Raw genomic sequence first — 56,003 nt, 5'->3', positions numbered from 1 at the left:
GACCGGCACGCCGGCGGCGCGGAGGTTCTCGAAGAAGGGCACGAACATCTGGCTCAGCTCATCCTTTCGATCGCGATGGTCGCGAACATGCACAACAGGCCCAGCACGATGGCATAGACCGCCGCATATTGCGCGACGTCCAGGCCGCTGCCGCCACGTCTGCGGGCAGTGAAGGCGCCCAGCAGCGCGCCGACGATCACCCCGGCGATGACGATCATCCTTTCCTCCCCCTGATACCCGGAACCGTGCCGCCCCGGAAGGCATCCTCCCGACACTTCTCCCCCCGGCATCCGTACCCCCGGCACCCTTACGCCCGGCACCTGCACCCCCCGGCGCTTACCCTCCCGTGGCGGGCTCCCCCGCGAGGGCGGCGATCTGGGCCAGGCGGCTCTGGATCGTCTGCTCGGTTCCGAAACCGTAGCGCGACCACCCGATACTGTCGAGGCGGGCGGCGCGGGCTGCCTTGCGGTCGCCCTTCATCGCCAGCGCATCGGCGCGGATCATGTAGAGCGTGGCCAGCAGCGCCGCGTTCTGCGCCCGCTCCGCCGCAGGGCGGGCGCGGCGGATCAGCGTCAGCGCGTGGTCGGGGTCGTCGGCGACCAGTGCGTAGGCGGCCAGCTGCATGTCGATATGGGCGCGCTGGATCTCGGTGTCGGGCAGCGTGCGATAGATCCTGTCGGCCGCCTGAAGCGCATGCAACGCCGTCTCGGGGTTCTCGATCCGCGCCAGACGGCCCAGCACGAAGTATGAAAACGCCATGCGCGCGTCGGTCCAGCCCTCCTTCTGAGCGATCTCGACCGCCCGGATCGCGGCGTCGCCGCGGCGGGTGTCGCTTGTCCCGGGGCCGAGCGCGGTCTCGATCGCGTCGATCCAGGGGCGCGGGGTGGGGCCGGGTGCGGGACGGGGGGTTATGTGTTCCCCCGCCGGGTTCAGCCGCGCAAGGATCGCGGGAAGCCGCGCCGCCGCCTCGGCCCGGGTGGTGCCGGCGGGCAGCTCGGGCGCGTAGTAGACCCGCAGCATCAGCATGTCGAAGCCTGTGAGCACGCTCTGGAAATTGTCGTCGTCGAACACCGACTCGGTGAGGCGGTAGAGGTCGTCGAGCGGCCCGAGCGCCTGCGCCACCTCCTCGTTCAGGCAGTCGCGGATCTCCTGCGGGGCGGTGTCGGAGGGGATGAAGACCGCCAGCTTGTCGCGCACCTTCAGCGTGGTCCAGTCCAGTCGGGAAGTGCCGCGCGCCTGGCGGTAATCAGCCCAGGAATTCACCCGCGGCGCCACGAAACAGGCCGCCTGCGGCACCAGCGCCTGCATCTCGGCGCGCGGCAGGAACTGGATCGTGATGTTGGCGGGGCCGGGGATGCGGTGCACGTCGATCTTCGCCTCGCTGCGAAAGCGGGCAAGCACGTGGTCAAGCTCGGCCGGGGCCGTCGGCGGGATGGTCCCGGTCATCGTCACCGTCACCGGGCCCATGAAGCGGCTCATCCACGGCAGGTCGCGGCCGCTTTCCAGGCGGAACGAGAGGTCGAGGAAGTCGCGCGCGATATCGACGTTGGACAGGTGCGGCGGCGTGGCGCGATAGGGGCCGAAGGTCTTCATCGGCGGCAGGGCGACAGGCGCCAGCACCACGGCACGTTGCGGGGTGGGCACAGGTTCCGGCTGCGTCGTGCAGGCGGCGAGGGACGTGACCGCGAGCAGGAGGAATGCCGCGGCGCTGCGGGGCAGGGCGCTCATCCGGCGGTGCCCCCGGCCGTGGTGCCCCCGGCCATGGTGCACCCGACCGTTCCGTGCGGGCGGGGGATCTGCGGCGCGTCGATCAAGGCGGTCATGGGGGACTCCCAGCTTCGGGACGATCCCGTGGGAATGAGGATAGGGCGCGGGCCGGGCGCTGGAAAGCCCTGCGAAGGGGAAAGCCGCGGGCGTGGCCGAGCTGTGTCGAGGTTTCCGGTCCGGGCGGCGCGGGGCGGGGCAGGGACGGGCGATGCACCCCGGCTCCGCATGCAACACCCCCGGCGCCATCTCGCCGCGACAGCTTGCGCCGCCTGCGCGGCTCGGGCACCAAGGGCGGCATGGCAAAGTCAGCCCCCGCCTTCACCTGCACCAATTGTGGCGCCTCCCATCGCAAGTGGGTCGGCCGCTGCGACAGCTGCGGTGCCTGGAACTCCCTGGTGGAGGAGGCCCCGCTCACCGCTGGCCCCTCGGCCAAGTCGCTGGGCGCCCAGCGGGGCCGGGCTGTGGCCCTGACCGACCTCGCCACCGAGGAAGCCCCGCCGCCGCGCGCCACCTCGGGGATGGAGGAGCTTGACCGCGTCCTCGGCGGTGGCCTCGTTCCCGCCTCGGCGATTCTGGTCGGCGGCGATCCCGGCATCGGCAAATCGACGTTGCTCTTGCAGGCTGCCGCAGCCTTCGCCACTTCGGGCCTCAAATGCGTCTACATCTCGGGCGAGGAAGCCTCGGCCCAGGTGCGGATGCGGGCCGGGCGCCTCGGCCTCAGCCAGGCGCCGGTGAAGCTTGGGGCCGAGACCAACCTGCGCGACATCCTCACCACGCTGGACGAGGAACGCCCGGACCTTGCCATCATCGATTCGATCCAGACCATGTGGGCCGACAACGTCGACAGCGCGCCTGGATCCGTCAGCCAGGTCCGTGCCGCCGCGCATGAGCTGGTGAACTTCGCCAAGCGGCGGGGGACCTCCGTCATCCTCGTAGGTCATGTCACCAAGGAGGGGCAGATCGCCGGCCCCCGGGTGGTCGAGCACATGGTGGACACGGTTCTCTATTTCGAGGGCGAGCGCGGGCATCAGTTCCGCATCCTGCGCGCGGTCAAGAACCGCTTCGGCGCGGCCGACGAGATCGGCGTGTTCGAGATGACCGGCGGCGGCCTCGCCCAGGTCGGCAATCCCTCGGCGCTGTTCCTGTCGGAACGCGGGCAGGCAAGCCCCGGATCGGCGGTCTTCGCGGGGATCGAGGGCACGCGCCCCGTGCTGACCGAGATCCAGGCGCTGGTCGCCCCCTCGCCGCTGGGCACGCCCCGGCGCACGGTCGTGGGGCTGGATTCGGGCCGCATCTCGACCATCCTCGCGGTGCTCGAGGCGCGTTGCGGCATCCCCTTCGCGGGGCTCGACCTGTTCCTGAATGTGGCCGGTGGCATGCGGGTTTCGGAACCGGCGGCCGATCTGGCGGTTGCTGCTGCGATCCTGTCCGCGCGCGAGGACGTGGCCCTGCCGCCCGACCTCGTGCTTTTCGGCGAGATCAGCCTGTCGGGGGCGCTGCGCCCGGTGGGACAGACGGAAAACAGGTTGAAAGAGGCCCGAAAACTTGGTTTCTCACAGGCGATCGCGCCCGCGCGCACGAAAGCCGGTACGGACGAGGGGATGAGGGTGCGTCAGATGCAGGATCTGACCGCATTCGTGGGCGAGGTCTTCGGGGCGGGCTGAGACCGGCCCCCGACAGGTAGTGCGGGGCCGGCCAGGGCGACCCCCAACAAGGAACGAAAGAGGACGGGCATGGAAGGTATCAACATCGTGGACGTGGTGGTGATCGTGGTGATCATCCTCTCGGCGATCCTCGCCTATGCGCGCGGTTTCGTCCGGGAGGTGATGGCGATCGCCGGCTGGATCGCGGCGGCCGTGGTCGCCTATATCTTCGCCCCCCAGGCCGAACCGCTGATCAAGCAGATCCCCGTGCTCGACAAGTTTCTGGCCGGATCGTGCGAATTGTCGATCATCGCGGCCTTCGCGGTGGTCTTCGCCCTGGCCCTCGTGGTGCTGGCGTTCTTCACGCCGCTCCTGTCCTCGGCCGTGCAGAATTCCGTCCTCGGGGGCTTCGACCGCGGGCTCGGCTTCCTCTTCGGCGTGGCACGGGGCATCCTTCTGGTCGCCGTGGCCTTGATCGTCTACGACCGCGCCATGGCCGGCGAGGCGATCCCGCAGGTCGCGCAAAGCCAGTCGGCGCATATCTTCGCCAACTTCCAGGCCAAGCTGAATTCGGACATCCCCGACCAGATGCCGCGCTGGCTCGAAAACACCTACGAGGGGCTGGTCGGCGATTGCGGCGCACCGCCCAAGGGGGCAGACGGCGTCACCGGCAACAGCGGCGCCACCGGAACGGGCGCGACCACGCTGACCCCGCCGGCCCCAAAGAACTGAGCGCCAGGCTTCTCATCGACACCGCCGATCGGGGCCGCAACGGCCCCGATCCCGTGCGTTGGTACCCGGCGGGGCGGGGTGCGGCCAAGTCGGCACGTGACACTTGGGTGACGACGCACTACATGGGGGGGCAAACGCCCCCGCCATGGATTCGGAGTGACCGCCCGATGCCTGCGACAGACCCGCAGTTTCCCCCCGCCCATCCCTTTGATGACGACAAGCTGCACGAGGAGTGTGGCGTCTTCGGCGTCATCGGTGTGGCGGATGCCGCGAATTTCGTGGCGCTCGGCATGCATGCCCTGCAACACCGCGGGCAGGAGGCCGGCGGTATCGTAACCCACGATCCCGAGACCGGCTTCAATTCGGCCCGCCGTTTCGGCTACGTCCGCGACACCTTCACCAAGGCCGACGTGATGGCCACGCTGCCGGGATCCATCGGCATCGGCCACGTGCGCTATTCCACCGCCGGATCGAAGGGCAACACCGCGATCCGCGACGTGCAGCCCTTCTTTGGCGAGTTCGCGATGGGTGGCTGCGCGGTGGCCCACAACGGTAACATCACCAACGCCACCGCGCTCCGGCGCGAACTGATCGAGCGCGGCTCGATCTTCCAGTCGTCCTCGGACAGCGAATGCATCATCCACCTGATGGCGCGCTCGATCCAGAAGAACATCCCCGAGCGGATGAAGGACGCGCTGCGCCGGGTCGAGGGTGCCTTCTCTGTCGTCGCGATGACCCGGACGAAGCTCATTGGCGTGCGCGATGCGCTGGGGGTGCGTCCGCTGGTGCTGGGCAAGCTGGGCGACGGCGGCTGGTGTCTCTCGTCCGAGACCTGCGGCCTCGACATCATCGGGGCCGAGTTCATCCGCGAGATCGAGCCGGGCGAGATGGTGGTGATCGGCGCCAAGGGGGTCGAAAGCTTCCACCCGTTCGAGGGTCGGCCCTCGCGCTTCTGCATCTTCGAACACGTGTATTTCTCGCGCCCCGACTCCATCCTCGGCGGCCGCTCAGTCTACGAGACCCGCCGCGCCATCGGCGTGGAACTGGCGCGCGAGGCCCCGGTGGAGGCCGATCTGGTTTGCCCGGTGCCCGACAGCGGCACCCCCGCGGCGATCGGCTACGCCGCCGAAAGCGGCATTCCCTACGGCATGGGGATCATCCGCAACCAGTACATGGGCCGAACCTTCATCGAACCGACCGAGCAGATCCGCAACATGGGCGTGCGGCTGAAGCTGAACGTCAACCGCGCCCTGGTGCGCGGCAAGCGGGTGATCCTGGTCGACGACTCGGTCGTGCGCGGCACCACCTCGCGCAAGATCAAGGACATGATCCTCGACGCCGGCGCGGCCGAGGTACACTTCCGCATCGCCTCTCCACCCACCGCCTGGCCCTGCTTCTACGGTGTCGACACGCCCGAGCGCTCCAAGCTGCTCGCGGCCACGATGTCGGAGGAGGAGATGCGCCAGTGGATCGGCATCGACAGCCTCAAGTTCATCTCGCTCGACGGTCTCTACCGCGCGGTGGGCGAAAGCGGCGGGCGCGATGCCCGCGCGCCGCGCTACTGCGACGCCTGCTTCTCTGGTGAATACCCCGTGGCGCCGTCCGACATGATCGAGAAGGGCTTCCAGATGAAGGCCGCCGAATAGGCCCCATGTCAGGGGCGTCCCGTAACCCCCTGGTTCTTGTGAAGATACGCCCGTCGGAAGCCTGCCGCGAAGCGGCACACAGCAGGATCCGCCCATGACCGACCAGCCCACTTCCGATCGCGTGGCTCTCGTCACGGGCGCCTCCCGCGGTCTCGGCTTTGCCATCGCCGAGGAACTGGGCGCCGCGGGCTGGCACGTCGTCGCGGTCGCTCGCACCGTGGGCGGTCTCGAGGAGCTGGACGACGCGATCAGGGCGCGCGGCGGCTCCGCCACGCTCGCGCCCATGGATGTGACCGAGGACGACGCGATGCGCCACCTCTGCCGCTCCATCCACGATCGCTGGGGGCAGGCGGGGCTCTGGGTCCACACGGCGATCCACGCCGCCCCGCTGGCGCCCACCGGCCACCTGGACGCCAAGGATATCGACAGCTCCGTCCGCACCAACCTGCGCGCCACCGCCATGCTCATCGGCATGGTGGAACCCTTGCTGAACCAGAACGGGCAGGGCGCCGCGCTTTTCCTCGAAGACCCCCGCGCCGGGCAGAAATTCTTCGGCTCCTACGGCGCCACCAAGGCCGCGCAGATCGCCCTCGCCCGCTCCTGGCAGGCCGAGACCGCCTCGACCGGCCCGCGCGTCCTGATCGAAACGCCCGCGCCCATGCCCACCGCCGTGCGCGCCCGCTTCTTCCCCGGCGAGGACCGCGAGGGCAGCAACCTCACCCCCTGCGCGACCGAGGCGAAGCGGATCGTGTCGCAGCTCTGACGGCACGCCGGCACCCCGGGACAGGTTGGCCCGGATGAGAGAGGGCGGAAATCCCCTTTCAACTTGGCAAATAATCAAAAAATCGACGTCACCCCTCGTGGAACGCCCGTTTCGACGCGATCGAGAGGGCAAGCGAGGCCAGCACGCAGCCGGTGAAGAGGTAAAGCCCCCAATCGGTACGCACCGTGGCCAGTCCCACACCCTTCACTACGACGATGTAGAGCGCGATCAGGAAGACGTCGGCCATGGCGAGCTTGCCCAGCAGGGTCAGCGCCGGCAGCACCCGTGGAGACAGGAGGCCGAGGTGCAGGAGCGCAAGGCCGATGGTCTTCAGGTAGGGCGCGAAGATGGCGAGGAAGGTGACCAGCAGCGCCAGCATCACGTCGCTGCCCCAAAGCGCCTGCAGCCCGGAAACGACCGAGATCCGGGACAGGCCGAACAGTGGTAGCAGCCCCGCCCGCAGCAGCGGCGCGAACCAGCTGATCGGAAAGGCCACCAGCAGCACCAGGTTGGCCAGGGTCAGCACGGCCCTCACGCGCGGGACCTACTTGGAGGGGGTCTTCGGCTGCATCTGGACGACATTGGGGGTGCCCGGAGCGGTGTCTTTAGGGTCGGCGGGCGGCAGGCCCGGGTGCTGAACATCCTCGAAGTCATAGCCCAGCCCGGGCAGTACGTCACGCAGGTCGCTTTCCAGCCGGGCGATCTGGCGCGCGGCGTCGGTCTCGTCGGCCTCGATGTCCGCCATCCAGCGCTTGAGCTCGTCACAGGCGTATTGCGCGAGCTTCAGCTTCTCGCGCAGGCTGTCGACCTCCTGCTGGCGCTGGACCAGGAAGGTCTTGGCGCGCGCCACCTTTTCGTCGGAATAGACCCGGGCGAGATCGCGCGAGATGTGGCTCATCTCGGCGGCGAGCTGCAGCAGCTCGGGCTCGAGATGGCTGAGGTCGGGATGGTGGCGCAGGTGTTCCATCCGCGCCCGCATGGATTCGAATTCCGACGACAGCGCGAAGGCCCCGTCCCGGTCGGCGGCATGGGCGGCCGCGTAGGCGGTCGTCACGTCATCGATCGAGATCCGGAAATCGCGGTGGCTGCGTTCCAGGCGCATCATCCTCCCGTTCGCCGGCAGGAAGAAGCACAGCCCCACCAGGAAGGCGGTCAGGCCGATTTGTGCCCAGGTGCCGGCCGCGGCAAAGGTCGTGTCGCCGAAGCGCGCCTCGAACTGCAGCCATGGCCATTGCCCCAGCGCGGCCATCGCGCTGGCCGCGATCGCCGCGGCCGTCAGCGCCAGAAGGGCGCCCAGGGCAAGTGTCTGCAAAATGGATTGGACGCGCCGCAGCGCGACTTCGCTTGAAATCGTCATCATCGTTACCCCCGCCAGGTAGATGACGATTCCACACGTCTGCGCGTTCTGGCAATGATATTGCGGGGTTCCGGGGCGAATTTCCCGTGCACAGGGGGCGCCGGCCGGGGCATTGTCCGCGAATCGGGGGCAATGCAGTACCTGGCCGGGGATTTGCCGTCTCAGCGCACCGCGGCGATCGGCCCCTCGGCCCGACCGTGGATGAACTGGTCGAGGTAAGGATCGGAAGAATCATCCATTTCCGCGACCGGCCCGGTCCACTTGATCTGCCCGTCGTGCAGCATCGCGACATTGTCGGCGATGGCGCGCACCGAGGTCATGTCATGGGTGATGGTCATCGCGGTCGCGCCCATCTCGGTCACGATCTCGCGGATCAGCTCGTTGATCACGCCGGCCATGATCGGGTCGAGCCCAGTCGTGGGCTCGTCGAAGAAGATGATCTCGGGGTCGGCGGCGATGGCGCGGGCCAGGCCCACGCGTTTCTGCATGCCGCCCGAAAGCTCGGCGGGGAAGAGGTCGGCCACCTCGGGCGTCAGGCCCACGCGGCGCAGCTTCTCGATCGCGATCTCGCGCGCCTCGGCCTTCGGGCGCCGCGCGGCGCCGCGTTGCAGGCGGAATGCGACGTTCTGCCAGACCGAGAGGCTGTCGAACAGCGCAGCCCCCTGGAACAGCATGCCGAACCGGGCGAGAAAGGCATCTCGGTCGCCCTTGGTCACGTCCTGGCCGTCCAGCGTGATCTTGCCTCGGTCGGGCGTCACCAGGCCCAGGATGCATTTCAGCGTCACCGACTTGCCGGTGCCGGAGCCGCCGATGATCACCATCGAGGTGCCAGTGGGGATCGTCAGGTTCACCCCGCGCAGCACGCGCTTGGACCCGAAGGCCTTGTGGACGTCGGTAAGCTCGATCATGAGGTGAAGAACAATGCTGTGAGGAGGAAGTCGGTGGCGAGGATCGCGACCGCGGCGGCCTGCACGGCCGACTTGGTGGCGCGGCCCACGCCCTGCGCACCCCGGCCCGATTGCATGCCGTGATAGCAGCCCGCCAGCGCCACGATGAAACCGAAGACGGCGCCCTTGATCAGGCCCGAGACGACGTCCCACGATTCGAGGTAGTTCACCGTGTTCTTGAGGTAGTCGACGGCGTTGAAATCGAGGTGGTAGACGCCCACGAGGTAGCCGCCCCAGATCCCGATGCTGTCGCCCACGGCGACGAGCGCGGGCACCACGATGACCGCCGCCAGAAGGCGTGGCGCGACGAGGTATTTCATCGGGTTGGTGGACAGGGTGACGAGGGCGTCGATCTGTTCGGTCACCTTCATCGTGCCGATCTCTGCCGCGATGGAGGAGGCCACGCGCGCCGCGACCATCAGCCCGCCCAGCACCGGGCCCAGTTCGCGCACCATGCCGATGGCGACGATCGAGGGCACGACCGACGAGGCGTTGAAGCGCGAGCCGCCGGCGTAGATCTGAAGCGCCAGCGCGCCGCCGGTGAACAGCGCGGTCAGCGCCACAACGGGCAGCGAGTACCAGCCGATCTGCATCAGCGCCTGGCCGAATTCGCGCGGGTAGTAGGGCGGGCGGAAGACATGCGACACGCCGCGCACGGCGAAGATCGCCAGCCGCCCGATCGCCGCCACGGGGGCCAGCGCGAGCGTGGCGCCGCTCACGCGCCGCCCCCGGCATAGCGGCGCTGGTAGCGCGCGCCCAGGCTGGTGAGGATCTCGTAGCCGATGGTGCCCGCGGCGGTGCCCAGGTCGTCGATCGTCTGGTGCGGCCCGAGCAGGTCGAGCGTGTCGGGCACTTCGTTGAGGTGGGTGACGTCGGCGGTGATCAGGTCCATCGAGACGCGGCCGACCACGGGGCAGGGGACATCCCCGGCCCAAAGGGTGGCGTTGTTGCCCAGGACGCGGAAGACGCCGTCGGCATAGCCCGCGGAAACGGTGGCGATGGTCGAGTCGATCTCGGCCGTCCAGGTGTTGCCGTAGCCCACGGTCTCGCCCGCCAGCACTTCGCGGGTCTGGATGACCGGCAGCGACAGCCGCACCGCCGGGCGCGCGGCCTCGAACGGCAGGCCGCCGTAGAGGCCGACGCCGGGCCGGGTCAGTTCGAAGTGGTAGTCCGGCCCCAGAAGGATGCCGCCAGTCGCCGACAGAGACCGGGGGATGCCGGTGCCCCGGGTCAGGTCCTCGAAGGTGGCAAGCTGCTGGGCGTTCATCGCGTGGTCGGGTTCGTCGGCGCAGGCGAGGTGGCTCATCAGAAGTTCCGGCCCGGCCTGCATCACGATGCCCGCGACGGCGGCCCATTCGTCGGCCTCCATCCCCAGCCGGTTCATGCCGGTGTCGAGCTGGATTCCGAACGGGTGGCCGGAGAGGGTTTCCATGTGCCGGGTCAGCTGGTCGACCGAATTCAGCATCGGCGTCAGGTCGAGGTCGCGGATCATGTCGGTATCGCCCGCCATGTGCCCGGAAAAGACGCTGATCTGCGGCCCGGGACCCAGCGCCTTGCGCACCACCGCGCCCTCTTCTGCGACGGCGACGAAGAAGCGCCTTGCGCCTGCCCCGGCCAGGGCACGGGCGATGCGGTCGGCGCCGAGCCCGTAGGCGTCGGCCTTGACCACGGCACCGGTCTGGGTGGCGGGGTCTGTCATGCGGTCCAGCGCGCGCCAGTTTGCGGCGATCGCGTCGAGGTCGATGGAAAGGGTCGCGCTGCTCATGGCGTGGTTTTGACAGCCTTGGGCGCAAGGTCAAGGGGAAAGGCCACGCCACCCTCCGCCCGGGCGGAAGCCCACCACCCGGCGGGCGCGTTTCCGGCAGGCGCGCTGGCCGAAGCACTTTTCGGGAGCACTGGCGGGGGCATTGGCGGGGCACAGGTTGGAGCGCCGATCGTGACGCGGCGCCCTTCGCGCCCGCCGCAAGGATGCCGCAAGGATCACGAGGTCGGGAGCGGTGCGAGGGGTGCGCGGCTCGGGCGCGGGCCTGTCGCGGGGTGTCGGGATGCGGGCGGCGAATGAAACGGCTTTGGTGGCAATAGGTTGCAGGGGGGGCAGGTCGCCCTGTGCAGGGCGATCCCGCCCGATCACATTTTGCTGCGCTGCGGCAAAATTCGGGGCGAGGGGTATGGAAATTTAGAAAGCGCACTAAGTATATGCGCACTATGCAAGACGACACCACAGAAACACGCCGCGAATTCGTCGAGGCCCTCGTCAGGGTCGGGCGCAAGGTTCGCACGCTTTTCAACGGCCGGGTGACCGCCCATGGGCTGACCTATGCGCGTGCCCGGGCGCTGCGCTGGCTGGCCGATCACCCCGAGGGCCTGACCCAGAAGGCGCTGGCCTGCATCCTCGAGCTGGAGCAGCCGACCACCGGGCGGCTTCTCGACACGATGGAAGGGCTGGGGCTGGTGTCGCGGGTGCCCGATCCGAACGACCGGCGCGCCAACCTGATCCTGCTGACCGAGCTGGGCGCACAGCAGGCCGAGCTGGTCGCGCATGAGGGCGAGGCGCTGCGGCGCGACCTTCTGGAAACCTTCGACGGGGCCGAGCTGGAAGCGGCGATCGACCTTCTGTGCCGGATCTCGGAGCAGGCGGACGTTCTGGGCGCCCGGGCGGGCGCACATCCGGGGGGCGACGATGAAACTGCCTGAACGCTGGCAGATCGTCTTCACGCTCAAAGCCTTCGTGGCTGCGGTGCTGGCGCTCTACATCTCCTTCGCGCTGGGGCTCCAGCGGCCCTACTGGGCGATGACGACCGTCTACGTGGTGGCACAGCCCTTCGCGGGGGCGATCCGGTCCAAGGGGGCCTATCGCATCTGCGGCACGCTCTGCGGGGCGGCGGCCGGGATCACGCTGGCCTCGATCTTTGGTGCCGATCAGGTTCTGATGATGGCGGGCCTCGTGGCCTGGTTCCTGTTCTGCGGCTATTTCGCGCTGTCGACCCGGCAGCCGAACTTCTATTTCTTCCTGCTGGCCGGGATGACCGCGCTGCTGATCGGCTGGCCCGACAGCAGTCTGTCCTCGGGGCCGATCTTCGACAACGCGATCGCCCGCACCGAGGAGATCGCGCTGGGGATCGCCTGCGCGGTCGCCGTTGACAGTATCTTCTTCCCGCGCCGGATCTGGCCGGTGGTGCAGGGCGCGATCCGCAAGTGGGGCGAGGACGCCCGGGCATGGAGCCTCGACGTCCTGCGCGGCAAGACCGGGCGGTCGGCCGCCGACCGTGCCAGGCTTGCCGCCGATGCCGCGGCGATCTCGGCGATGACGGTCCACCTCGACTACGAGGCACAGGACAACCCTCAGCGCGCCCGCTGGGTGCGGGTGCTGCAGCAGCGGATGCTGATCCTGCTGCCGCTCCTGTCCTCGGTCGAGGACCGGCTAGAAGAACTGACCCGTGACGGCGCCGCCTTTCCGGCGGAGCTGCGCAGCCTGATGGACGACCTTGCCGATTGGGTCGAGGGGCAGTTTCCCAAGGGACAGGCGGCGGGGTTCCTTGCGCGGATCGAGGCGATGGACATGCGCACGGTCCCGGGGTCGGACTGGCACAGGATCCTGCTGATCAGCCTTGCCGCTCGGCTGACGGAATTCGTCACGCTGTGGGAGGATTGCCTTGCGCTGCGCGCGCAGGTCGACGCCCCGCGCGACCGCGTGCCGGCGCGCCTGTTGCAGATGGAGCGTGAAAGCGCGACCGCGCCGCACCTCGACCGGCTGATGGTGTTCTGGGCCATCGGTTCGACCATGCTGGCGTTCCTGATCTCGGCCACCTTCTGGTATTTCTCGGGCTGGTCCGGTGGGGCGACGATGGCGATGATCTCGCTGTTGCTGTCGCTGTTCTTCGGCGCCTTCGACAACCCGGTGCCGATCCTCAGGCGGCTGGTCTGGGTGATGCTGGCCGCCGTCAGCTTCGACACCTTCTACCTGTTCGTCGTGCTGCCGCAGGTGCACAGCTTTCCGACGCTGATCCTGGTGCTGGCCCCCGCGCTGCTGGTTCTGGGGCTGCTGGCAAGCCAGCCCGCGACCTTCATGATCGCGCTCTTTCCGATCGCCTTCCTGTCGTTGCAGGATACCGCCTATACCGCGTTCGCCCCGTTCCTCGAGGGGATGGTCGGCCTCTTCCTCGGGGTTTGCGTGATCCTTGCCGTGAACTCGGTGGTCAAGGCGGTTGGCGCGCAGATCTCGATCGGGCGGATCCGCCAGGCCGGCTGGCGCGACCTCGAAGCGATCGCCACCGCCGGGCCGCGCCGCGGCGCCGGGCCGGATTCCGCCATGGACGAGGCGAGCGCGCGTTTCACCGCGCGGATGCTCGACCGGCTGGGCCTGATCGCGCCGCGCCTTGCCGTGCTCGACCTGGCCGGGCGCGCGGCGGTCGAAGCACTGGCCGAAACCCGGCTGGGCCTCGGGCTGATCGCGTTGCAGCGGGCCCGGCGCGGGCTTGACCGTGGCACCGACGCGGGGATGGGGCGGCTGATGGACGGCATCGCCCGCCACTTCCGCGAGCAGCGCCGCCACTGGACCCGGGGCGTCGCCTCGGACGCGCCCGATGACCTGCTTGCGCAGATCGACGACCTGCTGGGGCGGGTGGCCTTCGATCGCGCGTTGCCCGACCGGCGCGCGATCGTGCTGTCGCTTGCCGGGATCCGCCGCGCGCTCTATCCCGGGGCGTCGACCTTCGCGGGGGTGCCACGGCGCCCCGCAGACCCCGGGGTGCCCGGGGCGATTGACGGAAAACCCTCGGTGGCCGCGCGATGAATCTTTCCGTGAACATCTACGGCGTCTTCGTGCCGGCGCTGCTGATCTACATCCTGGGCGGCCTCGTGCTGGCCTGGGGGATTCGGCGGCTGATGACCGTGGCGGGCCTCTACCGCCTGGTCTGGCACCCCGCGCTGTTCGACCTTGCCGTGATCGTGATCGCGACCGGCGTGGTCTTTGCCGCCTTCCGCTGAGCCGGGCACCGACCGACCCGATCCTGCCCGCAGCCCCCTGACAAGAACAAGACCAACCGGAATGACCATGAAACTTCTCGGCCGAATCCTCATCACTGCCGTCGCTGTCGCGCTGGCGCTCGTCGTGATCTGGAACATCTGGATCTACTACGAGGTCGCGCCGCGCACCCGCGACGGCCATATCGCCGCGACCGTCGTGACCGTCGCGCCCAAGGTGTCGGGCGAGGTGGTGAAGATCGCCGTCCGCGACAACCAGACGGTGAAGAAGGGCGACCTTCTCTACCAGATCGACCCGCAGCGCTACCGTATTGCGGTGGCGCAGGCGCAATCGGCGCTCGAAGGTGCCTCCGCCACGCTGGAGCAGGCCCGGCGCGACAGCGCGCGCTACCAGAAGCTCAACGACAGCGCGACCACGCCGCAGCAGCGCGAGCAGGCCTCGACCTCGGTGCAGAAGGCCGAGGCGGCGGTGAACGCGGACAAGTCGGCGCTCGATCTCGCCAAGCTGAACCTGTCCGACACCCAGGTACGGGCGCCGGTGAACGGGAATGTGACCAACCTGCAGCTGGGCGTGGGCGATTACGTCGGGGCCGGCACCCCGGTGATGGCCGTGGTCGACCGCGATTCCTATTACATCGTGGGCTATTTCGAAGAGACGAAGCTGAGCCGGATCGCGGTGGGCGACAAGGTGAAGGTCTGGCCGATGGGCGGGGCGAAGCCCTTCTACGGCCATGTCACCGGGGTTGCTGCGGCCATTCCCGACGGCTCTGCCAGCGGGACCTCGCAGCTGCTGCCGAACGTGAGCCCCACCTTCTCGTGGGTCCGGCTGGCGCAGCGCGTCCCGGTCCGGATCGCCTTCGACGACCCCACGGTGGCAAAGCGCATGGTGGCGGGGCGGACGGTCTCGATCGACGTGCTGGGCGGCGCGGACTGAGGCAACCACGCTTTTGCGATCCTTGGGACAGGTGTGCCGTGGCGCATGCCGGGGTCCTACCTTCGGCGGTCCGCGCCGGCCGGTCCGGCAGCGCGTCACGACGGTGCACCACGATGGTGCGCCACAGCAGCGCCTCCGGCGTATTTCTGCCGGGATGACCGGGCAAGGGGCGCCCGGCCGGGGTACCGTCGGTACGGGGATTGCGCCACCGGGGGGCGGGGCTTGGCAAGCGCGCGGGGATGCGTGTAAGAGGGGCCAAACGACGAAAGGCCGGGACTTGTGAGCGACTCCGACAGTTTCATCGACGAGGTGACCGAGGAGGTCCGCCGCGACAAGTTGTTCGCGGCGTTCCGGAAATACGGCTGGATCGCGATCCTCGTCATCGTCGTCCTGGTGGGCGGCGCCGCGTGGAAGGAATGGCAGATCGCCAAGCACCGCTCCGCCGCGCAGGCCTTCGGCGACGCGGTTCTGGGCGCCCAGTCCGACGCCAAGCCGGGGGCGGCGGCCAAGGGGCTGGACGGGATCGCGGCCGAGGGCGGACAGAAGGCGGTGGTCGAAATGCTCGCCGCGTCCGAGTACCAGAAGGCGGGCGATACCAAGGCCGCCATGGCCGCGCTCGACAAGGTGGCGCAGGACCAGTCGGTTCCGCAGGCCTACCGCGACCTTGCGCAGCTCAAGAAGGTGTCGATCGCAGGCGACCTGATGTCGAAGGACCAGCGCACACAGGTTCTTGGCGCGCTGGCGCAACCTGGGCGGCCGTTCCGCTTGCTGGCGATGGAACAGCAGGCGCTGATGCAGGTCGCCGAGGGCAAGACCAAGACCGCGATCGCCACCTACACCCAGATTCGGGATGACGCGGGCGCCACGGCGGGCTTGCGTCAGCGTGCGCATCAGATGATTGTAGCCTTGGGCGGGACAACGCCCAAGGCAGGCTGAAGCCTGGGATCCGGGGGGCCTCGACGGGGCCCGTGCCGGAGACCAACCCGGGCGCGAGACCGAGGAGAGCAGGGCCTTGATGCTGAAGAACGCGGTTTTCCTTCTGGCCTGCGCGGCCCTAGTCGCCGCCTGCGCCGAGAAGAAGATCCCCCTCAAGGGCGAACGCCTCGACCCTCGCGCCGTCGTCGGTGCGGGCGAGGACAACGTGCCGGCGCCGGCGCCGGGCCCGCACCGGGTGGCCGTGTCGCTGCCGGCGCCGCGGGTCAATGCCGAGTGGACGCAGCGCAACGGCGGCGCCACCCATGCCATGACCCAGCCCGCGCTGGGGACGAACCTAAGCCCGCTCTGGGCCGTCCAGATCGGCCGCGGCGACGACAAGCGCCACCAGATCACCGCCGATCCGGTGGTCGCGGCGGGCCGTGTCTACACCCTCGACAGCGAGGCCACGGTCAGCGCGGTCTCGGTCGCCGGGCAGAAGCTGTGGTCCACCGACATCACCCCGCCGGGCGACCGCCGCGGCAAGGTTTCGGGTGGCGGGCTGGCCTTCGGTGACGGCAAGCTCTTCGTCACCACCGCCTATGGCGAGCTTATCGCGCTGAACCCGGCTTCGGGCCAGGTGCTCTGGCGCCAGAAGCTGGACGCCCCGGCCACCGGGGCCCCGGCCGTGGTGGGCAACACCGTCTATGTCGCTTCGCGCAATGCGGTCGGCTGGGCCGTCAACGCCGCCGACGGCAAGCTGCGCTGGAGCCTGCAGGGCACCAGCTCCATCGGGTCGCTGACCGGCGGGCCGGCGCCGGCGGTTTCGGGCTCCACCGTGATCTTCCCGTTCTCCAGCGGGGACATGGTCGCCGCCAAGGCGCAGAGCGGCCTCGTGACCTGGTCGACCCCGGTCGCGGGCAGCCGTCTGGGCCATGTCTACGCCCAGATCCCCGATATCGCGGGCGATCCGGTGATCGTGGGCGGCACCGTTTATGCCGGCAACGCAACCGGCCGCGTCGGCGCCTACAGCCTGGAAAGCGGCGAGGCCGACTGGACCTCGGACGAGGGGACGCTGGGGCCCGTCTGGCCGGCGGGCGGACAGCTCTACCTGATCTCCGACGAGAACAAGCTGGTGCGGCTGAACGCCTCGACCGGGGTCCCCATATGGAAGGCGCCGCTGCCCTATTACAAACCCTACCGCAAGGAAAAGAAGCGGCGCGACATCTACCAGAACTTCGGCCCGGTGCTGGCCGGGAACCACCTGGTCGTGCCCTCGTCGGATGGTTCGCTGAAGATGTTCGACCCGGCCTCGGGCGCGCTGGTGTCGCAGATCGAGCTTGGCGCGCCAGCCACGACCGACGCGGCGGTGGCAAACCGGACGCTGTACGTCGTCACGGCGGATGGCAAACTTCGGGCTTTCCGTTAAGCGCGCAAACGTGTAGGCGGACGGCTTCGACCTGATCGGAGCGGGACATGTCCTTCACCCTCGCCATCGTGGGCCGGCCCAACGTGGGCAAGTCCACCCTGTTCAACCGCCTCGTGGGCAAGCGCCTCGCGCTGGTCGACGACCAGCCCGGCGTGACCCGCGACCTGCGCGAGGGCGATGCGCGCCTCGGCGACCTGCGCTTTACCGTGATCGACACGGCGGGCCTCGAGGAGGCCACCGACGATTCGCTTCAGGGCCGGATGCGGCGCCTGACAGAGCGCGCAGTGGCGATGGCCGACATCTCGCTCTTCCTGATCGACGGGCGGGCGGGGGTGACGGCCTCGGACCAGGGCTTTGCCGACATCCTGCGCCGCAGCGGCAAGACCGTGATCCTCGGCGTGAACAAGGCCGAGGGCCGGGCGGGCGAGGATGGTGTTCTCGAGGCCTACGCGCTGGGTCTGGGCGAGCCGCTGCGCCTCTCTGCCGAGCATGGCGAGGGGATGGATGACCTCTACCGCCTGCTCCAGCCGCTGGCCGACAAATATGCCGAGCGGGCCGAAGCCGACGCGCCCGAGGTCGACGTCGACTTGCCCGAGGAGATGACCGAGGAAGAGGCCGCCGCGGCCCCGGTGCCCGCGCCGACCAAGGCCAAACCCCTGCAGATCGCGGTGATCGGCCGGCCGAACGCCGGGAAATCCACGCTGATCAACCATATCCTCGGCGAGGACCGCCTGCTGACCGGCCCCGAGGCGGGGATCACCCGCGACGCGATCTCGCTGGCGACCGAATGGGAAGGCACGCCGATCCGCATCTTCGACACCGCGGGGATGCGCAAGCGTGCCAAGATCACCGACAAGGTGGAGAAACTCTCCGTCTCCGACGGCCTCCGGGCGGTCCGCTTCGCCGAGGTTGTCGTGGTGCTCCTCGACGTCGAGATCCCGTTCGAAAGCCAGGACCTTCGGATCGCCGATTACGCCGAGAGCGAGGGCCGCGCAGTCGTCGTCGCCGTCAACAAGTGGGACCTCGAGGAAGACCGCCAGGGCAAGCTGCGCGAGCTGAAGGAGCAGTTCGAGCGGCTGCTGCCGCAGCTCAAGGGCGCGCCGCTGGTCACCGTCTCGGCCAAGACCGGCCGTGGTCTCGACCGGCTGCACGACGCGATCCTCAAGGCGCATGAGATCTGGAACCGGCGCGTGCCGACGGCGCGGCTGAACCAGTGGCTGGGCGCGATGACCGAGGCCCACCCGCCGCCCGCGCCGGGTGGCCGCCGGATCAAGCTGCGCTATGCGACGCAGGTGAAGACGCGGCCGCCGGCCTTCGTCGTGATGTGTTCTCATCCGCAGGAAATGCCCGACAGTTACAAGCGCTACCTCGTGAACGGGCTGCGCGAAAGCTTCGACATGCCGGGCACGCCGATCCGCCTGACGCTGCGCGGCCAGGGCGACAAGAACCCCTATCGGACCAAGAAATACACCACCCCCTCGCGGCTGCGGAAGCACCTGGGCAAGGGCCCGGCGAACGGCTAGGGGGAAAGCCGCGCCCGCCCCGGCGGGGCGCGGATCCTGTCTTCTTTCTTGATTAAATACTCACGTCGCGGCGGCTGGACCGGTGCGACGTGAGTATTTGGGCCAAGAGCAAGGGATCAGGCCTGTTCCAGCGCCGTGATGATGGCGCCGAAATCCGCGGCCTTGAGCGAGGCGCCACCCACCAGCGCGCCGTCGACATTCGACACCGCGAAGATCTCGGCCGCGTTGCCGGGCTTCACCGAGCCGCCGTAGAGCAGCCGCACGCCGTCGCCCTGGGGGCCGATCCGGCCGACGAGTTCGGCGCGGAGGAAGTCGTGCACCTCGGCGATTTCCCCAAGCGTCGGCGTCCGGCCGGTGCCGATGGCCCAGACCGGCTCGTAGGCCACGACAAGCGTGTCGGCTGTCATGTCGTCGGGGATCGAGCCGGCAAGCTGCGCGCCGATGACCTTGAGCGTGGTCTCAGCGTCGCGCTGCGCCTCGGTCTCGCCCACGCAGACCACGGCGACGAGGCCCGCGGCCAGGGCCGCCTCGACCTTGGCGCGCACCACCTCGTCGGTCTCGCCATGGTCGGTGCGGCGCTCGGAATGGCCGAGGATGACGTAATCGGCGCCCGCATCCATCAGCATGGTGGCCGAGATGTCGCCGGTATGCGCCCCGGAGGCGGCATAGTGGCAATCCTGCCCGCCGACGAAGATCGGGTGTTCGGCCAGGTTGTCGGCCATCCGCGCAAGCAGCGTGGCGGGCGGGCAGATCAGCACTTCGCAGCGCGGATCGGGGTGGGTCTTGGCGAGGGCGTCGATCTCGGCCAGGCTTTCGCCGACCCCGTTCATCTTCCAGTTCCCGGCGGCAAGCTTCGGTCGCGGCATGTGGTTCTCCCGGTTGATTTCCCCCGGGATAGCCGCTGCGGACGGGGGCCGGAAGCCCCCAATTCACCGTCTCAGCCCGCGGGCGATGCCTTGCGCGGCCCCGTGCCGGCGCGGCGGGCGGCCTTGCGTGCCTTCTCGGCGCGTTTCTCGGCGGCGGCGGCGCGGGCGGGCGGAAGGGCGAGGCGGGCCCAGTGCAGCGCCTCCTCGGCATCGTCCATCGCGGCCTCGGGCAGGGTCATGAAGGAGGGGAGGGCGCGACGGCGGCCGTTCATCTCGTAGGCGAAGGGCTCCGATCCGGCGGCCTCGAAGAGCGGGCGGGTGTCGGCATCGGTCTTGAGGTAGACAGTATCGCGGGCGACGAGGCAGAACATTGCGTCGTCCTCGGCATAGAGACCGGCGCCCGAGAACATCCGGCGCATCGAAATAGGGCCGAGGCCCGAGAACAGGTCCCTGAGGTAGGCGATCAGTTCGGGGTCGGCCGCCATGACGTGCCCGCCCCCCTGGTCACATGTCGGCGAACTTGATCGACTCGCCGCAGCCGCAGGCTTCGACCACGTTCGGATTGTTGAAGCGGAAGCCGGATTCCAGAAGCGAGGTCTGGTAATCGATCTCAGTCCCGAAGAGGAACATCTGCGCCATCGGCGCGATCATCACCCGCGCGCCGTCCTGTTCGACGACCTCGTCCATCGGGTCGACCTCGGCCACGTAATCCATGGTGTATTCCATGCCGGCGCAGCCGCCCTTCTTTACGCCGATCCGGAGGCCGGCGGTGTTGTCGCGCTGCATCAGCTTGCGAACCTGGGTGGCCGCGGTGGGGGTGAGGGTGACGGCCTGCTTGCCGGGGATGCCGAACATTGGGGGACCTGCGGGATATTCCTGTGTACGGGAGTCAACTTAGTCCCGCGGGGGCGATTTCTCAAGGGTGGCCCGCCGACCTTTCCGGCCCCCGTCTTTCATTGTTCCGCAAATACGCAAGCGACGCACCCCGCCCTGCACAGCCTTTCGGCGAGGGCGCCGTCAGTCCGCGCGCCGGGTCAGCACCCGCGCGGGATTTCCGCCCACGGTCGCGTTGGGCGCCACGTCGCGCGTCACCACGCTGCCGGCGCCGATCACCGCGCCGTCGCCCACGGTGACGCCGGGCAGCACGATCGCGCCGCCGCCGATCCAGACATCCGCGCCGATGGTCACCGGACGTCCGAACTCCACCCCCTTGGCGCGGCTTTCGGCATCGCGCGGGTGGTCGGCGGCCAGGATCTGCACCGCCGGGCCGATCTGGGTGCGCGCGCCGATCCGGACTTCGCAGACGTCGAGGATGATGCCGCCGAAGTTCATGAAGCAGCCGGGGCCGAAATGGACATGGGTACCATAGTCGGCGTGGAAGGGCGGAAGGATCACTGCCTCGTTCCAGGTCCCCAGCAGCTGGCTCATCACGGCCGCCCGCGCGTCCGTCTCGCCGCTGATCGTGGCGTTGTAGTCGCGCACCAGTGCCTGCGAGCGGCGGCGCATCTGCCGCAACTCCGGGTCGCCCGGGTCATAGGGCAGCCCGGCAAGCATCTTCTCGCGTTCGGTCATGGGGGGCGGTCTTACATGAAGCCGAGTTCCAGCCGTGCCTCTTCCGACATCATGTCCATGCCCCAGGGCGGGTCGAAGGTCATCTGGACGTCGACGCTCTTGACGCCGGGCAGCGGCTCGATCGCCTCGGCGACCCAGCCGGGCATCTCGCCGGCGACGGGGCAGCCCGGGGCGGTCAGGGTCATCACCACGCCGACCTCGCCCGCATCGTTGATCTCGACCGTGTAGACGAGGCCGAGGTCGAAGATGTTCACCGGGATCTCGGGGTCGTAGACCGTGCGGCAGGCCTCGACCACCTGGTCGTAGAGCGGGTGCTCGGTCGTCGAGGGGCGGATCAGGGGATCGCCCTCGGCGGGTTGTGCAGCTTCTGCGGTCATGTCGTCTCTCGCGCGATTGTTGAGAGAAGATATAGGAAATGCATGCGCCGAGGTCCAGTGCGCCGAGGTCCGGTACGCCGAGGTCCAGGGCGGCGGCGGGAGAGCGGGGGCGGGGTTGCAGGGCACGCGGGCGAGGTTTCGGCCCCCGGTGAAGGGGGGCGGTGTGGCTGCGCGCGCGCCGGCGGGGGCGCCGCCCCCTGCACCCCCCGGGATATTTTCGAGCAGAAAGTGGGACGGGATGGGGTGGGCTGGGTCTTCCGGGTGGAAATTTCCCGGCGACGCGAGAGGGGAGGGGCATCGGGTTGAGGCTTTGGCGATCTGGATGGCCCGGTTGGGGGCACCAGATGGGGCCTTGGAGAGCGGCGCCGGTCTGGTGGGCGCCGCGGTCTACGAGACATCGGTCTGGTTGGTGTCGGCGCCGGGCTTGGCTTTTGATGCGGGTTGGCGCAGAAGCGGGCGCGGGATTGGAAAGGGTATCGCATGGACGGCAGCACGGGAAAATTCGGCTTTCGCATCGACGCGACCGATGGACGGGCGCGGACCGGCGTGATCTCGACCTCGAGGGGCGAGATCCGCACCCCCGCCTTCATGCCCGTGGGCACCGCCGCAACCGTCAAGGCGATGATGCCCGAAAGCGTGCGGGCCACCGGGGCCGACATCCTTCTGGGCAATACCTATCACCTCATGCTGCGCCCCGGCGCCGAGCGGGTGGCGCGGCTGGGCGGGTTGCACAGGTTCATGAACTGGGAGCGACCGATCCTCACGGATTCCGGCGGCTTTCAGGTGATGAGCCTTTCCGACCTGCGCAAGATGACCGAGGAGGGGGTGAAGTTCCGCTCTCACATCGACGGGTCGGAACACCATCTGACGCCGGAGCGCAGCATGGAGATCCAGCGCCTGCTGGGCTCCGACATCGTGATGTGTTTCGACGAATGCCCGGCGCTGCCCGCCACCGACGAGAGGGTGGCCGAGGCGATGCGCCTGTCGATGAGGTGGGCGCAGCGTTCGCGCGATGCCTTCGGCGACCGGCCGGGGCATGCGCTGTTCGGGATCCAGCAGGGCGGGGTGACCGAGGAGCTGCGCGCCGAAAGCGCCGAGGCGCTGGTGAAGATCGGGTTCGACGGTTACGCGATCGGTGGGCTGGCGGTTGGCGAGGGGCAGGAGGCGATGTTCGGCGTGCTGGATTATGCGCCCGGCCAGCTGCCCGCCGACAGGCCGCGCTATCTGATGGGGGTGGGCAAGCCCGATGACATCGTGGGCGCGGTGCAGCGCGGCGTCGACATGATGGATTGCGTGCTGCCCTCGCGCTCGGGGCGCACGGGCCAGGCCTGGACCCGGCGGGGGCAGGTCAACCTGCGCAACGCCCGCCACGCCGAGGATCCGCGCCCGCTGGACGAAGACTGCACCTGCCCGGCCTGTCGGGGCTACAGCCGCGCCTATCTTCACCATGTCGTGCGCTCGGGCGAGATCATCGCCTCGATGCTGCTGACCTGGCACAACCTGCATTACTTCCAGGAACTGATGGCGGGGCTGCGCGGGGCCATTGCAGGCAACACTCTCGACAGTTTCGTGGTGCAGTTCCACGCCTTGCGTGCCGAGGGGGATATCGAGCGGCTCTGACCGCTTTGCACGACGTCACCCGGGCAGGCCCGGTGTGGCGCGCCGACGCGGGACCTTGCCGCATCGCGGGGGGCGCCTAGCTCTGGTGTCGACCGGGCGCGATCCACGTGCCCGAGACGGCAACCACGAGACCCGCAAGGAGATCCCATGACAGAGAAGCTGTTCCAGCCCTTCACCGCGGGCGCGATCGAGATGCAGAACCGCATCGTGATGGCACCGCTGACCCGCAACCGTGCCGACGACGAGACCGACGAGGTCGGCGAGATGCATGTCGAATACTACCGTCAGCGGGCGTCTGCCGGGCTGATCATCACCGAGGCGACCCAGATCTCGCCGCGCGGCAAGGGCTATATCCAGACCCCGGGCATCTACACCGAGGCACAGGCCGCGGCGTGGAAGCAGGTGACTGACGCGGTGCATGCCGAGGGCGGCAGGATCGTCGTGCAGCTCTGGCATGTCGGCCGGATCAGCCATGTCTCGATCCAGCCCGAGGGGCTGCCACCGGTCGCGCCTTCGGCCCTTGCGGCCGGGGTCAAGACCTTCACCCACAAGGGGTTCGAGGAGACGTCGATGCCGCTGGCGCTGACCCTCGACCAGATCGCCGAGACGATCGAGGATTACCGCCGCGCGGCCAAGCTGGCGATGGAGGCCGGGTTCGACGGGGTCGAGGTGCATGGCGCGAACGGCTACCTTCTCGACCAGTTCCTGAAGACCGGAGCCAATACCCGCACCGACGATTACGGCGGGCCGGTCGAGAACCGCGCGCGGCTCCTGATGGAGGTGCTCGAGGCGGTGACCGACGAGATCGGCGGCGACCGGACCGGTCTGCGCCTGTCGCCCTTCAGCCCCGCCAACGGAATCGACGACGCCGATCCGATGGGGACCTTCCGCTATGTGGTGCCCGGGCTGAACCGCTTCGGCCTGGCATATCTTCACATGGTCGAGGGGGCCACCGGCGGCTCGCGCGAGCTGGCCGAAGGACAGAGCATCGCGGAACTGCGCGGCCTGTTCCAAGGCGCTTACATGGCCAACAACGGCTACGACCGGGAGATGGCGGTAGAGGCCGTCGAGAGCGGGCGTGCCGACCTTGTGGCCTTCGGTCGGCCGTTCATCGCGAACCCCGACCTCGTGGCGCGTCTGAAGGCTGGCGCGGCCTTGAACGAGATCGACCGTGACACGATGTATGGCGGCGGGGCCAAGGGCTATACCGACTATCCGGCCCTCGACGCGGCCTGAGGCCGCGCGCTTTCCCCGGCCCGGCGTTTCGCGGCGGGCCGGATGACTTCCCGGTACAGGTATTCCCCGGGCCGTCAGGGCCCGGAGGATACGCCATATTGTCCGCTTGCTCCCTGTCTCTCCACAGTCCATTGTGGTTCAAAGCCGCGGGGCCGAGGTTGAACCCCACCCCCGCGACACCCAAATTAGATGGCAGGACCAGGGGAGGGCGGTGGTCGCCGAAATGTCGGGGCCGGACCCTTCCGCCAGAAAGGAACGCACATGACCGAGACCCTATTGCCCAGCTACCCGGTGCTGCCGCTGCGCGACATCGTGGTCTTCCCGCACATGATCGTGCCGCTCTTCGTGGGGCGCGAGAAATCGGTGCGGGCGCTGGAAGAGGTGATGGCGGACGACAAGCAGATCCTGCTGTCCAGCCAGATCGACCCCGCCGAGGACGACCCCGGCACCGACGGCATCTACAAGGCCGGCGTGCTGGCCAATGTCCTGCAGCTTCTGAAACTGCCCGACGGCACCGTGAAGGTGCTGGTCGAGGGCCGCGCGCGCGTGCGCATCACCGACTTTCTTCCGAACGAGGATTTCTTCGAGGCGGAGGCCGCGCTTCTGACCGAGCTTCCGGGCGATGGCGACACCGTGACCGCGCTGACCCGTTCGGTTGGCGACGAGTTCGAGCGCTACGCCAAGATCAAGAAGAACATCCCCGAAGAGGCCCTGGCCGCCGTGGCCGAGACCTCGGAACCCGCACGTCTGGCCGATCTCGTGGCCGGGCATCTGGGTATCGAGGTGGCGCAGAAGCAGGAGCTTCTGGAAACCCTCGACGTGGCCGAGCGGCTTGAGAAGGTCTATGGCCTGATGCAGGGCGAGATGTCGGTCCTGCAGGTCGAGAAGAAGATCAAGACCCGCGTCAAAAGCCAGATGGAGCGCACCCAGCGCGAGTATTACCTGAATGAGCAGATGAAGGCCATTCAGAAGGAGCTCGGCGACGGTGAGGACGGCCAGAACGAGGTCGCCGAACTGGAGGAGCGGATCGAGGCCACGCAGCTTTCGAAGGAAGCGCGCGAGAAGGCCGATGCCGAGCTGAAGAAGCTGAAGTCGATGAGCCCGATGAGCGCGGAGGCGACCGTCGTGCGCAACTACCTCGACTGGCTTCTGGGCGTGCCGTGGGGCAAGAAGAGCCGCGTGAAGAAGGATCTCGGCAAGGCCGAGGAGGTTCTCGACAAGGACCACTTCGGGCTTGAGAAGGTCAAGGAGCGGATCGTCGAATACCTCGCCGTGCAGGCGCGGTCGGCCAAGCTCAAGGGCCCGATCCTGTGCCTCGTGGGTCCTCCCGGCGTGGGCAAGACCTCGCTCGGGCGCAGCGTGGCCAAGGCCACGGGGCGCGAGTTCATCCGCATCTCGCTTGGCGGCGTGCGTGACGAGAGCGAGATCCGCGGCCACCGCCGGACCTATATCGGTTCCATGCCCGGCAAGATCATCCAGGCGATGAAGAAGGCCAAGACGACCAACCCGCTCATCCTGCTCGACGAGATCGACAAGATGGGGCAGGACTTCCGCGGCGACCCGGCCAGCGCGATGCTCGAGGTGCTTGACCCCGAACAGAACGCGACCTTCGTCGATCACTACCTCGAGGTGGAATACGACCTGTCGAATGTGATGTTCCTGACCACGGCGAACTCCTACAACATGCCGGGGCCGCTTCTGGACCGGATGGAGATCATCCCGCTGGCGGGCTACACCGAGGACGAGAAGCGCGAGATCGCCAAGCAGCACCTGCTGCCGAAGCAGATCAAGGGCCATGGCCTGAAGAAGGGCGAATTCTCGATCACCGACGAGGCGCTGACCGAGATGGTGCGCACCTACACCCGCGAGGCAGGGGTGCGGAGCCTTGAACGCGAGATCGCGAAGATCGCGCGGAAGGCCGTGACCGAGATCGTCAAGGGCAAGGTCAAGAAGGTTGAGGTCACGCCCGAGAACCTCGAGGAGTTCCTCGGCGTGAAGAAGTTCCGCTACGGCCTGGCCGAGAAAGAGGATCAGGTCGGTGTCGTCACCGGTCTGGCCTGGACGAGCGTCGGAGGGGAGCTTCTTTCGATCGAGGCGCTGAAGCTGCCGGGCAAGGGCCGGATGAAGACCACCGGCAAGCTTGGCGACGTGATGAAGGAATCGATCGACGCGGCGTCGTCCTTCGTGCGCTCCGTTGCGCCCGAACTGGGGGTGAAACCGCCGAAGTTCGAGAAGACCGACATCCACGTCCACGTCCCCGAGGGCGCGACGCCCAAGGATGGCCCTTCGGCGGGTCTGGCGATGGTGACGGCGATCGTCTCGGTGCTGACCGGCATCCCGGTGCGCAAGGACATCGCCATGACCGGCGAGGTCACGCTGCGCGGCAACGCGCTGGCGATCGGCGGGCTGAAGGAGAAGCTGATGGCGGCGCTGCGCGGCGGTATCAAGACCGTGCTGATCCCGGAAGAGAACGCCAAGGACTTGCCCGAGATCCCCGACAACGTGAAGGAGGGGCTGACGATCATCCCCGTCTCGAACGTGCGCGAGGTTCTCAAGCATGCGCTGGTGCGGATGCCCGAGCCGGTGGAATGGGACGAGGAGGCCGAGGAGGCCGCGGCTCTTGCCGCCGCCAAGGCCTCGGGCAGCGCGGGGCCGTCGGCCTCCGTGCCGCACTGACAGGATCGTCCTTTAGGAACGCGAGGGGGCGTGCCGGCAACGGCGCGCCCCTTTTCCCATGCCTGCCAATTTCCATGCCCTGCCGACTTGCGGCGCGGGCGGACGGGCAGCCATCGGACGCCCCCGAAAACCGCCACCTGACACGCGCCGAACTGCGGCGCGATCCTGTGGAAAACGTCCCGTAGATCGGCTATTCTGTGTGGCAATGATCCGCGAAAGGATGCAGGCATGGCGACGACGCCGAGGAAGAGCAAATCCAAATCCCCCGCAGGCCGCGCCACGCCCGGATCGGGCAGGCGCAAGGCGGCTGAACGGCCGAGCAACGCCAAGCCACGGCTTGCCGCGGTCGAGGGCGCCGGCATCCTTCCCGCCGATCCGGCGGGCACCGCCGCAGAGCCAGTGTCCGCCGAAGCGACGCTGGGCAAGAAAGAGCTTTTCCAGCGCGTGACTGCGGCGACCGGCGCCAAGAAGAAGGACGCGCGCCTGATCGCCGAGGCGACGCTGGCGATCCTCGGGCAGGCGCTGTCGGAGGGGGAGGAGCTCAACCTTCCGCCGCTTGGCAAGATGCGCATCGTCAGGTCGCGCGACGGGGGCGGGGCCGAGGTGTTCACCCTCAAGCTGCGTCGCAAGACCGGGGTGGGAAGCGCCCAGCCGGTAACGGCCGCGGCGTCGGGTCCGGGTGACGACGACGCCTCCGATGGCACCGGATACGGCGCCCCGCAGATTGATGACGAAGAAAGCTGAAACCCCCTCTTGCGTCGCCGGGCGGACAAGGCTAATACCCCGCGCGACGGGTGATTAGCTCAGTGGTAGAGCGCTTCGTTCACATCGAAGATGTCAGGAGTTCGAATCTCTTATCACCCACCATTCTTTCGCAGGCGCGCCCCCCGGGGCGCGTTTTGCATTCCGGGGGGCGCGTTCGTCGCCACGCGCTATTCGTCGCCCGCCTGTCGCGTCCGTTCCAGACGTTTCTGAGCCAGCCGTTCCAGGTCGCGCGCCAGCGACATCGACGCGATCTCCTGCCGTAAGGCCTCGGGCAGGGCCGGCTGCGGCGCTTGCGGGGCGATGTGGATTGGCTTGTCCCTCATGGCCGCCTCCTGTCGCGCCGCTCGCGCGGCGGCAGCCCGATGTCCCGGGCCATGTGCGGATCTTCCAGGATCGCCAGCAGGCGCTGCCTCGCCCGGCGGCGGCGCAGCGCGGCCAGCGGGTCAGGCCAGCGCCGGGCAGGGCGCCGGACAGGGCGCAGGGCCGGGGGCCGGGCAGGGCGGCGGTCGGGATCGGAAATGCGGTTCATCGTCTGTCTCCTTGTCGAATCGCTCCATGGACGGCACTCTCCGATCTCAAGCTCACTTGAGGTCAAGCGCAGGGGAGGGCCGGCGGATGGCAGGGCGCGGCGTGCCGAACGATCTGAGCGTGGGAGAGATGGCTGCACGCGCGGGCGTCGCGGTCTCGACCCTGCATTACTACGAGACGGAGGGCCTGATCCGGTCGTGGCGGACACCGGCCAACCACCGCCGCTATGACCGGCGCGAGCTGCGCCGCGTGGCGATCGTGCGGATCGCGCAATCGGTGGGCGTGCCGCTGGCCGAGGTGCGCGCGGTGCTTGACCGCCTGCCGCGCGATCGGCCCGTCAGCGCCGCCGATTGGGCGGCCGCGGCCGAACCGTGGGAGAAGATGCTGGAAGAGAAGATCGCGTTGATGCAGCGGTTGAAGGACCAGATGGGTCAGTGCATCGGCTGCGGCTGCCTGTCGCTGACCGCCTGCCCGCTCTATAACGCGCAGGACCGGCTGGGCGCCAACGGCCCCGGTGCCCGGCGCTGGCAGGGAGCGCCCGACGAACGGGCGTGACGCGCTGGTCCGCGGCTGCCTCCGACGTCATGTGCGGGGGCGGGACAGAGACAGAGAGCTGGGGGCGGGCTGCACGCAGACTTGGGGGGCGGGGCTGCGCCTTGCGTCGCCGGGGCGCACGTGGTTCATCAGGGGCGCAGCGGCAGGGAGAACGGCATGACACTTACCCCAGCGGACGACGGCTTTGCCGAGCGCCTGGACCGTGCCTTTCCCGGCATCGTCCGACCGACCGCGACAGCCTATCTCGAGGAACCCCGCGGCCGGCATTTCGGCACCGGCGGCGTCGTCACGGCGCCCCGCTCGACCGAGGAGGTGTCGGGGGTGGTGAAGCTTTGCGCCGAGGCGGGGGTGGGCATCGTGCCGCGCGGCGGCGGTACCGGGCTTGTCGGCGGGCAGGTGATGCCCGGCGGGCCCGCGCCGGTGATCCTGTCGCTGGAGCGCATGACGAAGGTGCGCGCGCTGCATCCCGAGGAGAACGTGATGATCGCCGAGGCCGGGGCGGTCCTGGAAAGCCTGCACGAGGCGGCGCCGGCGGCGGGGCGGCTGTTTCCGCTGACCCTGGCCGCGCAGGGCTCCTGCCGGATCGGCGGCAATCTGGCCACCAATGCGGGCGGGGTGAACGTCCTGCGTTACGGCAACGCGCGCGAATTGTGCCTGGGCATCGAGGCGGTGCTGGCGGACGGCTCGGTCCTTCACGGGCTGAAGCGGCTGCGCAAGGACAACACCGGATATGACCTCAAGGATCTGATCATCGGGTCCGAGGGCACGCTGGGGATCATCACCGCGGCCAGCCTGAAGCTGTCGCCGATGCCGGCGGAGGAGGGAGCGGCGATGATCGCCGTGGAAAGCCCGGCCGCCGCGCTGAAGCTGCTGTCGATGGCGCGCGACCGGCTGGCCGAGGGGGTTTCGGCCTTCGAACTGATCGCCCGGCAGGGCCCCGAGTTCCTGCGCGAGACCATGCCCGAGGTGCGCCAGCCCTTCGCCGAGCCGCCCGCGTGGATGGTGCTGATCGACATCGGCCTGCCCCGGGGCGGCGCCCCCGACGCCGCGCTCGAGGATCTCTTCGCCGCGGCCTTCGAGGCGGGGCTGGCCCATGACGGGGTGATCGCGCGCTCCGGCGCGCAGCGGGCGGAGTTCTGGGCCCTGCGCGAGGCGCTGCCCGAGGGCAACCGGCGGATCGGCGCGATCTCCTCGCACGACATCTCGCTGCCGCTCTCGGCGATCCCGGATTTCATCGCCGAGGCGCCGAAGGTCCTGGCGGGGATCGGCGAGATGCGGATCAACTGCTTTGGCCATCTGGGCGACGGCAACCTGCATTACAACGCCTTCCCCGCCCCGGGGCGGGACCGGTCCGACTATGACGCCCAGCGTCCCGGGATCGCCCATGCGATCTATGACCTGGTGACCCGCTACGAGGGATCCATCAGCGCCGAACACGGCATCGGGCGGCTGAAGGTGTGCGATCTGGAGCGTTACGGCGACCCAGTCAAGCTGTCGCTGATGCGTCAGATCAAGGCGGTGATGGATCCGAAGGGGATCCTCAACCCGGGGGCGATGCTGCGCGGCTGAGCCGGCGGAGCGCGGCCTGGCCGCGCAAGACATTTCCTGCGATGGGGGGCGCTGCCCCCCAAACCCCCCGGGATATTTCCGCTCAGAAGAAAGCAGGTGGGACGGCTGTTCTTCTTGCAGGGGGAGGGTATCGGGGGGGCGGACTTGTGGTCGCGGGGCGTCGAAGCCAGGGGGACGATCCCTAGAGGCCGTCGAAGCTGCAGAGGGCGTGGACGTCCATCCCCATCGTCTCGAGCCGGTCGCGGCCGCCGAGTTCGGGGAGGTCGACGATGAAGGCGCAGCCCGTCACCTCGGCGCCCAGCCGCTCGATCAGCTTGATCCCGGCCTCGGCCGTGCCGCCGGTGGCGAGGAGGTCGTCGACCAGCAGCACCCGTTCGCCGGGTCTGAGCGCGTCGTCGTGGATCTCGACGATCGCCTCGCCGTATTCGAGGCTGTATTCCTGCGCGATCGTGGCGCCCGGCAGCTTGCCTTTCTTGCGGATCGGGACGAAGCCGGTGGACAGCTGGTGCGCGATCGCGCCGCCGAGGATGAAGCCGCGCGCCTCGAGCCCCACGACCTTGTCGATCTCCTCGCCCGCGTAGGGGTGGAGCATCTGGTCGATCGCCATGCGGAAACCGCGCGGATCGGCGAAGAGGGTGGTCACGTCGCGAAACAGGATCCCCTCGTGCGGGAAGTCGACGATGGTGCGGATATAGTCGCGGACGGTCTTTTTCGGGGTCATGCCGCGGCCTCCAGCACCCGGCCCGCGACGGCGTCGAGCTTTGCCGTGAGCGCGGGGTCGCGTTTTCCTGGCGCCGTCATCAGGGCGAAGTCGAGGGCGCGGTCGCAGCCCGCCGGGCAGGCCTGGCGCGTGGCGCCGAGGAGGCCCGGCAGGGCGCCGACGAGGGCCTGCGCCTTGCCGGCATTGCCCTTGAGCGTGGCGATCACGGCGGCCACGTCCACGGCCTCGTGGTCGGCGTGCCAGGCGTCGTAATCGGTGACCATGGCGACCGAGGCGTAGCAGAGCTCCGCCTCGCGGGCGAGTTTGGCTTCCGGCATGCCGGTCATCCCGATCAGGTGGGCGCCCCAGCCGCGGTGCATCTCGCTCTCCGCCCGGGTCGAGAATTGCGGCCCTTCCATCGCCAGGTAGGTGCCGCCGTCGTGCACGGTGATGCCGGAATCGAGCGCCGCCGTCAGGCAGGCCGCCGAGAGATGCGGGCAGGTCGGGTGGGCAAAGGCCACATGCGCCACGCAGCCCGGGCCGAAGAAGCTTTTCTCGCGCGCCATGGTGCGATCGATGAACTGGTCGACGATGACGAAATCGCCCGGCGCCATCTCCTCGCGGAACGAGCCGCAGGCCGAGATCGCGACCAGGTCGGTGACGCCCAGCCGCTTCAGCGCGTCGATGTTGGCGCGGTAGGGAACCGAGGTGGGGGTGTGGACATGGCCCCGGCCATGGCGCGGCAGGAAGGCCATCTTCACGCCGTCGATCCGGCCTGTCAGGATTTCGTCCGAGGGGTCGCCCCAAGGGGTGTCGACCGCCTGCCAGCGCGCGTCCTCGATCCCGTCGATCTCATAGACGCCCGAGCCGCCGATCACCCCGATCACCCGTTCCATGCCTGCCTCCACGTTGCCCAGCCGGGCCAACCTAGGGGCAATGCCGCGCCGGTGAAAGTGTTCATTGCGGGGCCGGTTGCGCCGGAGACGCGGGGAAGGTGCGGGGGCTTCCGGCGCGGTCCGCGCTGTGCAAAGCTTGCCCCGGGGAGGATACGGACATGACCATCACCACCTGCGTCTTCGATGCCTATGGGACGCTTTTCGACGTGGCTGCCGCGGCCCGCGACGCCGCTGCCGAGCCGGAGAACGCCGTGCTGGCCGAGTTTTGGCCGAAACTGGCCGAGGACTGGCGGCGCAAGCAGCTGGAATATTCCTGGCTGCGCGCGATCACCGGGGCGCATGCCGATTTCCGGCAGGTCACCGGCGAAGGGCTCGACTGGGCGATGGAGGCGGCGGGGCTGTCCGATCCGCGGCTGCGCGAGCGGCTGATGACGCTCTACGACACGCTCGGTGCCTACGAGGAGGTGCCCGGCATGCTGGCCGAGCTGAAGCGCCGGGGCCTGGCGACGGCGATCCTGTCGAACGGTGCGCCGGGGATGCTGGCATCCGCCGTCGCCTCCGCCGGGCTGGGCGACAGCCTCGACGCGGTGCTGTCGGTCGAAAGCTGCGGCGTCTTCAAGCCGGCGGCCGCGGTCTACGACCTGGTGGGCGCGCGGTTCGGCTGCGCGCCGGAGGCGGTGCTGTTCGTCTCGTCGAACGGGTGGGATGCGGCGGCGGCGGCGGGATACGGCTTTGTCACCGCCTGGGTGAACCGCGCCGGCCTGCCGATGGATCGACTTCCCTGGCGGCCGGCCCATGTTCTAGGCGACCTGACTGGCATACCGGAGCTTGCGACCCGCTGATGACCGATTACTTCCACGCCGACGACGGCGCCCGCCTCGCCTATGACGACCGCACACTGGGGCAGGGCGGGCCAGTCCTGCTGTGCCTCTCCGGGCTGACCCGGACGATGGAGGATTTCCGCTACATGCTGCCGCATCTGAGCGGCGTGCGCGTGGTCAGGATGGATTACCGCGGGCGCGGGGCCTCCGATTTCACCGGGGCCGAGAGCTATACCGTTCCGCGCGAGGCGCAGGATGCGATCCAGCTCATGGATCATCTCGGTATCGACCGGGCGGCGGTGCTGGGCACGTCGCGCGGGGGGCTGATTGGCATGTACCTTGCGGCGACGTCGAAGGACCGGCTCGCGGGGCTCTGCCTCAACGACGTCGGGCCGAAGCTGGAGATGGGCGCGCTTCACCGCATTCTCGATTACGTCGGGCGCAATCCGGCGGCGCGCACCCTCGATCAGCTGGCGCGGGCCCTGCCGTCGAGCCTGCCAGAGTTCGAGGGCGTGCCGGAAAGCCGCTGGCAGGAGGAGGCCGCGCTGCATTACCGGGTGACGCCCGAGGGGCTGCGGATCACCTACGACCCGGCGCTGCGCGAGGCGTTCAAGGTGGCGCTGCCCGCGGCGGCGGGGGATGCCTGGCCGCTGTTCGATGCTGCCGAGGGGCTGCCGCTGGCGCTGATCCGGGGCGGCAATTCGGATCTTCTCTCGCCCGAGACGGCGGGGGAGATGCGCCGCCGCCGCCCCGACATGATTTTTGCCGAGGTGCCGGGTCGCGGCCATATCCCGTTCCTCGACGAGCCCGAGGCGCTGGCGGCGCTGCGGGCATTCATCGCCGCGCTGTAGGTCGGTCGCCGCCGCGCCCCCCGGGGGTGCGGGGTCGGCCCGGTATCCGCCGGGAGAGGAAAGACTTTTCTCGCGAATCGGTCCGTGTTACCGTGTTGGAAACAATAAGACGACGGCAGCAGGCATACGGGCATGAAGACGGGCACTCGGGGCACGTTCGTCATCTCATGGGCACAGACGGAAGTGGACGGTCTCATGGCCGCTCCGCCGGAGTTTCTGGCCGTGGGGACGACCTGGCGATGGGCAGGAGAGGCGGTCCGGGTGGACGGCCCGCAATCTCTGTTGCTGCTTTCCGGAGATCCTGACGCCGCCGAATTGCGCCGCCGCGCCGCGCGCATGGTGCGCCGTCTCATGGGGGCCGCGCTGGCCACCACGCCTGATGGTGGCGGGCCCGCCGGGGAGGGGCGCGCCGGGGGTGCACATGGGAGCGGCTTCGGGGGCGACTCTGGGGGCGGCTTTCCCGGCCCCCGGACCACGGAAGAGGCCGCCGACGAGCTTCCCGAGCGGGGTTTCGTTCTGACCGACGGGCGGCGAACCTTCGAAGCGGTGGTGATCGACCCGCCGGGTACCCGGCCCGCGACGGATCCGATCTCCGCCGGCGGACCCGGGCCGCTTCTCACCTTCGTGGGAGAGATGCCGCCCGCCGGGCGCGACCTCTGGGTCGTGCGCTCGACCCTGTCGATGGTACCGCCGGCGGAGGAGGTCGCCAATCGCGCCGGGGTCATCTGCTTCACGCCGGGCACCCGGATCGCGACCCCGGGCGGGCCGCGGGCGATCGAGACGCTGACACCGGGCGCGCGGATCCTCACCAAGGACGATGGCCCGCAGGAGGTGCTGTGGTGCGGCCAGCGGCGGCTTTCGGGGGCGCGGCTGCATGCCCTGCCGCACCTGCGCCCGATCCGCTTTCGCGCCGGCGCGATGGGCCTTGGTCGGCCGGAGCCCGATCTCCTCGTCTCGCCCCAGCACCGCATGCTGGTCACCGGTATCGCCGCGCGGCGTCTTTTCAACCAGCCCGAGGTGCGGGTCGCGGCAGAGGATCTTGTGAACGAGTCCACGGTGACGGTCGACACGCGCCTGCGCGAGGTGACCTATGTGCACATCCTGCTCGAGCGGCACCAGATCGTCTGGGCCAACGGCCTCGAGACCGAGAGTTTCCATCCCTCGGCCACCTCGCTCGAGACGGTCGGGGACGAGGACCGCGCCCGGCTTTATGCCGTGCTGCCCGAGCTGGCGCGCGACCCGCAGCTGTACGGCGCCTTCGCGCGGCGCAACCTGACCATGTCCGAGGCCGCGATCCTGCGCTACGACGCGGCCTGAGCCGCACGGCCCGAGCGACACGGGAGATGCCGAAGCCCCGCCGAGGACGGTGGCGAGGCTGCAGTCGTGGGATGGCGGGGTACTGCGCGATACGGCCTGATCCACGTGGCCCAGGCTACAAGGCTGGTGCCAGAGCTTGTCGGACAGCGGCGAGGCCATGACATGGTGGGGCGCTTCGGTTTTCAGGGCGGGAAGGGTTTCGCCGCAGCGGGGCATGGGGTATGGGAAGCCTTCGCACGAACGACCCATAGGACAAGAGATGACCACATCGGCCCTGGCGGCTTTTGCCCGCGCCGTCTCGCCCGACCATGCGCCGGCAGTGCCGAGTTCGGTCGCCGGTATTCGAACCGAGCTTCTCGCTGGACTCACCGTGGCGCTGGCGCTGGTGCCCGAGGCGGTGGCCTTCGCTTTCGTCGCCGGGGTGAACCCGCTCGTGGGTCTTTATGCCGCGTTCATCATGTGCCTCGTGCTGGGGCTGTTCGGCGGCCGGCCGGGGATGATCTCGGGCGCGACCGGGTCGACCGCGATCGTGATGGTGCCGCTGGTGGCGCAGCACGGCGTGGAATACCTCTTTCCCTGCGTGGTGCTGGCCGGGATCCTGCAGATCCTTGCCGGGATCTTCCGGTTGGGCAAGTTCATGCGGCTGGTGCCGCACCCGGTGATGCTGGGCTTCGTCAACGGGCTGGCGATCGTGATCTTCCTCGCGCAGCTCAACCAGTTCAAGGTGCCGGGCGCGGATGGCGTAAAGCACTGGATGCAGGGCGGTCAGCTGGCACTGATGCTGGGCGTGGTGGTGCTCAGCATGCTGGTGATCTGGCTGCTGCCGCGCTGGACCAAGGCGTTCCCGGCGCCGCTGGCGGGCATCGTGATCGCCGCGGTCGTGGTGATCGGGCTGAACCTGAATATCCCGCGCGTGGGCGACCTTGCCCACATGAAGGGCGGGCTGCCGCAGATCCACCTGCCGCAGGTGCCGATGACGCTTGAGACGCTGAGGATCATCTTCCCGACTGCGCTGATCATCGCGGCCGTTGGCCTGCTGGAAAGCCTGCTGACGCTGAACCTGGTGGGCGAGATCACCGGCAAGCGCGGCGGCGCCAGCCAGGAATGCGTGGCGCAGGGCGTGGGCAACATGGCGTCGGGCTTCTTCGGGTCGATGGGTGGCTGCGCGATGATCGGGCAGAGCATGATCAACGTGACCTCGGGCGGGCGCACCCGTCTTGCGGCGGTGGCCGCCGCGATCTTCCTGATCCTGTTCATCGTCGTGGCCTCGCCGCTGATCGAGCAGATCCCGGTCGCGGGGCTCGTCGGGGTGATGTTCATGGTGGTGATCGGCACCTTCGCCTGGAATACCTTCCGCATCCTTGGCCGCGTGCCCCGGATCGACGCGGCGGTGATCATTCTGGTGACGGTGGTGACGGTGTTCACCGACCTCGCCATGGCGGTGGTGATCGGCGTGATCATCTCGGCGCTGGCCTTCGCGTGGAAAAGCGCGCGCCATATCCATGGCCGCAGCCGCATGACGCCCGAGGGCGCCAAGGTCTACCAGATCGAGGGGCCGCTGTTCTTCGGTTCGGTCGAGGATTTCAACCTGCTGTTCGACCCGGAGGGCGACCCGTCGCACGTGATCGTCGATTTCGCCGAGAGCCGGGTGCTGGACCAGTCGGCGCTGGCCGCGATCGAGGCGCTGGCGGTAAAGTACGAAGGCAATGGCAAGTCGCTGGTGCTGCGGCACCTGAGCCGCGACTGCCATGCTCTGCTGAACCGCGCGGGGCAGCTGATGGTCGACAGCTCGGACGATCCGGAATACGGCGTCGCGGTCGATTACACCGTTCGTCCCGGCGCGCTCGGCGCCGGGCACTGAGGGCGGGGGGCTCCTCCGCCCCTCCGGGCCATCCTCGTCCCGGGCGCGGCGGAGGGGAAGGCGGACGAGTCGCCCCGTCAGGTCCCCGGTCACGTCCCCTTCAGGTTTCGGAAGACGGCGCGCCGCCTTCGAAACGGTTGCCCTTCGCGTAGTCGCAGGGCGCCTCCTGCATCTCGAGATGCAGCTTGTCGCCGGTATAGGGGTGGGCGCGGATCAAGTCCTCGTCGACCTCGATCCCGAGGCCCGGGGCTTCTGGCGCCAGGATGTAGCCCTCCTCCCACCGGATCGACTTGCGGATCAGAGCAAGGTGGAAATCGCCGCCCTGTTCGATCGTCTCGGCCATCAGCAGGTTCGGGATCGAGGCGGCGAGATGCACGTTTGCCGCCCATTCGATCGGCCCGGCATAGAGATGCGGCGCCATCTGGACGTTGAAGCATTCGGCCATCGCCGAGATTTTCTTGGCCTCCCAGATGCCCCCCACGCGCCCCAGCGCCGGTTGCAGTATGCGTGCGCCCCCGGTCCGCAGGAGGGCCGAGAATTCCGCCTTGGTGGTGAGCCGCTCGCCGGTGGCCAGGGGGATGCGGACCGCCCGCGCGACCTCGGCGAATTCCAGCAGGTTGTCGGGCGGGATCGGTTCCTCGTACCAGAGCGGGTTGTAGGGTTCCAATGCCTGTCCGAGGCGGATCGCGCCGCCGGTGGTGAACTGGCCATGGGTGCCGAAAAGCAGGTCGGCGCGGTCGCCCACGGCCTCGCGGATCGCCTTGCAGAAGGCGGCGGAGCGGGCGATGTCGGACATCGCGGGCTCGTGCCCGCCGCGCAGGGTGTAGGGGCCCGCGGGGTCGAACTTCACCGCGGTGAAGCCCTCGGCCACCCGTTTCGCCGCGGCCTCGGCCGCCAGCGCCGGGTCGACCCAGAAGTCGGGGCTGGGCCTGGCCGGATCGGGATAGAGGTAGGTGTAGGAGCGGATGCGCGGGTTCATCATGCCGCCGAGCAGCGCCCAGACCGGGCGGTCGCGGGCCTTGCCGAGGATGTCCCAGCAGGCGATCTCCAGCCCCGAGAAGGCGCCCATCACGGTGGGATCCGGTCGCTGGGTGAAGCCCGCGGAATAGGCGCGGCGGAACATCATCTCGACGTTCTCGGGGTTTTCGCCCTCCATGTGGCGGGCGAAGACGTCCTCTATCACGGCTTTCATGGCGGTCGGGCCCACGGTCGCGGCATAGCATTCGCCCCAGCCGGTGATGCCGTCGTCGGTGGTCAGTTTCACGAAGGTCCAGTAGCGGCCGCCCCAGCCGGGGGGCGGGGGCGCGACGGTGTGGATCTCGAGCGATTGAAGGCGCATGGGTCGGGTCCTCTTGCCGGGGGTCGGGTCCGCTTGCCCGGAGGCGGGGCCGCTTGGCCGGGGGCGGGACCGGGGGCCAGCCCCCGGACCCCCGGGATATTTGTACTCAGAAGAAAGGGGCAAAGACGGGGGGAGGCCGGAGACTGGAGAGGCCAAAGACGGGAGGCCGGCGCGGGCGGTCAGAAGGTGATGACGTTGCGCCGCGCGCGGCCGGACTTGGTGTCGGCGATGGCCTCGTTGATCTGGTCGAGGGGATAGGTCTTCGTCACCAGCTCGTCGAGTTTCAGGCGGCCCTGCTGGTAGAGGTCGACCATCCAGCGGATGTCGCGCTTGAGGATCGTGTCGCCCATCAGCGAGCCCATCATGTTCTGGCCGGTGGCGGCGAGGATCACCGGTTCGTAGCTGGATTTCGCGCCGGAATGGGGCATGCCGACCGCCACCAGCTTGCCGCCCGGGGCGAGGTAGCGCGCGGCGGTATCGTAGGCGGGGATCGCACCCACGGTGACGAAGACCGCGTCGGCGCCGCGGCCGGCGAGTTTCTTCGCTGCCGACCAGGGTTTCGCCTCGGTCGCGAGGATGCCGTCGGTGGCGCCGAAGTCGCGCGCGGCGGCAAGCTTCTCCTCGCTCATGTCGACGGCGATGATGCGGGCGGCGCCGGCGATGCGGGCGCCCTGGATTGCGTTGAGGCCGACGCCGCCGGCGCCGATCACCACCACCACGTCGCCGGGTCGGGTGCGCGCGGTGTTGACGACGGCGCCGATCCCGGTGATCGCACCGCAGCTGAGCAGGCAGGCGGAGGCGGCCGGGATCTCGGCCGGGTAGGGTGCGATCTGGCTGTGGTGCACAACGGCCTTCTCGGCGAAGGCGCCGCAGGCGAGGCCGTGGGAGAGCGTGCTGCCCTCGGCCGTCTTCAGCGGCCCGTTGTCGCGGTCGTAGGGGGTGGCGCAATGCGTGGGGTCGCCGCAGGCGCAGGGTTCGCAGGTGCCGCAGGCGCGGATCAGCGTCACCAGCACGTGGTCGCCGGGGGCGTAGCCGGTCACGCCGTCGCCGATCGCGGTGATCCGGCCCGCGCCCTCGTGGCCGTAGACCGCGGGCAGGGTGCCGCCCCATGCGCCTTCGGCGAAGGAGATGTCGGAATGGCAGATCGCCACGGCGTCGATCGTGACCTCGACCTCGCCGGGACCGGGCGGGGCGAGCTGGACCGTCTCGATCTTCAGCTTTTCGTTGAAGGCGTGGCACACGGCGGCGCGGATCTGTTGCATGGGGTCCTCCGGTTTCTGGGTCAGGCTAGGGGGCCGGCTCGGCGGCCACGCGCGCGGGCGCGACATGAAGAAGAACGGCGGCGACAAGCAGCAGCGCCGAGACGAGGAACGGCGCGCCGGGCAGCTGGACGGGGGCCGCGGGGCCGGTGAAGGCGTAGAAGACGGTGGTGGCCGTGATCGGCGAAACGATCATGGCGACGGCGGTGAGGCTCGACATCAGGCCCTGCAGCTCTCCTTGCGCGTCCTCGGGGGCGAGGCGGGCGCCGATCGCCTGCAGGGCGGGGGTGGCGATGCCGCCCAGCGACGAGACGATGACGAAGGCCAGGGCTGCCGCGCCGTTCGAGACGATGCCGAAGAAGAGCGCCGAGATCACGTCGCAGACGAGGCCGAGCGTGGCGGTGCGGCCTTCGCCGAAGTGCCTGATCGCGGGGCCGACGCAGAGCGCCTGCACCGCCATGAAGCCGCCGCCATAGAAGGCCAGCGACAAGCCGATCATCGTCGTGTCCCAGCCGAAGCGCGCCGCGCCCCAGTAGGCCCAGACCGCTGGGTAGGCGAAGTTCGCGACCTGGGCGAGGAGAAACACGGTCAGCACCCGGCCCAGCCCGGGCAGCCGCGAGGCGCCGAGGAAGGCGCCCAGCGGGTTGGCGCGGCGCCAGTCGAAGGCGCGCGGACGGCGAAGCGTCTCGGGCAGCACGAGCGCGCCGAAGCCGAGGTTCAGCGCGGCGAGGGCGGCAGCCCCCAGGAACGGCGCGCGGGTGCCAAATTGCGCCAGCAGGCCCCCCAGCGCCGGCCCGAGGATGAAGCCCATCCCCAGCGCCGCCCCGATCAGGCCAAAGTTGCGCCCGCGCCGTTCGGGCGTGGAGATGTCGGCCATGTAGGCCGCGGCTGTGGTGTGGGTGGCTGCCGACAGCCCCGCCACCACCCGCGCCGCGATCAGAAGCCAGATCGACCCCGCCAGCGCCATCACCAGGTAATCCGCGGTCATCACCACCAGCGCCACCAGCATCACCGGCCGCCTGCCGTAGCGGTCGGACAGGTTGCCGACGGTCGGCCCGAAGGTGAATTGCATCAGCGCGAAGGCTGCGGTCAGCACCCCGCCCCAGAGTGCGGCATGCGAGAGGTCGCCGCCCGTGACCTCTTCGATCAGGTCGGGCAGCACCGGGAAGATCAGGCCGATCCCGACCGAATCGAGCAGCACCGTCAGCACGACGAAGATGAGGGCGGCACGGCTTGCCATGATGTCCTGCGGATCCTCCCCTCGCTGGCGCCCGCGGGCAGGACCGGGCGACCGGGCGGAGCCTAGCCGCGCTTCGCCGGGCAGGAAAGGGGGGAACGGGCGCCGGCCTCCGGGTGGGGTCACAGCCCGCCGAGGATCGCGGCAAGCTCCTCCGGGCGGGTCAGCTGCGGGAAGTGGCCGCAGTCGAGTGTGAAGACCTCGGCGCAGGGGGTGCGGGCGCGCATCTGCTGTTGCAAGGCGAAGGTCACGACCTGGTCATGGCGCGCGTGGACATAGGCGCGCGGCACGCTGTCGAAGGCGGGGCCGAGGCGGATCGCCTCGGTCTGGCCGCGGTTGGGCTGGGCTACGTAGGTGACGCTGGCCGCCTCTTCGGGGGTGGCCTCGGGGAAGAAGATCGGGGCGGCCAGTTCCGGGTCGATCTCGGAGGTGCCGGGGCGGGCACCCTTGCGCACGGCGCGGGCGACGCCGGGGCTGTCCTGGCTGCGGATCAGGTCGATCAGCGACTGGCCGTCGGCGGGCAGGAGCGCGGCGACATAGACGAGCTTGCGCACAGCCTGCGGCACGGCTTGCGCGACACCCGATATCACCATCCCGCCCATGGAATGGCCGACCAGCAGCGCGGGCGGCCCCGCCACGGCGAGCGCGGCGACATGTGCAACGTAATCGTCGAGGCCGATCGCGCCGGGGTCGTGCACGCCGCCGTTCTCACCGCCGTTTTCACCACCATGACCGGGCAGGGTGACCGCCGTCACCTCGTGCCCTGCCTCGCTGAGGCGCGGCGCGACCCGGTCCCAGATGGCGCCGGTGCCCCAGGCGCCGTGTACAAGCAGGATCCTGCCCATCACAGGACACCGTGCGAAGGGTGGCGGCATCGGGACAAGGGGGCAGACACGAGGCCAGACGTGGGGTCACACATGGCCGATGTCGCGCAGGAAGGCGGAGAGGGCGGCGGCATAGGCCTCGGGCGCCTCGATGCAGGGCAGGTGGCCGGCGCCGCGGATCAGGTGAAAGCGGCTGCCGCGGACCAGGTCGGCCGTCTCGCGCACCAGGTCGGGCGGGGTCGATCCGTCCTCGGATCCGGCGATCGCCAGCGTCGGCAGCCCCAGCCCCGAGGTCGGCGTGTAGAAATCCGTCCCCGAGATCGCGGCGGCGGTGGCCATGTAGCCCTCGGCCGGCTGCCGCACCAGCATGTTGCGCACCAGTGCGACCTCGGCCGCGGTCGAGGCCCCTTGGCGGAACCGGCGCGAGAACCAGCGTTCCAGCGCGGCGTCGGCCAGCGCTTCGATCCCGCCCTGGCGGACCGCCTCGATCCGTTGTTGCCAGATCCCCTGGGTCGCGATCTTGGCCGCCGTGTTGGACAGCACCATCGCACGCACGAGATCCAGCCGCTTCACCGCAAGCCCCTGCGCCACCATCCCGCCCAGCGACAGCCCGACGAACGCGGTGTCCCTGACACCCAGCGCCTCGATCAGGCGCTCGGCGTCGCGTACCAGCGTGCCCATGCCGTAGGGGCCGGGCGGGCAATCCGACAGGCCGTGACCGCGCGCGTCGTAGCGGATCAGTCGCAGCCCCGGGGGCAGCAGCGGCACCACCTTGTCCCAGAGCCGCAGGTCGCAACCCAGCCCGTTCGAGAACACGACCGGCGCGCCGTCGCGCGGGCCCTCGTCGCGGATGTGAAGGCGGATGTCGCCAAGGTCGAGGATGTGCATCGGGTCTCCGTCCGGCGGCCGCTGCGCCGGGGCAGGCCACCCGCCCCGCATAGCGCGTTGCGCCGGGGGGCGCAAACGGGGCGGCGGCTGGGAGAGGGGGGCAGGCGTCAGGCGTCGAGGGTGGCGAGTGCGCGGGCGAAGAGCACGGGGTCGACATTGCCGCCCGAGGCCACGGCGATCGCCGTGTCGGCCGCCAGTTCCGCGCCGTGGAAGAGTGCGGCCGCCAGCGCCACCGCGCCGCCCGGTTCGATCACGACCTTCAGCCTCAGGAAGGCCAGCCCCATGGCGCGCAGTGCTTCTTCCTCGGTCACCACGAGGCCCGGCCCGCTCAGCCGCTGCTGCACCGGAAAGGTCAGCTCTCCCGGGCGGGGGGTGATGATCGCGTCGCAGATCGACCCGGCAAGCCGGTCGTTGGCGACGACACTGCCCGAGGCGAGCGAGCGTGTCGTGTCGTCGAAACCCTCGGGCTCGACCGGGCGGACGCGCATCGCGGGGGCCTTCGCCTCGAGCGCCAGCGCGATCCCCGAGGTTAGCCCGCCTCCGCCGCAGGGCACCAGCACCTCGGCCACGGTGACCCCTTCTTCGGCGGCCTGTTCGGCGATCTCGAGGCCGGTCGTGGCCTGACCCGCGATCACCTGCGGGTCGTCGTAGGGCTTCACCAGGGTCAGCCCGCGCTCGGCGGCCAGCGCGGCGCCGATCTCCTCGCGGTTCTCAGTGGCGCGGTCGTAGAGCACCACCTCGGCGCCAAGCGCTTTCGTGTTCGCGATCTTCAGCGCCGGCGCGTCCGAGGGCATGACGATGACGCAGGCCGCGCCCTGCAGCGCCGCGGCGCGGGCCACGCCCTGCGCGTGGTTGCCGCTGGAATAGGCCAGCACGCCCTGCGCCCGCACCTCCGGCGTCAGCGCCGAGACGGCGGACCAGGCGCCGCGCGCCTTGAAGCTGCCGGTGTGTTGCAGGCACTCGGCCTTGACCAGAAGGCGGCGTCCGGCGATCTCGTCGAGGAAGGGCGATGACAGGAGCGGGGTGCGCAGCACATGGCCCTTCAGCCGCGCCGCGGCGGCCTCGATCATCGCGATGTCGGTCATGGTCGTATCCTCTCTGGCTGGCCTCTCCCCGGTCGGACCAAGGCGTAGCCCGCGGCGGCGGCGGGCACCAGACCCCGTTTTTGCCGGCCGGGCCCTTCGGAGCCGGCGACGAAGGGCGCGCACGGGGCCGTGGCGCTTAACCGTTCGTTAACCACGTTGCTCCCAGACTGGCGCGGAAGAGGAGCGTCATGGCGTATCGGTTGAAAAGGGCGGTGCTGGCCGGGGTTTGGGGGATCTGCGCGCTTGGCCTGCCGGCGAGCCGCTGTCTTGCGGATGCCTGGCCGCGCGAGGTGGGGGGGATGTTCGTCTCGACCGGGGTGACCTTCGGCCAGGGGCGCGACGCGACCGGTCACCGCAGTTGGGCGGCCCAGCCGGTGACGGAGGGGAACTTCTACGCCGAGATCGGCCTCAAGCGGGACAACCTGGTGATCCTCGACGCCACGCTGCCCAAGGATGGTGGTAGCGACTTCGTTCTGGGCTTCGGCCACGCGACGCAACGCGACGACGGCACCGCCTGGGGCTGGGCGCTGGGTGTCGGGCGGCGCACCACGCCGGGGGCGGCGGGGCTGACCTACCTGCGCCCGGCGCTGGCCTGGGGGCGGGGCTGGGGCGCGGGGGGCGGGGACGGCCGGCTCGGCGCGTTCTCGGGCGTCACCTCGGGCTGGCCCGGTTGGGTCACCGCCAAGCTGGAGCTGGAAGTCTGGGCCAGGCCACGCCAGGCGGTGCCGAAGATCGACGTGATCTTCGGCCTCAAGCCCTCGGAGCGGGTGAACCTGATGCTGGAGCTTCTCGGCGATGATTACCCCGGCGCGCGGGCCAGCCTGCGCCTCGGGCCTGCGGTGGTACTGCGGGTCGGGTCGGCGCAGGTCAAGCTTCAGCCCGAAATCCCGTTGATAGGGGAATCGTCGCCCCGGATCTCTCTTGCGCTGTGGTCGGCGTTCTGACGGGCGGCCCGGGCTCGACAGGCGCCCTCAGAACTTCAGCGAGATGTGGAGCGATCCGACAAGCTGATGCTCCGGCTGGGTCTTGAACTCGCGGCTGAGGTAGGTGAGGCCATAGAACGCCGCCATCCTCTCGCCCTGCCAGTGGAGACCAAGCCGCACCCGGGTGCGCGTCGGATCCAGCGGCGCCGGCCCGTCCGAGGGCAGCAGATGGCTGGAGGCGACATGCGCCACGTCTGCCCCGACGACGAGGCTGAGGCCTGGAGTGCGGTTCATCCGCACCGCGCGGTAGCGCTGGCCGGTGACGGCATCGCGCACCAGCATGTCGCCGCGCCCGAACTGGCCGATGGTGAGGTCGCCGCCCACGCGCACAAGTGTCTCGAGCCCCGCCTCGGCGCCGACGAAGGGCCGGAACGACATCGCGTTGCCAAGGTCGTAGCTGCGGCCGACCTCACCCACGAAGGTGGGGTAGATCGCGTTGCCGATCTGGTCGTCGAGAACCCGGGTCGAGGGCGGGGTATCGCCTACCGCGCGGTGCGCGCTGGACTGAAAGTGGCCGATCCCGGTCTGCGGGCCGGTGGCGTTCAGGTCGATCCCGGCACTGGCCTCGGTTCGGCCCATGGACCAGTGGGTGTGCATGCCGAAGGTCAGGATCCCCGCATAGCGGCGATCGGTGGTGGGCGGCGTCGTCAGGTTCCCGGGGGTGATGATCTCGGCCGACAGGCGGTATTCGATCAACTGGCCGAAGCTTGCGGGAAGTTGCCCGTCCCAGTCCGGTCCCGTGATCGCGCTGAGCGTGTAGCTGCCCGAGCGCCAGCGGTCGTGGCCGTCGCCGAGGAAGTCGTTGTCGAAGATCCGGCCGACGCCGATCAGGCTGCGCCCGGTCTCGGCCTGCGCCGTGTTCGCCAGACCAAGCCCGACCCCAAGCCCCAGCATGCCGGTGACCATGGCAAGAAATGCCGCTTTCACTCTGTCTTCCTGTCCCGTTTTCTGCCCCCGACCGGCTTATACGGGGCGGTCGGGGCCGCGACTAGTGCGGCAGGGCCACAGTTCGCGGTGCACAGGCGACAGGCAAGTCAGCGTGACGGTCTTGTCCCGGGCGTCTCCGTCTCGGCGGTTCCGCCCACCCCGGGCACTGCGCGGTCGCGGGGTTTTGCCGGGGCGGGGCCCTCTGCCAGGAAGGCGGCACCCAGGAGCCCCAGCGCCAGCGGCTGGGGATAGACGGTGATCCGTTCCAGCGTGCCGACCCCGAGGCCCAGAAGCCAGTGATGTGCCAGCAGGATGGTGCCGGCGGCGCTCAGCCCGCCGGCGAAGAGGCACATCAGTGCGCGCCAGGGGGCGGCGCGCCGGGCGAATCCCCAGGCGAAGGCGAAACCTGCGGCGGCGAAGGCCACGAAATTCTCGCCTGCCGCGAAATAGTGCACCAGGGGGATGCTGTTCTCGGGGAAGACGCCCACCAGCGTGACGCCGGGCGCTGCCAGCGCGGCAAGGGCAAGGCCCGGCCCCATGCCCGGCCGCCGCCCGCGCCACATCAGCGCGGCACCTCCGGCGATCAGCAGGCCCTGCGCCATGAACGAGGCATTGGCGAGCGGATGCAGCGGCGAGCACAGAGGATGCGCCCCGCCGATCCGGCACCCGAGCGCGCCGAGATCGCTGATCACATTGCGCGACAGCGAATACTGCCCGCGCCAGTCGAGGATACTCAGCCGTTCGACGACGAAATATTGCAGGCAGCAGATCCACAACCCTGCACCAAGGGCAAAGTGCCGGTCGCGGCGTGGATCGGACTGCGGTGAAAGGGACATGCGGGAAAGATATCGCGCGCGCGGGGTGCGGCAACTCACGCGCCATCGCGCCTTTGGGAGCATGGGAAGGAGCGCAGAGTACGCATCGGCGTTGCGGGATCGCGGCCTTGGCGGGGGCAGGGCGGGAGGATCTTTCGGACAGGGGTGTTGACAGGTCGGTGAGCGGCGCAACAAAGTTACCCACCGGCGTCTTCCGGCAGGGGCTCGCCCCCGCAGAGGGCGGCCTGCAGGCGACTGCAGAGCGGTCGGGAACAGGGCCCGCAAGGAGGACGGGACCGTCGGAAGGCGCGGAGGGAGCAGCGCCGGGGGAGGACCCGGCGCAACTGAGGAGAAGACTGGCGCGGCACCGGGCCCAAGACCCGGAACCGGCCGGGGTTTCACGGGCAGACAACGTGAAAACCGCAAACGAGTCCGCGCATGCGGACAGGGAGGAAGAGGAATGAACCTGAAACTGGGTATCTCGGCGGCGGCCGTCGCCGCTGCCTGCGCCATGCCGGCGGCGACCGTCCATGCCGCAGACGCCATTTCCGATGGCGTTGTGAAGATCGGCGTTCTGGGCGACATGTCCGGCGTCTATTCCACCGGCTTCAGCGGCAAGGGCGCCGTCGACGCGGTGAAGATGGCGGTCGAGGACTTCGGTGGCACCGTCCTGGGCAAGAAGATCGAGGTGATCTCGGGCGACCACCAGAACAAGGCCGATGTGGCCTCGGCCACCGCGCGGCAGTGGATCGACGAGCAGCACGTCGACATGATCGAGGATCTCACCAACTCGGCCGTGGCGCTGGCGGTGCAGAAGCTGGCCTCGTCCAAGCACGTGATCACCTTCGCCACCGGCGCGGCGACCAGTGCGCTGACCGGGTCGGATTGCACCAAATACGGCATCCATTACGGCTATGACACCCACGCTCTGCCGGTGGGCACCGCGACCGCCGTGGTCAAGAACGGCGGCAAGTCGTGGTACTTCATCACCGCCGATTATGCCTTCGGGCACGCGCTGCAGGACAATACCGCCTCGGTCGTCAAAAGCCTGGGTGGCAAGGTGGTGGGGTCGTCCGACGTGCCGCTGGCGACGGCGGATTTCTCGTCCTACCTGTTGCAGGCGCAATCGTCGGGCGCGCAGGTGATCGGGCTTGCGAACGCCGGGCAGGATACGGTCAACGCGATCAAGCAGGCGCATGAGTTCGGCATCGTCTCGGGCGGGCAGCAGCTGGCCGGCATGCTGGTGCTGATCTCGGACGTGAAATCGCTGGGCACCGACGTGGCGGCGGGCCTGCAATTCACCTCCGGCTGGTACTGGAAGGGCGACAAGGCGTCCGAGGAGTGGAAGGCCAAGTACGAGAAGTTCTCGGGCGGCGAGGCGCCGACCTTCGTGCATGCGGCGGATTACTCGCTGACCATGGCCTATCTCAACGCGATCAAGGCGGCGGGCACCGACGATCCCGACAAGGTGCGCGCGGAGCTGGGCAAGATGAAGATCGACGACTTCTTCGCCAAGGGCGGGCAGATCCGCAAGGACGGCCTGCTGGTGCACGACATGTACCTGCTGAAGGTCAAGTCGGGCGGGTCGGACCCGTGGGACGTGGCCGACGTCGTGCGCACCATCCCGGGCGACGAGGCCTATGCCTCGCTCAAGGACGGCGGCTGCAAGATGGCGCAATAATCCTCGGATCGGTTTGGGGGAGGCGCCCCGGGCTGATCCGCGTCATGGCCCCTTCCGCGCTGCGGGAGGGGCTTTTCTGCTGCCAGGGGCTGGTCGCCCCGGACTTCAGATTCTCACGGGCGGTACGGACCTCTGCTGGCTTCCGTCACGTCCCCACGATTACCGGCGTGCCCTTGTAGGCCGGGGTCTTGGAGTTCTTCTCGTGATAGCCCAGCGGCACCAGCGGGTTGAGTTCCGGATAATAGCCCGCGACGCAGCCCATCGGTAGGTCGTAGCCGGTCAGCGTGAGCCCCGACACCCGCCGCTCCACCCCGTCCGCCACGGCGCAGTTGAGCGAGACCTTCGCGCCTTCGGTCAGCCCCAGCCGGGCGATTTCCTCGGGGTGCATCAGCACGATCATCCGGTCGCCCTCCAGCCCGCGCAGGCGGTCGGAATAGCCGTAGATCGTGGTGTTGAACTGATCGTTCGAGCGCAGGGTGATCAGCGTCATCTCGCGGCCGCCCCCGGGGGCCTGACCGAGGGCCGAGAGGGTGTCGGGCACCGTGAACTCGGCCTTTCCGCTTTCGGTCTTCCACACCCGCTCGCGCGCCGGGTTGCCGCGGTAGAAGCCGCCGGGCTGATGCAGGCGGGCGTTGAACTCGGCGAAGTCGTCGGGGAAGGTTTCCGCGATCAGGTCGCGCACACGGCCGTAATCGGCGGTCCAGCCGTCCCAGTCCAGCCGCGGGTTGGGGGCCAGCGTGGCCTTGGCGATCCCCGCCACGATCGCCAGCTCCGAGCGGACATGTTCGGACGGCGGCAGCGCGTTCCCGATTGAGCCGTAGATATGCGAGAACGTGTCCTCCATCGAGGTGGCCTGTCGCCCGCCCGCCTGTTCGTCGCGATCGGCGCGACCGAGGCAGGGCAGGATATAGGCGGCCTTGCCGGGGGCGAGGTGCGAGCGGTTCAGCTTGGTCGCGATGGACACCGAGAGGTCGAGCCGGGGATAGGCCGCCTCGATCCTCTCGCGGTCGGGCATGGCGCGCACGAGGTTTCCGCCAAGCGAGATCAGCGCCTTTACCCGGCCCTCCAGGAGCGCCTCGAAGGCCATCACTGCATTCATCCCGTCCTCTTCGGGCGGCTCGATCCCGAACAGATCGCGCAGCTTGTCGGCGGGCATGTGCGCGGATTTCTCGCCCACGCCCACGGTGCGCTGGCCCTGCACGTTGGAATGGCCGCGGACGGGCGAGATGCCGGCCCCGAGTCGCCCGATATTCCCCTTCATCATCAGAAGGTTGCAGTACATGCCAAGGTTCAGCCAGCCATTCACATGCTGGGTCAGCCCCATGCCGTAGATGCCGATCACATTCTTCGCGCTGATATAGACCTCGGCTGCCTCCTCGATCATCGCGCGGGTGAGGCCCGAGTGACGCTCGATCTCGTCCCAGGGGGCCGCGCGCACGGCGGCCTCTGTCTCGGCGAAGCCGGTGGTCTGGCCCTCGATGAAGGCGCGGTCAAGGACGGTGCCGGGGGCCGCGTCCTCCGCGGCAAGGACGCATTTCATCATCCCCGCCAGCACCGCGATGTCGCCGCCGGGGCGCAGCTGGTAATATTGCTCGGAGATCTGCGTGGCCTTGCCGAAGGTCATCTGGCCCAGGTTCTGGGGGTCGACGAATTCGATCAGCCCGCGTTCGCGCAGCGGGTTGAAGGTGACGATCCGGCAGCCGCGCTTCACCGCCGCCTTCAGCGTGTGAAGGAAGCGAGGGGAGTTGGTGCCGGTGTTCTGGCCGAAGAAAAAGATCGCGTCGCAATGGTCGAAATCTTCCAGCGTGCAGGTGCCGACGGGCGTGCCGATGAAGGATTTCAGGTTCACGCTGGTCGTCTCGTGGCACATGTTCGACGATTGCGGCAGGTTCTGGTGCCCCATGGCGCGGGCGAAAAGCGCGTAAAGGTAGGATGCCTCGAGCCCCGCGTGACCCGACGCGTAGAACACGGCCTCCTTTGGGTCCATCGCGTTCAGGGCCGTGCCGATGGCCATGAAAGCCTCGTCCCAGCCCACGGGCACGTAGCGGTCGGTCGCGGCGTCGTAGCGCATCGGCTCGGTCAGGCGGCCGGCGGCCTCAAGGTCGTGATCGGGCCAGGTTTTCAGCTCCTCGACCGTGTGCTCGGCGAAGAAGTCGCGGCCGACGCGGCCGGAATCGAGTTCCCACAGCACGGATTTCGCGCCGTTCTCGCAGAATTCGGCGGCGTGGGGATCGGCTGGCTTCGCCCAGGCGCAGGAGGAGCACATGACACCCTTGGGCTTGTTCAGCTCATAGAGGATGCGGAAGGCTTCGCTGTCCTTGTGGACCTCGCCGAAGATCTCGGCCACGCCCTTGAGCGACCCCCAGCCGCCCGAGGGGTGGTCGTAATGCGGCAGGCCCTCGTCCTGTTTCGTGGCGTCGTGGCGGGGCGGGGTGGGGCTGGCCATGTGCGTGTCCTCCTGCTGCTTGGGGGGCAACGGGCACGGGGCGCGGCGGTTCCCTCACGATGGTGCGCAGAGGTGCGGAGGGCAGCGCCCGACCCTGGGTGGGCGCCTTGCCGCGTTCGTGGTCAGCGTTTCATGCCGCCACACTCCTCCGGCGATTGAACGCGTGGCGACGTTGCGGTGCGCCCTCCCGGGGGAAGGGTCGGGCGCTGCCCGGGCTTGTCGCCCGGGCGAGATTTGGCTGATGTGGCGCCGGGACAGGCCAGACCAAAGCAAAAGGCCCGGCGCATCGCTGCACCGGGCCTTCCGTGTCGAAGGGCGGAGGGGCTTACTTGCCCATCGCCGCCGTCAGCTCTTCCTGCAGTTCCTTGACCGACAGGTCGATCATCTTGCGGGCGTAATCGCCAATCTCGATGCCTTCGACCAGCTTGTATTCACCGCCTTCGCAGGTCACCGGCATGCCGCAGATCAGGCCTTCCGGGATGCCGTAGCTGCCGTCGGTCGGGATGCCCATCGACACCCAGCCGCCCTTGGTGCCGTGGATCCAGTCGTGCATGTGGTCGATCGCGGCGTTCGCGGCCGAGGCGGCCGAGGAGGCGCCGCGCGCTTCGATGATCGCGGCGCCGCGCTTGCCCACGGTCGGGATCAGCGTGTCGCGGTACCAGGTCTCGTCGTTGATCATGTCCGCAATGGCCTTGCCCGACGCGGTGGTGTTCGACCAGTCGGGGAACATGGTGGGCGAGTGGTTGCCCCAGACGGCCGCCTTCTCGATGTCGCGCACGGCGACGCCGGCCTTGGCAGCCAGCTGCGACAGGAAGCGGTTGTGGTCGAGGCGCAGCATCGCGGTGATGTTGGCGCGCGGGAAATCGGGGGCGTGGGCGGCCAGGATCGCGGCGTTGGTGTTCGCGGGGTTGCCCACGACGATCACCTTGGCATCGCGCTTTGCGGCGTCGTTCAGCGCCTTGCCCTGCACCTTGAAGATCTCGGCGTTGACCATCAGCAGGTCGGCCCGCTCCATCCCCTTCGACCGCGGGCGCGAGCCCACGAGGAAGACGCAATCGGCATCCTTGAAGGCGACCGCCGGGTCATCGGTGGCGACGATGTCCTCGAGCAGCGGGAAGGCGCAGTCTTCGAGTTCCATGATCACGCCCTTGAGCGCCGCCATCGCCGGGGTGATGTCCAGAAGCTGCAGGATCACCGGCTGGTCCGGCCCGTAGACATCGCCCTTGGCGATGCGGAAGAGCAGCGAGTAGCAGATTTGGCCGGCAGCACCTGTGACGGCGATGCGTTTGGCGGGAAGTGTCATCTGGACCTCCTTGTCCCGATTGCGTCGCTTGGGCACCTAGCGCGTTATATTGCCGCTGTCCAATGCGCGAGCGCTAACAACGTGAACCCCGGCCCGGAAACGGCGCGGGAGGCTACGGTATCCCGCTGTATACCGAAACTTCAGGAAGGGAAACCGCTGGTTTTGCGCGAAGGGGTGTGCGAATCGGTGCGTGTGCGTTCGGGGCACCAAGGAACAGAATTTGCGCCGATCCGGCCCGGTGATCCGGCCCGGTGATCTGGCCCCGTGCACGGTCGCCCATGGCGATCGCGGGGCCAGCGCCGGCCCGTCCCGACGGGCGGGCGCTTTGCCGCCCGCGCGAGACGCTCATTCGTTGGAGGAACCTGGCCGGGATTAAGCGCTGCCGTTCGAAGGGGACGAGCGTCAGACCACGGGCCGACGCTTGCCCTGCTTGCTTTGCGTCGGTCTCTCAGACCTCGACCTCGACCTGGCCGATCGGCTTGGAACAGCAGGCCAGGATGTAGCCGTCCTCGATGTCGTCCTCGGAGATGCCGCCGTTGTGAACCATGACGACCTGCCCCTTGGTCTTGCGGATCTTGCAGGTGCCGCAGACGCCGAAGGTGCAGCCCGAGGGGATCACGATGCCGGCGCCGCGCGCCACCGACAGGACGGTGTCGGTTTCGTGGCACGAGGCGGTGACGCCCGAGGCGGCAAAGGCGATCTCGGCCGCCGCGTCCTCGTCCGGGACCACGTCGTCCGGCACCGCCACGTCCGCCGCGTCCTCGATCGGCGCGGAAAAGCTTTCCTGGTGGTATCGTTCCATATCGTAACCCAGCGCGATCAGCATCTCGCGTACCGAGGTCATGAAGCTTTCCGGCCCGCAGCAATAGACCTCGCGTTCCAGGTAGTCGCCCGCGATCAGGCCCAGCATGATCTGGTTCAGCCGGCCGCGATAGCCGGTCCAGACGCGGTAGGGATCGTCCTCCTTCACCACGAAGCTCAGCTTGATGCCCGGCATCCGGGCGGCCATCATCTCCAGCCGCTGGCGCGAGATGATGTCCTGCGGGCGCCGCGCGCAGTGGATGAAGTTGACGTCGACGTCGGTGCCACGGTCGTAAAGATAGGTTGTCATCGACAGCGACGGCGTGATCCCCGATCCGGCCGAGATGAACAGGTATTTCTTGCGCTCGCGCGGCGGCAGGGTGAAGAGGCCCGCGGGACCCATCGCCTTGATCCGCATGCCGGGCTTGAGCTGGTCGAGCATCCAGCGCGTGCCGACGCTGCCTTCCTGCGCCTTCACGGTGATCGAGATCGACAGCGGCCGCGAGGGCGAGGACGAGATGGTGTAGGTCTTCCACACCGTGCCGCCCGGCACCGGCAGTTCCAGCGTCATGAACTGCCCCGGCGCAAAGCGGAACAGCGCCCCCGAGGGGGCGGTGAAGCTGAAGGTCATCGTCTCGGGCGCCTCGGGCACGACCGAGCAGCATTCCAGCGGTTCGGCGTCGGTCCAGATCCCGGCGTCGTCTGCCGCCGACAGGTCGACGCGATCCTGGTCGCCGCTCATTCCGCCGCGACCCGGGCCTGGCCGCCGACCGGGCCGGCGACAGTGCCGGTGATCGCGCGGATCATCGTCTCGGCGTACCAGTCGGAGAACTGGATCACCCCGTCCTCGTGCGACCGCGAATAGGGGCCGGGTTCGTAGGCGGGCGAAAGGATGCCGCGCTGGTTGTTCTCGACCACCTCGCGATCCTCGTCGTTGGTGTGTTCCCACACCTCGGTCAGGCGCTTGAGGTCATAATCCTGCCCCTCGACCGCGTCCTTGTTCACAAGCCAGGTGGTCTGCACCTCGGTTTCCAGCGGGCCGCGCGGGGTGACGCGGAAGGTGATCGAGTGATCGCCCAGGAAGTGGTTCCAGGTGGTGGGGTAATGGAACATGAGCAGCGTCCCAGCCTGGTCGGCACCGACCCGGCCCAACCGCTTGGCGACGGCCAGCTTGCCATCCATCGTGTAGCTTTGCGCACCCTCCAGCAGCGGCATGCGCGCCACCCGGAACTGCCCGCCCGGGTCAAGCTTGAAGCGCGAGGGCGCGCCAGCGGCCTCGAGCCGGTTGAAGTGCTTCTCGACGATGTCGGGGAACTTGCCGTCGGCCGCCACGCCCGAGATCGTCGGATCCTCGGGGTAGGTGCGGCAGAGCGAGGGGTGGTTGCCCGCGCAATGATAGCATTCGCGGTTGTTTTCCCAGACCAGCTTCCAGTTGCCGTTCTCGATGATCGTCGACTGGTGCGCGACCTTGGCGTTTTCCAGGTCATGCACCGCGAGGTAGGGGGTCACCGTCTCGGCGAAGCGGTCGAAATCGGGGGCTGCGTCGGCGAGGCAGATGTAGACGAGACCTGCGAGGTTGCGGCAATGCACCGGCTTCAGCCCATGTTTCGACGGGTCGAAATCGGGGCCCATGTCGCGCGCCCAGAGGAGTTTTCCGTCAAGCTCGTAGGTCCACTGGTGGTAGGGGCAGACAAGCTTCGGATGTCGGCCCTTCCTGGTCTTGCACAGGACGGAGCCACGGTGGCGGCAAGAATTGTGGAAGGCGCGGATCTCGCGGTCGTTGCCGCGCACGATCACCACCGAATAGGCGCCGACCTCGTGCACGACGTAATCGCCGGGCTTCGGGATCTCGCAGGCGGCGATGGTGAACAGCCACTCGCGGTACCAGATCTTTTCCATATCGACCTGGAACACACCGGGATCGCCGTAGAAAGGCTGTGCCAGCGAATGGGCGGGCTTGCGCCGCATGAGAAGCGAGAGGACGTCCGAATCGCGCAGCATCAGTCTTCTCCTGAGAGTGTCGCCCGAAGCGGCCGCCGACTTCGGGGGGAGGGGGAGGGGCGGCCGGGGCCGCGCCGGCCCCGGGTCGTATCGCCCCTACAAGGCCCCAAATCGCGACCCGCCACGCGGCCTTTTGCGACACTCGCGAAACGGCGGGCGACCTCTCGGCACCCGGCGCGATGCCGCACTGCCGCATGGTGGCCGGAAATGGCCCGGCCATCGCCGAATCGAGCACGGTGCGGGGAGTCGGGGAAGGCTGCCCGACGCGTCGGGCAGGTGGGGACGGCCCCGCCGGTGGCGGAGCGCGCATGGCTGCGCACCCCAGGGCTGCGGCACCATGGCCAGGGCACTGAGGGGGCGCCATGGCGGGCCGGTCTACCAATGTTTCCGTCGCACCCCCGGGGCGAAACCGGGGCGAAACCGGGGCCGGAACGCAAGGGGCCCGCCTGTGGAAAGGCGGGCCCCTGCGTTGTGGTTTCGTGGCGCGCTCAGGCGAGCATGAGCATCGGGTTTTCCAGCGCCTCGACGATCGCCTTGAGGAGCACGGCGCCGAGCGCGCCGTCGATCACCCGGTGGTCGACCGAAAGCGTCATCGACATGATCGTCGCGACCTCGATTTCGCCCGCGTCGTTGACCACGGGTTTCTTCACGCCCGCGCCGACGGCGAGGATCGCGCCATGGGGCGGGTTGATCACGGCGTCGAAATTGTCGATGCCGAACATCCCGAGGTTCGAGATCGCGAAGCTGCCGCCCTGGTATTCATGCGGCGCAAGCTTGCGGTCCTTCGCGCGGCCCGCGAGATCCTTCATCTCGGTCGAGAGGGCCGAGAGCGACTTGGTGTCGGCATCCTTCAGGACCGGGGTGAAGAGGCCGCCGTCGATCGCCACCGCAACGGCCACGTCCGAGGGCTTCAGCTTCAGGATCCGGTCGCCGGCCCAGACGGCATTGGCGTCGGGCACCTGCTGCAGCGCCTGGGCGCAGGCCTTGATGATGAAGTCGTTGACCGACAGCTTCACCCCGCGGCCCGAAAGCTGGTGGTTCAACTCGCCGCGCAGTTTCATCAGTGCGTCGAGACGGACATCGCGGCGCAGGTAGAAATGCGGGATGGTCTGCTTGGCCTCGGTGAGACGGGCGGCGATGGTCTTGCGCATCCCGTCCAGCTTGACCTCCTCGAATTCCCGGCCCTCGTACATCTTGAGGACGGCATCCGTGGAGGGGCCGGCAGGCGCGGCGGCGGGGGCCTTGGCAGCTTCGGGCGCAGGGGCGGCGGCCGCGGCGGGCTTGGCGCCCGGTTTCGCGGCCTCGACATCGGCCTTTACGATCCGGCCATGCGGGCCGGAGCCGCTGATCTGGCTGAGATCAAGCCCCTTGTCGGCGGCGATGCGGCGTGCCAGCGGCGAGGCGAAGATGCGCTCGCCGTCCTTCTTCGGCGCGGCCGGGGCCGAGGCGGCGGGCACCTCGTCCTTCGCCTTCGGCTTCTCCTCGTCCGTGTCCGCCTTGGACGACGCGGCGCCGGAGGCGGGCTCCGCCGGGTTGGTGGCGTTCTCGATGTCCGAGGCGTCCTCGCC

The 56,003-nt window shown here is 69.0% G+C and carries 53 protein-coding genes and 1 tRNA gene (1 of these 54 running past the window's edge); 24 read left to right on the top strand and 30 right to left on the bottom strand.

From position 1 onward, the window contains the following. The 3 genes from CVV76_RS20250 to CVV76_RS20240 all read right to left on the bottom strand — a co-directional run. Positions 1-48 carry the start of a vWA domain-containing protein gene (locus CVV76_RS20250; protein WP_102226507.1) on the bottom strand. 1,137 nt of this gene lie to the left of the window's left edge, so the window shows 48 of its 1,185 coding nt (coding positions 1-48); the start codon lies at positions 46-48; the stop codon falls past the left edge of the window. Positions 49-53: 5 nt separating this feature from the next. Beyond that, positions 54-218, bottom strand: a complete 165-nt coding sequence (locus tag CVV76_RS20245; protein ID WP_102226506.1) for an apolipoprotein acyltransferase — start codon at positions 216-218, stop codon at positions 54-56. Between the two features lie 118 nt (positions 219-336). Continuing rightward, positions 337-1,728, bottom strand: coding sequence for a DUF2927 domain-containing protein (locus CVV76_RS20240; RefSeq protein ID WP_102226505.1), 1,392 nt, complete (start codon positions 1,726-1,728; stop codon positions 337-339). 335 nt (positions 1,729-2,063) lie between these two features. Here CVV76_RS20240 and radA point away from each other — a divergent pair, with 335 nt between their 5' ends. The 4 genes from radA to CVV76_RS20220 all read left to right on the top strand — a co-directional run bounded on the left by radA (position 2,064) and on the right by CVV76_RS20220 (position 6,551). After that, positions 2,064-3,431, top strand: a complete 1,368-nt coding sequence (radA, locus tag CVV76_RS20235; protein ID WP_102226504.1) for a DNA repair protein RadA — start codon at positions 2,064-2,066, stop codon at positions 3,429-3,431. A gap of 69 nt (positions 3,432-3,500) precedes the next feature. Beyond that, the gene (locus CVV76_RS20230) at positions 3,501-4,142 is read left to right on the top strand and encodes a CvpA family protein (RefSeq protein ID WP_102226503.1); all 642 of its coding nucleotides are present in this window, start codon (positions 3,501-3,503) and stop codon (positions 4,140-4,142) included. Positions 4,143-4,309: 167 nt separating this feature from the next. Continuing rightward, positions 4,310-5,788: an amidophosphoribosyltransferase gene (gene purF, locus CVV76_RS20225; protein ID WP_102226502.1), complete on the top strand. Its 1,479-nt coding sequence runs from the start codon at positions 4,310-4,312 to the stop codon at positions 5,786-5,788. Positions 5,789-5,882: 94 nt separating this feature from the next. Further along, a complete protein-coding gene (locus CVV76_RS20220) occupies positions 5,883-6,551 on the top strand; it encodes an SDR family NAD(P)-dependent oxidoreductase (protein ID WP_102226501.1) in 669 nt (222 codons plus the stop codon). Positions 6,552-6,639: 88 nt separating this feature from the next. On the opposite strand, the gene CVV76_RS20215 is transcribed toward CVV76_RS20220, so the two are convergent. From CVV76_RS20215 to alr, 5 genes are all read right to left on the bottom strand, one after another. Further along, a complete protein-coding gene (locus CVV76_RS20215; RefSeq protein WP_102226500.1) occupies positions 6,640-7,077 on the bottom strand; it encodes a paraquat-inducible protein A in 438 nt (145 codons plus the stop codon). Positions 7,078-7,095: 18 nt separating this feature from the next. Beyond that, the gene (locus tag CVV76_RS20210) at positions 7,096-7,908 is read right to left on the bottom strand and encodes a DNA repair protein (protein ID WP_233193038.1); all 813 of its coding nucleotides are present in this window, start codon (positions 7,906-7,908) and stop codon (positions 7,096-7,098) included. A gap of 161 nt (positions 7,909-8,069) precedes the next feature. Next, entirely contained in the window at positions 8,070-8,816 is a 747-nt protein-coding gene (locus CVV76_RS20205; protein WP_102226498.1) for an ABC transporter ATP-binding protein, read from the bottom strand. Continuing rightward, the gene (locus CVV76_RS25230; protein WP_199178660.1) at positions 8,813-9,574 is read right to left on the bottom strand and encodes an MlaE family ABC transporter permease; all 762 of its coding nucleotides are present in this window, start codon (positions 9,572-9,574) and stop codon (positions 8,813-8,815) included. The genes CVV76_RS20205 and CVV76_RS25230 overlap by 4 nt, the downstream gene beginning before the upstream one ends. Continuing rightward, on the bottom strand, positions 9,571-10,620 hold the full coding sequence (gene alr / locus CVV76_RS25225) for an alanine racemase (RefSeq protein ID WP_199178659.1): 1,050 nt from the start codon (positions 10,618-10,620) through the stop codon (positions 9,571-9,573). The genes CVV76_RS25230 and alr overlap by 4 nt, the downstream gene beginning before the upstream one ends. 440 nt (positions 10,621-11,060) lie before the next feature. Here alr and CVV76_RS20195 point away from each other — a divergent pair, with 440 nt between their 5' ends. From CVV76_RS20195 to der, 7 genes are all read left to right on the top strand, one after another. Continuing rightward, positions 11,061-11,549 carry a MarR family winged helix-turn-helix transcriptional regulator gene (locus CVV76_RS20195; protein ID WP_158243206.1) on the top strand — a complete coding sequence of 163 codons (489 nt, stop codon included), beginning with the start codon at positions 11,061-11,063 and terminating at the stop codon, positions 11,547-11,549. Next, positions 11,536-13,647: an FUSC family protein gene (locus CVV76_RS20190; RefSeq protein ID WP_158243205.1), complete on the top strand. Its 2,112-nt coding sequence runs from the start codon at positions 11,536-11,538 to the stop codon at positions 13,645-13,647. Before CVV76_RS20195 ends, CVV76_RS20190 begins: the two co-directional genes overlap by 14 nt. Further along, a complete protein-coding gene (locus tag CVV76_RS20185; protein ID WP_102226495.1) occupies positions 13,644-13,841 on the top strand; it encodes a DUF1656 domain-containing protein in 198 nt (65 codons plus the stop codon). Before CVV76_RS20190 ends, CVV76_RS20185 begins: the two co-directional genes overlap by 4 nt. A gap of 61 nt (positions 13,842-13,902) precedes the next feature. After that, positions 13,903-14,772, top strand: a complete 870-nt coding sequence (locus CVV76_RS20180; protein ID WP_199178658.1) for an efflux RND transporter periplasmic adaptor subunit — start codon at positions 13,903-13,905, stop codon at positions 14,770-14,772. Between the two features lie 279 nt (positions 14,773-15,051). Next, a complete protein-coding gene (locus tag CVV76_RS20175; RefSeq protein ID WP_102226494.1) occupies positions 15,052-15,708 on the top strand; it encodes a tetratricopeptide repeat protein in 657 nt (218 codons plus the stop codon). A gap of 79 nt (positions 15,709-15,787) precedes the next feature. Continuing rightward, positions 15,788-17,113: an outer membrane protein assembly factor BamB family protein gene (locus CVV76_RS20170; protein ID WP_102226493.1), complete on the top strand. Its 1,326-nt coding sequence runs from the start codon at positions 15,788-15,790 to the stop codon at positions 17,111-17,113. A gap of 47 nt (positions 17,114-17,160) precedes the next feature. Further along, positions 17,161-18,636: a ribosome biogenesis GTPase Der gene (der, locus tag CVV76_RS20165; RefSeq protein WP_102226492.1), complete on the top strand. Its 1,476-nt coding sequence runs from the start codon at positions 17,161-17,163 to the stop codon at positions 18,634-18,636. Between the two features lie 116 nt (positions 18,637-18,752). Here der and tpiA read toward each other — a convergent pair whose 3' ends face one another. From tpiA to CVV76_RS20140, 5 genes are all read right to left on the bottom strand, one after another. Further along, positions 18,753-19,502 carry a triose-phosphate isomerase gene (tpiA, locus tag CVV76_RS20160; protein WP_102226491.1) on the bottom strand — a complete coding sequence of 250 codons (750 nt, stop codon included), beginning with the start codon at positions 19,500-19,502 and terminating at the stop codon, positions 18,753-18,755. Between the two features lie 71 nt (positions 19,503-19,573). After that, a complete protein-coding gene (locus tag CVV76_RS20155; protein WP_102226490.1) occupies positions 19,574-19,987 on the bottom strand; it encodes a TfoX/Sxy family protein in 414 nt (137 codons plus the stop codon). Positions 19,988-20,006: 19 nt separating this feature from the next. Beyond that, the gene (locus CVV76_RS20150) at positions 20,007-20,357 is read right to left on the bottom strand and encodes a HesB/IscA family protein (protein WP_102226489.1); all 351 of its coding nucleotides are present in this window, start codon (positions 20,355-20,357) and stop codon (positions 20,007-20,009) included. A gap of 162 nt (positions 20,358-20,519) precedes the next feature. Then, positions 20,520-21,074: a sugar O-acetyltransferase gene (locus CVV76_RS20145; protein WP_102226488.1), complete on the bottom strand. Its 555-nt coding sequence runs from the start codon at positions 21,072-21,074 to the stop codon at positions 20,520-20,522. An 11-nt stretch (positions 21,075-21,085) separates the two neighbouring features. Continuing rightward, positions 21,086-21,451 carry an SUF system Fe-S cluster assembly protein gene (locus CVV76_RS20140; protein WP_102226487.1) on the bottom strand — a complete coding sequence of 122 codons (366 nt, stop codon included), beginning with the start codon at positions 21,449-21,451 and terminating at the stop codon, positions 21,086-21,088. Positions 21,452-21,931: 480 nt separating this feature from the next. Here CVV76_RS20140 and tgt point away from each other — a divergent pair, with 480 nt between their 5' ends. From tgt to CVV76_RS20115, 5 genes are all read left to right on the top strand, one after another. Continuing rightward, positions 21,932-23,071 carry a tRNA guanosine(34) transglycosylase Tgt gene (gene tgt / locus CVV76_RS20135; RefSeq protein WP_102226486.1) on the top strand — a complete coding sequence of 380 codons (1,140 nt, stop codon included), beginning with the start codon at positions 21,932-21,934 and terminating at the stop codon, positions 23,069-23,071. 147 nt (positions 23,072-23,218) lie between these two features. After that, entirely contained in the window at positions 23,219-24,307 is a 1,089-nt protein-coding gene (locus CVV76_RS20130) for an alkene reductase (protein WP_102226485.1), read from the top strand. A 261-nt stretch (positions 24,308-24,568) separates the two neighbouring features. After that, positions 24,569-26,983 carry an endopeptidase La gene (gene lon / locus CVV76_RS20125; protein ID WP_102226484.1) on the top strand — a complete coding sequence of 805 codons (2,415 nt, stop codon included), beginning with the start codon at positions 24,569-24,571 and terminating at the stop codon, positions 26,981-26,983. A 228-nt stretch (positions 26,984-27,211) separates the two neighbouring features. Then, complete coding sequence (locus CVV76_RS20120; RefSeq protein WP_102226483.1) at positions 27,212-27,727, top strand: HU family DNA-binding protein; 516 nt, start codon at positions 27,212-27,214, stop codon at positions 27,725-27,727. A 48-nt stretch (positions 27,728-27,775) separates the two neighbouring features. After that, positions 27,776-27,850 (top strand) — tRNA-Val (locus tag CVV76_RS20115). A gap of 65 nt (positions 27,851-27,915) precedes the next feature. On the opposite strand, the gene CVV76_RS25020 is transcribed toward CVV76_RS20115, so the two are convergent. Both CVV76_RS25020 and CVV76_RS24745 read right to left on the bottom strand, forming a co-directional pair. Then, positions 27,916-28,071, bottom strand: a complete 156-nt coding sequence (locus CVV76_RS25020; RefSeq protein ID WP_158243204.1) for a hypothetical protein — start codon at positions 28,069-28,071, stop codon at positions 27,916-27,918. After that, positions 28,068-28,277 (bottom strand): hypothetical protein, encoded by a 210-nt coding sequence (locus tag CVV76_RS24745; protein ID WP_146010335.1) that lies wholly within the window; start codon positions 28,275-28,277, stop codon positions 28,068-28,070. The genes CVV76_RS25020 and CVV76_RS24745 overlap by 4 nt, the downstream gene beginning before the upstream one ends. An 86-nt stretch (positions 28,278-28,363) precedes the next feature. On the opposite strand from CVV76_RS24745, the gene soxR reads away from it, so the two are divergent. Next, the gene (gene soxR, locus CVV76_RS20110) at positions 28,364-28,831 is read left to right on the top strand and encodes a redox-sensitive transcriptional activator SoxR (protein WP_233193037.1); all 468 of its coding nucleotides are present in this window, start codon (positions 28,364-28,366) and stop codon (positions 28,829-28,831) included. 156 nt (positions 28,832-28,987) lie between these two features. Beyond that, the gene (locus tag CVV76_RS20105) at positions 28,988-30,400 is read left to right on the top strand and encodes an FAD-binding oxidoreductase (protein ID WP_102226482.1); all 1,413 of its coding nucleotides are present in this window, start codon (positions 28,988-28,990) and stop codon (positions 30,398-30,400) included. Positions 30,401-30,581: 181 nt separating this feature from the next. On the opposite strand, the gene CVV76_RS20100 is transcribed toward CVV76_RS20105, so the two are convergent. Both CVV76_RS20100 and CVV76_RS20095 read right to left on the bottom strand, forming a co-directional pair. Then, complete coding sequence (locus tag CVV76_RS20100) at positions 30,582-31,121, bottom strand: adenine phosphoribosyltransferase (RefSeq protein WP_102226481.1); 540 nt, start codon at positions 31,119-31,121, stop codon at positions 30,582-30,584. Beyond that, entirely contained in the window at positions 31,118-31,996 is an 879-nt protein-coding gene (locus CVV76_RS20095; RefSeq protein ID WP_102226513.1) for an S-methyl-5'-thioadenosine phosphorylase, read from the bottom strand. The genes CVV76_RS20100 and CVV76_RS20095 overlap by 4 nt, the downstream gene beginning before the upstream one ends. 158 nt (positions 31,997-32,154) lie before the next feature. Between CVV76_RS20095 and CVV76_RS20090 the strand changes: the two genes are divergently transcribed. From CVV76_RS20090 to CVV76_RS20075, 4 genes are all read left to right on the top strand, one after another. Then, entirely contained in the window at positions 32,155-32,838 is a 684-nt protein-coding gene (locus tag CVV76_RS20090) for a haloacid dehalogenase type II (protein WP_102226480.1), read from the top strand. Continuing rightward, positions 32,838-33,668 carry an alpha/beta fold hydrolase gene (locus CVV76_RS20085; RefSeq protein ID WP_102226479.1) on the top strand — a complete coding sequence of 277 codons (831 nt, stop codon included), beginning with the start codon at positions 32,838-32,840 and terminating at the stop codon, positions 33,666-33,668. Before CVV76_RS20090 ends, CVV76_RS20085 begins: the two co-directional genes overlap by 1 nt. Before the next feature lie 132 nt (positions 33,669-33,800). Then, positions 33,801-34,985: a Hint domain-containing protein gene (locus tag CVV76_RS20080; protein WP_102226478.1), complete on the top strand. Its 1,185-nt coding sequence runs from the start codon at positions 33,801-33,803 to the stop codon at positions 34,983-34,985. A gap of 259 nt (positions 34,986-35,244) precedes the next feature. Then, entirely contained in the window at positions 35,245-36,846 is a 1,602-nt protein-coding gene (locus CVV76_RS20075) for a SulP family inorganic anion transporter (protein ID WP_102226477.1), read from the top strand. 100 nt (positions 36,847-36,946) lie between these two features. Here CVV76_RS20075 and CVV76_RS20070 read toward each other — a convergent pair whose 3' ends face one another. The 6 genes from CVV76_RS20070 to CVV76_RS20045 form a co-directional block, all read right to left on the bottom strand. Continuing rightward, the gene (locus tag CVV76_RS20070; RefSeq protein ID WP_102226476.1) at positions 36,947-38,185 is read right to left on the bottom strand and encodes a mandelate racemase/muconate lactonizing enzyme family protein; all 1,239 of its coding nucleotides are present in this window, start codon (positions 38,183-38,185) and stop codon (positions 36,947-36,949) included. Positions 38,186-38,364: 179 nt separating this feature from the next. Then, the gene (locus CVV76_RS20065) at positions 38,365-39,447 is read right to left on the bottom strand and encodes a Zn-dependent alcohol dehydrogenase (protein ID WP_102226475.1); all 1,083 of its coding nucleotides are present in this window, start codon (positions 39,445-39,447) and stop codon (positions 38,365-38,367) included. Between the two features lie 25 nt (positions 39,448-39,472). Next, positions 39,473-40,684 carry an MFS transporter gene (locus CVV76_RS20060; protein WP_408607895.1) on the bottom strand — a complete coding sequence of 404 codons (1,212 nt, stop codon included), beginning with the start codon at positions 40,682-40,684 and terminating at the stop codon, positions 39,473-39,475. Between the two features lie 119 nt (positions 40,685-40,803). Next, complete coding sequence (locus tag CVV76_RS20055) at positions 40,804-41,526, bottom strand: alpha/beta fold hydrolase (RefSeq protein ID WP_158243203.1); 723 nt, start codon at positions 41,524-41,526, stop codon at positions 40,804-40,806. A gap of 66 nt (positions 41,527-41,592) precedes the next feature. Next, positions 41,593-42,393 (bottom strand): 3-oxoadipate enol-lactonase, encoded by an 801-nt coding sequence (gene pcaD, locus CVV76_RS20050; RefSeq protein WP_102226473.1) that lies wholly within the window; start codon positions 42,391-42,393, stop codon positions 41,593-41,595. 107 nt (positions 42,394-42,500) lie between these two features. Further along, entirely contained in the window at positions 42,501-43,478 is a 978-nt protein-coding gene (locus tag CVV76_RS20045) for a threonine ammonia-lyase (RefSeq protein ID WP_102226472.1), read from the bottom strand. A 188-nt stretch (positions 43,479-43,666) separates the two neighbouring features. Here CVV76_RS20045 and CVV76_RS20040 point away from each other — a divergent pair, with 188 nt between their 5' ends. Beyond that, positions 43,667-44,422, top strand: a complete 756-nt coding sequence (locus CVV76_RS20040) for a hypothetical protein (RefSeq protein ID WP_102226471.1) — start codon at positions 43,667-43,669, stop codon at positions 44,420-44,422. 27 nt (positions 44,423-44,449) lie between these two features. Here the strand turns inward: CVV76_RS20040 and CVV76_RS20035 are convergent, their stop codons facing one another. Both CVV76_RS20035 and CVV76_RS25015 read right to left on the bottom strand, forming a co-directional pair. Then, positions 44,450-45,388 (bottom strand): lipid A-modifier LpxR family protein, encoded by a 939-nt coding sequence (locus CVV76_RS20035; protein ID WP_233193036.1) that lies wholly within the window; start codon positions 45,386-45,388, stop codon positions 44,450-44,452. A 107-nt stretch (positions 45,389-45,495) separates the two neighbouring features. Beyond that, positions 45,496-46,224, bottom strand: a complete 729-nt coding sequence (locus CVV76_RS25015; protein ID WP_158243202.1) for a DUF998 domain-containing protein — start codon at positions 46,222-46,224, stop codon at positions 45,496-45,498. 439 nt (positions 46,225-46,663) lie between these two features. Here CVV76_RS25015 and CVV76_RS20025 point away from each other — a divergent pair, with 439 nt between their 5' ends. Beyond that, on the top strand, positions 46,664-47,884 hold the full coding sequence (locus tag CVV76_RS20025; RefSeq protein WP_102226468.1) for an ABC transporter substrate-binding protein: 1,221 nt from the start codon (positions 46,664-46,666) through the stop codon (positions 47,882-47,884). Between the two features lie 145 nt (positions 47,885-48,029). On the opposite strand, the gene CVV76_RS20020 is transcribed toward CVV76_RS20025, so the two are convergent. The 5 genes from CVV76_RS20020 to CVV76_RS20000 form a co-directional block, all read right to left on the bottom strand. Further along, entirely contained in the window at positions 48,030-50,330 is a 2,301-nt protein-coding gene (locus CVV76_RS20020) for an FdhF/YdeP family oxidoreductase (protein WP_102226467.1), read from the bottom strand. A 325-nt stretch (positions 50,331-50,655) separates the two neighbouring features. After that, positions 50,656-51,633 carry a malate dehydrogenase gene (locus tag CVV76_RS20015; RefSeq protein WP_102226466.1) on the bottom strand — a complete coding sequence of 326 codons (978 nt, stop codon included), beginning with the start codon at positions 51,631-51,633 and terminating at the stop codon, positions 50,656-50,658. Between the two features lie 448 nt (positions 51,634-52,081). After that, positions 52,082-53,176: a hybrid-cluster NAD(P)-dependent oxidoreductase gene (locus tag CVV76_RS20010; RefSeq protein ID WP_102226465.1), complete on the bottom strand. Its 1,095-nt coding sequence runs from the start codon at positions 53,174-53,176 to the stop codon at positions 52,082-52,084. Continuing rightward, positions 53,173-54,435 (bottom strand): aromatic ring-hydroxylating oxygenase subunit alpha, encoded by a 1,263-nt coding sequence (locus CVV76_RS20005; protein ID WP_102226464.1) that lies wholly within the window; start codon positions 54,433-54,435, stop codon positions 53,173-53,175. Before CVV76_RS20005 ends, CVV76_RS20010 begins: the two co-directional genes overlap by 4 nt. 488 nt (positions 54,436-54,923) lie before the next feature. After that, positions 54,924-56,003, bottom strand: a 1,080-nt coding sequence (locus CVV76_RS20000; protein WP_102226463.1) for a 2-oxo acid dehydrogenase subunit E2, incomplete at its 5' end; no start/stop codon positions are given.

Source organism: Acidimangrovimonas sediminis (assembly GCF_002871005.1).
Taxonomy (GTDB): domain Bacteria; phylum Pseudomonadota; class Alphaproteobacteria; order Rhodobacterales; family Rhodobacteraceae; genus Acidimangrovimonas; species Acidimangrovimonas sediminis.
Note: the sequence above shows the minus strand (reverse complement) of the source record. Positions and strands in the feature narration are given on the sequence as shown.

Bases quoted from the DNA above. Each gene is read 5' to 3' on its own strand.
- CVV76_RS20245 (WP_102226506.1), bottom strand. From the start codon at position 218: ATGATCGTCATCGCCGGGGTGATCGTCGGCGCGCTGCTGGGCGCCTTC.
- CVV76_RS20240 (WP_102226505.1), bottom strand. From the start codon at position 1,728: ATGAGCGCCCTGCCCCGCAGCGCCGCGGCATTCCTCCTGCTCGCGGTC.
- radA (WP_102226504.1), top strand. From the start codon at position 2,064: ATGGCAAAGTCAGCCCCCGCCTTCACCTGCACCAATTGTGGCGCCTCC.
- CVV76_RS20230 (WP_102226503.1), top strand. From the start codon at position 3,501: ATGGAAGGTATCAACATCGTGGACGTGGTGGTGATCGTGGTGATCATC.
- purF (WP_102226502.1), top strand. From the start codon at position 4,310: ATGCCTGCGACAGACCCGCAGTTTCCCCCCGCCCATCCCTTTGATGAC.
- CVV76_RS20220 (WP_102226501.1), top strand. From the start codon at position 5,883: ATGACCGACCAGCCCACTTCCGATCGCGTGGCTCTCGTCACGGGCGCC.
- CVV76_RS20210 (WP_233193038.1), bottom strand. From the start codon at position 7,908: ATGACGATTTCAAGCGAAGTCGCGCTGCGGCGCGTCCAATCCATTTTG.
- CVV76_RS20205 (WP_102226498.1), bottom strand. From the start codon at position 8,816: ATGATCGAGCTTACCGACGTCCACAAGGCCTTCGGGTCCAAGCGCGTG.
- alr (WP_199178659.1), bottom strand. From the start codon at position 10,620: ATGAGCAGCGCGACCCTTTCCATCGACCTCGACGCGATCGCCGCAAAC.
- CVV76_RS20195 (WP_158243206.1), top strand. From the start codon at position 11,061: ATGCAAGACGACACCACAGAAACACGCCGCGAATTCGTCGAGGCCCTC.
- CVV76_RS20190 (WP_158243205.1), top strand. From the start codon at position 11,536: ATGAAACTGCCTGAACGCTGGCAGATCGTCTTCACGCTCAAAGCCTTC.
- CVV76_RS20185 (WP_102226495.1), top strand. From the start codon at position 13,644: ATGAATCTTTCCGTGAACATCTACGGCGTCTTCGTGCCGGCGCTGCTG.
- CVV76_RS20180 (WP_199178658.1), top strand. From the start codon at position 13,903: ATGACCATGAAACTTCTCGGCCGAATCCTCATCACTGCCGTCGCTGTC.
- CVV76_RS20170 (WP_102226493.1), top strand. From the start codon at position 15,788: ATGCTGAAGAACGCGGTTTTCCTTCTGGCCTGCGCGGCCCTAGTCGCC.
- der (WP_102226492.1), top strand. From the start codon at position 17,161: ATGTCCTTCACCCTCGCCATCGTGGGCCGGCCCAACGTGGGCAAGTCC.
- tpiA (WP_102226491.1), bottom strand. From the start codon at position 19,502: ATGCCGCGACCGAAGCTTGCCGCCGGGAACTGGAAGATGAACGGGGTC.
- CVV76_RS20155 (WP_102226490.1), bottom strand. From the start codon at position 19,987: ATGGCGGCCGACCCCGAACTGATCGCCTACCTCAGGGACCTGTTCTCG.
- CVV76_RS20150 (WP_102226489.1), bottom strand. From the start codon at position 20,357: ATGTTCGGCATCCCCGGCAAGCAGGCCGTCACCCTCACCCCCACCGCG.
- CVV76_RS20145 (WP_102226488.1), bottom strand. From the start codon at position 21,074: ATGACCGAACGCGAGAAGATGCTTGCCGGGCTGCCCTATGACCCGGGC.
- CVV76_RS20140 (WP_102226487.1), bottom strand. From the start codon at position 21,451: ATGACCGCAGAAGCTGCACAACCCGCCGAGGGCGATCCCCTGATCCGC.
- tgt (WP_102226486.1), top strand. From the start codon at position 21,932: ATGGACGGCAGCACGGGAAAATTCGGCTTTCGCATCGACGCGACCGAT.
- CVV76_RS20130 (WP_102226485.1), top strand. From the start codon at position 23,219: ATGACAGAGAAGCTGTTCCAGCCCTTCACCGCGGGCGCGATCGAGATG.
- lon (WP_102226484.1), top strand. From the start codon at position 24,569: ATGACCGAGACCCTATTGCCCAGCTACCCGGTGCTGCCGCTGCGCGAC.
- CVV76_RS20120 (WP_102226483.1), top strand. From the start codon at position 27,212: ATGGCGACGACGCCGAGGAAGAGCAAATCCAAATCCCCCGCAGGCCGC.
- CVV76_RS25020 (WP_158243204.1), bottom strand. From the start codon at position 28,071: ATGAGGGACAAGCCAATCCACATCGCCCCGCAAGCGCCGCAGCCGGCC.
- CVV76_RS24745 (WP_146010335.1), bottom strand. From the start codon at position 28,277: ATGAACCGCATTTCCGATCCCGACCGCCGCCCTGCCCGGCCCCCGGCC.
- soxR (WP_233193037.1), top strand. From the start codon at position 28,364: ATGGCAGGGCGCGGCGTGCCGAACGATCTGAGCGTGGGAGAGATGGCT.
- CVV76_RS20105 (WP_102226482.1), top strand. From the start codon at position 28,988: ATGACACTTACCCCAGCGGACGACGGCTTTGCCGAGCGCCTGGACCGT.
- CVV76_RS20100 (WP_102226481.1), bottom strand. From the start codon at position 31,121: ATGACCCCGAAAAAGACCGTCCGCGACTATATCCGCACCATCGTCGAC.
- CVV76_RS20095 (WP_102226513.1), bottom strand. From the start codon at position 31,996: ATGGAACGGGTGATCGGGGTGATCGGCGGCTCGGGCGTCTATGAGATC.
- CVV76_RS20090 (WP_102226480.1), top strand. From the start codon at position 32,155: ATGACCATCACCACCTGCGTCTTCGATGCCTATGGGACGCTTTTCGAC.
- CVV76_RS20085 (WP_102226479.1), top strand. From the start codon at position 32,838: ATGACCGATTACTTCCACGCCGACGACGGCGCCCGCCTCGCCTATGAC.
- CVV76_RS20080 (WP_102226478.1), top strand. From the start codon at position 33,801: ATGAAGACGGGCACTCGGGGCACGTTCGTCATCTCATGGGCACAGACG.
- CVV76_RS20075 (WP_102226477.1), top strand. From the start codon at position 35,245: ATGACCACATCGGCCCTGGCGGCTTTTGCCCGCGCCGTCTCGCCCGAC.
- CVV76_RS20070 (WP_102226476.1), bottom strand. From the start codon at position 38,185: ATGCGCCTTCAATCGCTCGAGATCCACACCGTCGCGCCCCCGCCCCCC.
- CVV76_RS20065 (WP_102226475.1), bottom strand. From the start codon at position 39,447: ATGCAACAGATCCGCGCCGCCGTGTGCCACGCCTTCAACGAAAAGCTG.
- CVV76_RS20060 (WP_408607895.1), bottom strand. From the start codon at position 40,684: ATGGCAAGCCGTGCCGCCCTCATCTTCGTCGTGCTGACGGTGCTGCTC.
- CVV76_RS20055 (WP_158243203.1), bottom strand. From the start codon at position 41,526: ATGGGCAGGATCCTGCTTGTACACGGCGCCTGGGGCACCGGCGCCATC.
- pcaD (WP_102226473.1), bottom strand. From the start codon at position 42,393: ATGCACATCCTCGACCTTGGCGACATCCGCCTTCACATCCGCGACGAG.
- CVV76_RS20045 (WP_102226472.1), bottom strand. From the start codon at position 43,478: ATGACCGACATCGCGATGATCGAGGCCGCCGCGGCGCGGCTGAAGGGC.
- CVV76_RS20040 (WP_102226471.1), top strand. From the start codon at position 43,667: ATGGCGTATCGGTTGAAAAGGGCGGTGCTGGCCGGGGTTTGGGGGATC.
- CVV76_RS25015 (WP_158243202.1), bottom strand. From the start codon at position 46,224: ATGTCCCTTTCACCGCAGTCCGATCCACGCCGCGACCGGCACTTTGCC.
- CVV76_RS20025 (WP_102226468.1), top strand. From the start codon at position 46,664: ATGAACCTGAAACTGGGTATCTCGGCGGCGGCCGTCGCCGCTGCCTGC.
- CVV76_RS20020 (WP_102226467.1), bottom strand. From the start codon at position 50,330: ATGGCCAGCCCCACCCCGCCCCGCCACGACGCCACGAAACAGGACGAG.
- CVV76_RS20015 (WP_102226466.1), bottom strand. From the start codon at position 51,633: ATGACACTTCCCGCCAAACGCATCGCCGTCACAGGTGCTGCCGGCCAA.
- CVV76_RS20010 (WP_102226465.1), bottom strand. From the start codon at position 53,176: ATGAGCGGCGACCAGGATCGCGTCGACCTGTCGGCGGCAGACGACGCC.
- CVV76_RS20005 (WP_102226464.1), bottom strand. From the start codon at position 54,435: ATGCTGCGCGATTCGGACGTCCTCTCGCTTCTCATGCGGCGCAAGCCC.